Consider the following 57,671-nt stretch of genomic DNA (forward strand, 5'->3'; position numbering starts at 1 on the left):
CCGCCAAAGCGCGCTGTTCGGGCAAGCCTGCTTCGATAAGGGCATGGTAAAAAACACGTACGGCACCGGGTGCTACATGCTCATGAATACGGGCGCGGACGCGGTGGCGTCAAAGCACGGACTGCTCACCACGATCGCCTGGGGACTCGGAGGCAAGGTGGAATACGCGCTCGAGGGCAGCGTCTTCGTCGCGGGCTCGGCGCTCCAATGGCTGCGGGACGGCCTGCGGATGCTGAAGACTTCGGCCGACAGCGAGACATATGCCGCGCGGGTCGATTCGTCCGAAGGCGTTTACGTCGTCCCGGCGTTCGTCGGCATGGGGACGCCGTATTGGGACAGCGACATGCGCGGCGCGATCTTCGGCTTGACGCGCGGCACGACCAAGGAGCACTTCATCCGCGCGACGCTCGAATCGCTCGCCTATCAGAGCAGGGACGTGCTCGACGCGATGATCGAGGATTCGGGGCTGCCGCTGCGGAAGCTGCGCGTCGACGGCGGGGCCGTCGCGAACGGCCTGCTCATGCAGTTCCAGAGCGACCTGCTGGGCGCGGAGGTCGAGCGTCCTTCCGTCGGTGAGACGACGGCGCTTGGTGCCGCCTATTTGGCGGGTCTTGCGGTCGGCTATTGGCAGAGCAAGCAGGACATCGCGGACAGCTGGCGGCTCGACCGCTCGTTCAAGCCCGCCATGGAGGACGAGGAACGGGAGCGGCTTTATACAGGATGGCAGAAAGCGGTTCGGGCCGCTATGGCTTTCAAATAAACGACAAGTTCATACTTGGTCGGAGAGCAGGAGAAACCACGATATCGGCCGCGCCGCTTGGGCGCGGTCTGCATCATCGTGGTTTTGCTGCTTTATAGACGACAGAAAGAGGGCATCCGGGATGACAAACGTTTTTGCGGCGACGAGCCGAACAGCGAAGCTGGAGGAGATAGATCGCGAGCCATTCGACGTGCTGGTCGTCGGCGGCGGCATTACGGGGGCAGGCATCGCGCTGGATGCGCAGCGAAGAGGGATGAAAACCGCGCTGATCGAAATGCAGGACTTCGCGGCGGGCACCTCGAGCCGGTCGACGAAGCTCGTGCACGGCGGTCTGCGGTATTTGAAGCAGCTCGAGGTGAAAATGGTCGCCGAAGTCGGCAAGGAGCGGGCCATCGTCTACGAGAACGGACCGCATGTTACGACGCCGGAGCGCATGCTGCTGCCTCTCTACGAGGGCGGGACGTTCGGCCGGCTGAGCACGTCGCTCGGGCTGCGATTTTACGATTTTCTGGCGGGCGTGAAGCGGGACGAACGGCGCCGCATGCTGAGCCCTGCGGACACGCTGGCGCTTGAGCCGCTGCTAAAAAAGGAAGGCATGCGCGGCGGAGGTTCGTACGTAGAATATCGAACGGACGATGCGCGCCTGACGATCGAGGTGCTCAAGAAAGCGGCCGAGTCGGGCGCGAAGGCCGTCAATTACGTGAAGGCCGAGCAGTTTCTATACGATAAAAACGGCAAGGCGACAGGCGTACTCGCCCGGGACCTGATCGGAGGGGGCGAATATCGCATCCGCGCGCGCCGGATCGTCAATGCGACCGGGCCCTGGGTGGACGCGCTGCGCGAGCTGGACCGGTCGAAAAAAGGCAAAACGCTACGCCTGACCAAGGGCGTCCATCTCGTCTTCGACGGTGCCCGCTTCCCGCTGCGCCAGGCGATCTACTTCGATACGCCGGACGGCCGGATGGTGTTCGCGATCCCGCGCGACGGCAAGACGTATGTCGGCACGACGGATACCGACTATGCGGGGGATACGGCGCAGCCGCGGGCGATGCCCGAGGACCGGGACTATCTGCTGGCCGCCTGCAACGGCATGTTCCCGCGGCTTGGGCTCGGCGAGCGGGACGTCGAATCGAGCTGGGCGGGCTTGCGGCCGCTTATTTACGAGGAAGGCAAGTCTCCTTCAGAGGTGTCGCGGCGCGACGAGATCTTCGTATCGCCGTCGGGTCTGGTTACGATCGCCGGGGGCAAGCTTACCGGCTACCGCAAGATGGCCGAGACGGTCGTCGACCGTCTGGCGGCATCGCTGCACGCCGACGGAGGCGGGCCGTTCGGTCCGTGCGCGACAAGGGAGCTGCCGATCTCCGGCGGCGACGTCGGCGGCTCCGAACGCTTCGCGGCGTATGCGCGATCGGCGGCAGCGGCCGGTGAAGCTGTGGGCTTGACCTCCGAATCCGCGCTGCGGATCGCAAGTCGATACGGCTCGAACGCCGGAGCCGTGTTCGATCGCATCGCGAATCGGCAGGCCGGTGTCGGCGCCGATCTTTCCGATGAGGCATATGGCATGCTCGCCTACGCGATCGAGGCGGAAATGGCGGTGAAGCCCGTCGATTTCCTGATCAGGAGGACGGGCGCGATGTTTTTCGACATCGGCTGGGTCAGGCAGAACCTTACGGCTGTCGCCAACTGCATGGCGGACGTTATTCAATATACCGAAGCTCAGCGCTCCGCGTATGCGGACGAGGTGGAGCGGGAACTGGCGGCCGTGTCGGACATCTGAACGGCAGCAGCGCCGCAAACCGATTCTCAAACCGTCTTCATGAATGGCCGCGTCTAGGGTAAGATTAATTGAACCGACAAACAGGCAAAGCGAGGAATCGCGCATGAAGATCGTAGTCGTGTCGGATACCCATATGCCGCGAATGAGCAAGCGGCTGCCGGCGGCGCTCCAGAGCGAGCTGCAGGACGCAGCGGCGATTATTCATGCCGGCGACTGGACCCGTTTGACGGTATACGAGACGCTGGCCGCCTATGCGCCGGTGTACGGCGTCGTCGGTAATAACGACGGCCCGGAGATCGCGGCCAAGTTCGGCATGCGTACGCTGCTGACGCTGGGCGGCTGCCGGATCGGCGTCGTGCACGGACATGGGGCCGCGCTGCGGACGAAGACAGAAGCGCATGCCTTAGCGGCGTTTAAAGACGAACGGCCGGACGCGATTGTGTACGGTCATTCGCATATTCCCGTGCTCCGGCGCGACGCAAAAAGCGGTATGCTGATCTTTAACCCGGGCTCGCCGACCGACAAGCGAAGACAGGCTCAATTTTCGTTCGGCATCCTGACGGCGGTCGACGGCAAGCTGAGCGCCAGACATGTTTTTTATTCCGATAAAAGCTAAGCGCAAAATAGGCACGCGAGAGGAGACGTTATGACACATTCCGCAATCACGACAACTGCCGGCTGGCGCTTCGACAACAGCTATTCGCGCCTGCCGTCCTTTTTTTACTCGAAAGTCTCGCTTCATCCGGTGAGCGCGCCCAAGCTGGCCGTGCTTAACGTTCGCTTGGCCGCGTCCCTCGGCTTGAACGAAGAAGCGCTCCGCAGCGAAGCCGGCCTGGCCGTCCTCGCCGGCAGCGCGGCGCCCGAAGGCGCCGACCCGCTGGCGCAAGCTTACGCGGGCCACCAGTTCGGCCACTTGACGATGCTCGGCGACGGACGCGCGCTGCTGCTCGGCGAGCATATCGCGCCGAAGGGCGATCGTGTGGACATTCAGCTTAAAGGCTCGGGCCGAACGCCGTATTCGCGCGGCGGCGACGGACGGGCCGCGCTCGGACCGATGCTTCGGGAATATATCGTCAGCGAGGCGATGCACGGCCTGGGCATTCCGACGACGCGAAGTCTGGCCGTCGCCGCGACCGGGGAGCCCGTCTTTCGCGAGGACGAGCTGCCAGGCGCCGTGCTGACCCGTGTGGCCGCCAGTCATATTCGGGTCGGGACGTTCCAATATGCCGCAGGCGCGGGCGGCGCGGATCAGGTCCGCACGCTCGCCGATTATACGATGCAAAGACATGATCCCGAGCTCGAAGCCGGCGATTATTTATCTTTTCTTCAGGCCGTCGTTCGCCGTCAGGCCTTCCTGATCGCGAAGTGGCAGCTGGTCGGCTTCGTGCACGGCGTCATGAATACGGATAACATGGCGATCGGCGGAGAGACGATCGATTACGGTCCCTGCGCGTTTCTCGATGCGTACGATCCTTCGACGGTATTCAGCTCGATCGACGCGCACGGCCGCTATGCCTACAACCAGCAGCCGCGGATCGCGGCCTGGAACCTGGCGCGGTTCACCGAGACGCTCCTGCCGCTGCTCGACGAAGACGAGGAGCGCGCGGTCGCCTTGGCAGAGGAATCGATTGCCGCGTTTCCGGCATTATTCGAAGCCGCATGGCTGGCCGGCATGCGGGCCAAGCTGGGACTGCAGGACGAGGCGCCCGAAGACGAAGCCCTCGCCCAGGATCTGCTTGCGCTGATGGAAACGCACCGGGCCGACTTCACGAACACGTTCGCGACGTTGTCCTCCGGCGCGGTCGGCGAAGGTCCGTTGTTCGAATCGGAGGCGTTCGCCGGCTGGTTGGTCAGATGGAAGGCCAGAATCGGCGGCTCGGACGATGCAGAAGCAGCCGCGCATGGCTTGATGCGCCGCAGCAATCCTGCAGCAATCGCCCGCAACCACCGCGTTGAAGAAGCGCTGGCGGCGGCCGTCGAAGGCGACGATTACGGCGTCTTGAATCGTTTGGTCGAGACGCTGCGCGACCCGTACGCCTATACGTCAGAGCAGGCCGAGTATGCCGCGCCGCCGGATCCGTCATGCGGCAGATACAGAACGTTTTGCGGCACATGAAGCCCTTCGTCGGCGCGAACACGGGAAACGGCGTCGCTTCCAAGCAGAGCAGCATGCGGATGACATGATTATCAATTAACCGCAACATCCTTGAATAGCGCAAAAGCTCTTCCCCGTCGGAAGGGTTTTTGTGCTTTTTATGGCTGAAGCCATAGATGGCGTCTATGTCGCTTGTCCGATCTCTCAATTACCTTTATGGACGATTTTTGCTTTATAGTGAATCCAGAGCAAGCGACAAGAGGAGGAGAACTCTTTGACCATCCGTTTCGATTACAGCCACGCCCTGTCCTTTATGCAGCAGCACGAGATCGACTATGCCGCCGAATTTGTAGCCGCCGCGCACCGTATGCTTCACGAGAAGCAAGGTCCGGGGTCGGACTACCTTGGTTGGGTGGACCTGCCCGCCGCCTACGACCGGGAAGAATTCGCCCGCATCAAGCAGGCAGCCGCGAGAATACGCGGCAACTCGGACGCGCTCGTCGTCATCGGTATCGGCGGCTCCTACTTGGGCGCCAGGTCCGCGATCGAAGCGCTCTCCCATACGTTCCACAATCAGATGGGAGGCCGCACCCAGGTTTATTTCGCCGGCCAGAACATCAGCTCCACTTATTTGGCGCACCTGCTGGAGCTGCTTGAAGGGAAGGATTTGTCGCTGAACGTCATCTCCAAATCCGGTACGACCACCGAGCCGGCGATCGCCTTCCGCATATTGCGCGATTATATGGAGAAGAAGTACGGCAAAGATGAAGCCCGCAAACGCATCTACGCCACGACGGACGCAGAGAAGGGCGCACTCAAAAAGCTGGCGGACGAAGAAGGATATGAGACGTTCGTCATTCCGGACGACGTGGGCGGACGCTATTCGGTCTTGACTGCCGTCGGCTTGCTGCCGATCGCGGCCGCCGGCCTGGATATCGACCGAATGATGGCGGGGGCCGCGGCGGCAGCGGAAAAGTATGCAGATCCGAACCTTGCCGCCAACGAAAGTTACCAGTACGCGGCCGTCCGCAACGCGCTTTATCGTAAAGGAAAAACGATCGAGCTGCTGGCGAACTTCGAGCCGTCCTTGCACTACGTGTCCGAATGGTGGAAGCAGCTGTTCGGCGAGAGCGAGGGAAAGGATCAAAAAGGGCTGTACCCGGCATCGGTCGACTTCTCGACCGACCTTCATTCCATGGGACAATACGTGCAGGAGGGGCGCCGGGATCTGTTCGAGACGGTGCTCGCCGTGAAGAAGGCGCGCGTTGAATGGACGATCGAGGCGGACGCGGGCAATCTGGACGGCTTGAACTTCCTGGCGGGCATGACGATGGATGAGGTCAACCGCAAGGCCGCGGAAGGTACGCGCCTGGCACATGTGGACGGCGGGGTTCCTAACCTGATCGTCGAGCTGGACGAGCTGAACGAATTCACATACGGGGAAATGGTCTATTTCTTCGAAAAAGCTTGCGGCATCAGCGGCTTGCTGCTCGGCGTCAACCCGTTCGACCAGCCCGGCGTCGAAGCCTACAAGATCAATATGTTCGCGCTGCTGGGCAAGCCGGGCTTCGAAGCGAAAAAAGCCGAGCTGCTCAAACGTCTCGGCAAGGCCTGAAAAAAGAGCTCGTAAGTAAAAGCGGCCGCCTGTCCGACAAGTCATTCCAATGGGATGACTTGTCGGACGGGCGGCCTTTTCATGCGTTTAAGACGGGTTGCCTTCGGCCAGTTCGGCGAGGCGCGCCTTCGCCTCGCCTGGGACCCATCCGCCGTGATAGCAGATCACGCCTTCGATATCGAACGGGAGGAGCTTCCTGAGAGAAGCCAGCGCGGCGGGCATGTCCGGCGTCACGGGCGGGTTGGGGCCCATAAGCTTGCCATTCTTGGCGACCAAGGCGTCACCCGCGATGAGCGTCTTTGATGCGCGGTGGTACAGGCACACATGTCCAGGCGTATGGCCCGGCGTATGGATGACGGTCAATCCGCCCCCGAACGGCAGCGGTTCGCCGTCTGCGAATTCGCGATCCACATTCGGACGAGAAGGGTGGAGAAACGTGCGTTCGAACTGCGCCCGGACTTCATCCGACGCCTGCTGCAAAAGGCCTGCCAGACGCTCCGGCGACATCTTGAGCATCGGCGACTTTCCGTTGATGGCGCCTGCGTCCGCCGGATGCGCGTATACGGTCGCGCTGCTTCCGGTCGCTTCCAGCACGCCGGGCAGACCGCCGACATGATCCAGATCCTGGTGCGTGAGCAGGATCGCATTGAGCGGCCGATCTCCGACGCCGGCTTGCTTTGCGAGCTCGACGATCGCCGCCGCCGATCCCGGCATACCGGTGTCGATCAGCGTCCACGAGTCTTCGTCGATGAGGATCGTCGGATGGACCGTCATCGGGCCCAGATTTAACGCAAGCATTTCGATTCCTTCGGCGATTCGCATGTTCGCGCCGGGCCGTCTTCGCGGCTTGCTAACGGCGGCTCCCGGCTCCCTCCGTTTTCCATATGGATAAAACCAATGAGTTCAATATAAAACCGGGGCGGTTCAAAGTCAAAAAGACAACGTTCAAATGATACAATACCGTATAAAATGAACCGAATTTGCAATCGAACGGCCGGCTATCGCAGTCTAAAATAAAGGAGAAAGACACAAGCTTGAATGAACCATAATCGAAGCTAAAAGGGGAATATGGAATCATGTTGAAGGTTGGCGTTATCGGCACGGGCGGCATTTTTAAATTCGCGCATTTGCCGGGCTGGTTGTCTCACAAGGAAGTGGAGCTCGTTGCGTTTTGCGACGCCTTTCGCGCTTCGGCCGAGTCTGCGGCGCTCGCTTTTCCCGGCGCAAAGGTATATGAAGATTACCGCGAGCTGATCGCGGATCCGTCGATCGACATCGTCGGCATCAGCACGCCGAACCTGTACCACTCGGAGATCGCGATCGCGGCACTGCGCAAGGGCAAGCATGTGTTCTGCGAAAAGCCGGACGCGGTCAACGCCGATGAAGCGCAAAAAATGGCGGACGCCGCGCGCGAATCGGGCAGGCTGCTGATGACGATGCGCAACAACCGCTTCAGCGAGGAGGCCAAGTTCATCAAGCGGCTCATCTCGCAAGGGCACCTTGGCGAAATGTACATGGGCCGATGCGGCTGGATTCGCCGCAGGGGCATTCCCGGACGCGGCGGCTGGTTCACGACGAAGGGACTGTCCGGCGGCGGCCCGCTGATCGACCTGGGCGTCCACATGATCGACATGGCGATGTGGACCGCGGGCAATCCGAAGCCGGTCACCGTATCCGGCTCCACGTATCGCAAGTTCGCCGACCGTCCGGACGCCTCCGGCAACGTGCCCGAAGGTACGTTCGACGTCGAGGATCTGGCCGCAGGCTTTATCCGCTTCGACAGCGGCGCCTCGCTTCAAATCGAATTCAGCTGGGCTTCGAACATCGAAGAGGAGCAGAAATTCCTCGAGTGGCGGGGCACGGAGGGCGGCTTCAGCCTGATCAACGACAAGCTGAAGCTGTATACGGAAAAGGAAGGCGTGCTGATCGACGAACAGCCGAAGTTTCCAGAGGCGTCCGTTCCGCAGCATACGGCCAACATCCGTCACTTCATCGAATGCGTGCTCGGTCGCGAGACGCCGATCTTCCTGCCGGAGCATGGCGTGGATATGATCAAGATTTTGTCCGCGATTTACGAATCCGCCGAGCGCGGTCAAGAAATCAAACTGTAACGGTGCGGCTTTGCAAGTCCCGTTTTCCGATCGCCCATCTATCCCCCGTTTTTCGCCTCGCGGCGAAAAACGGGGGATTTTGCTGCCGAATGCCCGATGTTCGATTGGGGCAAATTAAGCGAGGTCCGATCTCAATCATACTCCGGGAGTGAAGCGCAGAAATGGGAATCTTGAGCGGCAATCCTAAGAACGAGCCACTGCACTATGGCGAAGTGTTCGACATTTGGGCGGCAGCGGTGGCGGCCAAAGGCTGCATCTCCGGTTATCGGGCGTTTAAGCAGCATGCCGGAGATCGCGATCTAAAAAAGATCATCGATCAATGCATCGATCAGGCGGAGCTCGAAGCTAGCGAGTGCGACAAGCTGCTGAAGAGCAACGGGCTCGTGCCCCCGCCGGACCTTCCGCAGCGCCCGGAAGCGAAGCTGGAAGAAATTCCGCCCGGCGCACGCTTCTCCGACATGGAGATCGCCGCGACCCTCTCGGCGGACATGGCGGTCGGATTGGTCGCCTGCAGCCAGACGATGGGCAAGGCGATCCGAGAAGACGTAGGCGCGCTTTTCGGCAAATATCATACCACCAAGGCAGCGATCGGACTGGGCTTGCTTCGATTGAGCAAAGAAAAAGGCTGGCTCGTACCGCCGCCGCTGCAAGTCCAGCGCCCTGAGGCGGTTCACGCCTAAAGAAGGAGGCACGCCATGAAGTTCGTTCTCAAGTGGCTCTTGAACGGCGTTATCGTGACGACTTTGCTCATGTACTATTCCAACGCTTCGTTCCTTGGTGCCGCGACGACAGCGACGATTCTTACGATTATCGCGTATGTGCTGGGCGATCAGATCGTTTTGCGGTCCACCAACAATATGATCGCGACCGTATCCGACGGCATCCTCGCTTATCTCGTGCTGTGGATCGCCGCGTACGCGATGAAATGGACGATCAGCCCGGGAGAAATTTTCGTCATCGCGCTCATTACAGCCGTCGCCGAATTTTTTATTCACCGCTACGTGTTTCAGGCCGGAGCGTCTTATGAGCGCCAGCGCGCTTAACCGACACGCCGAATATCGTGAATCTCCGACTCGTTTTCTGACCGTTAAATCGCTTAAACCCGCGCCTTGGCGCGGGTTTTTCATTTTCTTAAAAATCACTGACCGTTTCTGTCAGCGACCAAGGCTTATACTTCGGATTGTAAAAACAAACGATCTTGGAGGTATGCTTATGTTCGCATCGATCGCCGATTTTGTGGAAGAGTGGAAGCGCGAAGCCGATATGACGGCCGGCTTGCTGGATTCGCTGACGGATGAATCGCTGAGAGTCCGGATCGCCGATGAGCGGCGTTCGTTAGGCGATTTGGCGTGGCATTTGATCTCTTCGATTCAATTCATGAACGCGCTCGGCCTGTCGTTCGAGGGCGCTGACGATGGGGATGGCGCAAGCCGTCAGGCCTCGGCGCTGGCGCGGGATTACCGGTCGATCAGCGATCGCTTTATCGACGCGATTAGAAGGCAATGGACCGACGCCAATCTGACGGACCGGGTAGAGATCGCGGGAGAGTCGTGGAGCAACGGCGATTCGCTCCGTTTTGCGCTCATGCACCAAGCGCATCACCGCGGACAGATGACCGTCTTGATGAGACAAGCCGGTCTTCGGCCGCCGGGTCTGTACGGACCGACCTACGAGAGCTGGATCGAGCAAGGCGTGGCGCCGCGCGCTTGATTGACTTACAATAAGACGCAAGCAGTTCATCTCTGTATGGGAAGCGGGTAGGGCGATGACAAAGGCGGATAACATGCTGTCGATCTTGTGGATGCTGCGAGCCGGGACGCGCAAGACCGCAAAGCAGCTCGCGGAAGCGCTCGATATTCATGTGAGGACCGTCTATCGGTGCATCGATTCGCTCTGCGCAAGCGGCGTGCCGATCGTCGCTGAATCGGGGCCGAACGGCGGATACACGATTCTGAGCCGATTCGCCGACTCCCCGCTTATCTTCGATCCCGAGGAGCAGAAGGGACTGGTCCACGCCGCGATATTCGCCAAAGAAGCGGGCTATCCGCATTCCGACGCGCTCGACCGCGCGACGGACAAGCTGAAGCGGTATGCGAACGAAGCGCAGCTGGAGGCGCTGGAACGGCACGGCGTCGGGCTGTCGGTCATCTACCCGCCGTTGGACGGCGCATACCGATCGTACTTGCAGGAGCTGGAGCAAGCTGCCGGACAAGGACGCACGCTGGAAATGACGTACGACAAGGGCAGAGGAGAGCCTTCTCCTTCGCGCCTGTTCGATCCGTACGGCATCGTCTATTGGAAAGGCAGCTGGTATGCGGTCGGACATTGCGGATATCGGGAGGAAGTCAGAAGCTTCCGTGTCGACCGCATACGCGAGCTTCGGCAGACGGACAGAAGCTTCGAACGTCCGGCTTCCTTTTCCGCGAAGGACTATTTGCTCGGCCAGCTGCTTCGCGATTCGGCGGATCAAGCAGCGTGGGAGACGGTGCGAATCCATAGTCAGGAGCAGGTGCTGAACGAACTGTGCCGGCATTGGCTGTTCGGACATGCGCTCACCTGTCGCGAGCCGGAATCGGCGACTTTTAAGCTGGAGCGTTCGACGCTGGAGACGTACGTGCCTTATTTTTTAATGCCGTACGGCACGGCCTTGCGGATCGAATCGCCGCTGCTCGTCCGGCGAATGCGGGAGGCCTGTTCCCGGCTGCTCGCCCACTACGAAGCGGTGGTGCCAACGAACGATACAAGAGAGGGAGATGACGAATGAGCAAATTCGCGATGTTCGGAAAATTGACGGCCGTGCCGGGGAAACGCCAGGAGCTCGCCGCCATGATGCTGTCTTCGGGCGATACGTTAAGCGGTATGGAAGGGTGCATCTATTATATTATTCACGAGGCGGAGGAAGAGCCCGACGTCTTGTGGATCACCGAGCTGTGGGAGAGTCGGGAAGCCCACGCCGCCAGCCTGCAAAACGAGCAGGTACGCGAGCTGATCGGCCGCTGCCGGCATCTGATTGCGGATGCGGGAGGCATCAAGGTCAAGCCGCTGGGCGGCATCGGATTTTAAACGTTTATTGCGTTCCTGAGCGAAGGGGATATCGTTAAAACCTTGGAAGGCGATGAGCCGTTCAAGGTTTTTCGACTTGTGCGAACCGTATAAAATTACGGAAAAAACGCAGGCTACACTGGCTAACCTTAAGACAACAATAGGCCGGAAGGTAAACGTATCGGGCGTAGGCCGTAGGGGACACACGCAGAAATCGCCGCCGGGAGCGGAATTACAAGGAAAAACCGCGCAACTCCAATCGTAACCGACTCCCGAATGGAATTACACGGAAAAACCGTACATCTCCCATAGTTACCGCCACCGGGTGCGGAATAGCACGGAAAAACTGTACAACTCACGCAGAAATCGCCGCCGGGAACGGAATTACAAGGAAAAACCGCGCAACTCCAATCGTACCCGTCTCCCGAATGGAATTACACGGAAAACCCTTGCAACTCCCTTGCAACTCCCTTGGTGACTATCTCCGGGAGCAGAATTATAATGAACAACCGTGCAAGTCCAATGTCGATAAGCGCAAATGGGCACTAACGTGGTATCTGAGACGCTCCGAACGGTGCAGATAAGCGCATTTAGACACTATTGCCGCAACTTTGACACTCCGAACGGTGACGATAAGCGCAAATGGGCGCTAACGCCGTCCTAAGGCCAACTGGACCGACGTTCCTGTAAAAACGGCCCCTCCCGGACGCGGCCGGGCTGCATAACGCGATAGGGACAAGGATAGCAGTGGGCCGCTCACGTAATAAAACATAACATAAACCGAACAAATTCTCAGGTATCCGCTTTCACCAATAAATGTAAGCGAGCGCAAAACATCTTTTCATTGTCGATTCCGGACAATAGGCAAAAATAAGCTAATAAAAACAATTTACGACCATTTGAATGTGATTTAAATTTACATACTATGAGGTTAGGCCAGAACAACAAGCAGAAACGGGGAGAGATACGAGAGATGAAAAAAAATGTAGCGGCAACAATGGCAATGGCACTGGGCGTCGGACTGCTGGCAGGCTGCGGAAGCGCGAATAACGACGACGCGAACGCTTCGGCATCTGCATCCGCACCTGCGGCAAGCGCATCCGGATCCGCAGCGGCAAGCCCTTCCGGCTCCGCATCGAGCGGAGAAGCGGGAGCTGGCGACCTGAAGGGCACGATCACCTGGGCGACGCACCGTACCGAGCTGGTCGATACCGACCTGAAGAAGTATGTGGATGCGTTCGAGGCAAAGTACCCGGGCACGGAGGTCAAGATCGAAGGCCTCAAGGATTACGAGCAAACGATCCGCGTGCGCATGGCGGCGAACGAGCTGCCGGACGTGCTGTCGCTCGTCGAGACGACGAAGTCGGACCTGCCGAAGTTTTACGAGCCGCTTGACGATCTCGGCCTCACCGACAACATCTACTTCAAAGACTACAACTCCTATGAAGGCAAGCTTTACGGCATTACGCAGCAGGTAGCGATCAACGGTCTGCTCTACAACAAGCAAGCGTTTGAAAAAGCCGGCATTACCGCGCCGCCAAAAACGCTGGACGAGCTGTACGCGGATGCGGACAAGCTGAAGGCTGCGGGCATCGTCCCGATGGCGACGGCTTTCAAGGATGCCTGGACACTGCAATATTGGACGGATCCGGCTGAGTTCATCTACGGCAGCACGAACCTGCGCAACGACAAGATCAACTCGGATGCGCCGTTCACGGTGGACGGACCTTACGGTCAAGGCCTCGGCATTCTGAAAAATTTGTTCGACAAGGGCGAGCTGGAGAAGGACGTATACTCCGCAACATGGGACCAAACGCAAAAGGATCTTGCTTCGGGCAAGGCTGCCATGATGTACATCGGCAACTGGGCGATCTCGAATCTGATCAGCAACGGTCTGCCGCTTGAACAAATCGGCTTCGCGCCGCTGCCGTACGACAACAGCGGCACGGTCAAGGGCATGATGCGCAACGACTGGGCATACGCCGTCAGCTCGACGAGCAAAAACAAGCCGCTGGCCAAAGCGTTCATCAAGTTCATGATCGAGGAGTCCGGCGACTATGCGGATCACATGATCATCTCGCCGCTGAAGGACCAGCAGCAAGACCTGGCGCCGATCGCAGACTTCATGGCGAACAAGCCGGAAATGCTTGAAGCCCAGGCACCGAGCGAGCAAGTGACCGCCGTCGAGAACAAGATGCAATTCGACACGTTCAAGTTCATCCAGGAAGTGACCGTCGGCAAAATGCAGACCGTGTTCGACAGCTACAATAAAAAATGGAAAGCAGCGAAAGCAGCCGTCGCGAAGTAATCTGGCGACAGGCTCCGCCGCTCGATCCGACCGACAAAACGGATGGCCGGTCCGCGCCGTCCGTTTTGTCGTCTCTCGGGGGCGGATGAAAGGAGTTGAAACGGATGACCGATCGTCTATCGTACGCTAAACAGAAAAAAATGCTGATCATCCTGTTCTTGCTGGTTCCGATCGCGCTGCTGGCGATGTTCGCGCTGTATCCGGCGCTTTATCTGGTCTACCTCAGCTTCATGAGCTGGGACGGCTTCAGTCCGGAAAAAACATGGGCCGGCGTCGACAATTATAAGGAAGTGTTCGCGAACAAAGAAGTATGGGCGGCGTTCCTCCACAATCTCGTCTACCTCGGATGGGGTCTTTTCCAAAATGCGCTCGGCTTGTTTTTCGCGCTGCTGCTCAATTCGCAGCTCAAAGGCCGCAACGCCTACCGGGTCATGCTCTTCATGCCTTATATTATGAACGGCGTAGCGGTCGCTTACATGTTCAACTACGTCTTTAATTCGGAGTACGGCTCGTTCAACACGCTGCTGCGCAGCGTCGGGCTCGATTCGCTCGCCATCAGCTGGTTCGGCTCTCCGCATGCCGTTAACCACGTGCTCGGCTTCATCACGCTGTGGAAGTTCATGGGTCTTAACATGGTCATTTATCTGGCAGCCCTTCAGTCGGTTCCGTCGGAAATCATCGAGGCCGCGCGCATGGACGGCGCGTCCCGCCTGCAGATGTCGCTGCGCGTCGTCCTGCTGAATATTACGAAGGTCATCGAGCTGAACCTGTTCCTGACGATCATCGGTACGCTCGAGATTTTCGACCTGCCGTTCATTCTGACGGGCGGCGGACCGCTCGGCGCCAGCGAGACCTTCCTGACCAAGACGATCGATACCGCGTTCAAGTTCAACAACTTCGGCATGGCCTCCGCGATGAGCGTCACCTTGATCGTCGCCGTCATCGTCGTGCTTAGCATCCAGCGTTTTGCGACCAGGAGGTGGTCGGATTGACCGGGGCGAAGTTTAGACCGTTTTCCGTCGTCAAGCACGCGATCCTGTGGATCGCCGTCGCCATGATCCTTTTCCCGCCGTCTATCCTGGTGCTGAACGCCTTCAAGAGCAAAACCGAGTTTTCGCAGACGAGCGTGTTCAAGCTGCCTGCGAGCTTCCTGAACTTCGACAACTTCGGCACGGTCATGACGAGAGCGCATCTGGACCGCGCGTACCTGAACACACTGACGATCATCGTCGTGGCGGTCATCGGCAACGTGCTGCTCGGGACCATGGTGGCTTATATTCTCGGTCGCTTCGACTTCAAGCTGAAAAAGACGGTCATGGGCGCCTATATCGCCGTATCGTTCGTGCCGACGATTACGACGCAGGTGGCGACGTTCACCGTCGTCCACAACCTGCATCTGTACAACACGATCTGGGCTTCGATCGTGCTGCACTTGGGCACGAGCGTCCTGCAGCTGTTCATTTATTTGCAGTTCCTGCACAACATTCCGCGGGAGCTGGACGAGGCGGCCATGATGGAGGGGGCATCCCTGTTCCGCATTTACCGCACGATCATCTTCCCGCTGCTGACGCCCGCGACGGCGACGATCGTCATCATCAAGACGATCGACATTTACAACGACATGTTCATTCCTTATTTGTACATGCCCGCGCAGAAGCTGGCCGTCGTATCCACGAGCCTGATGAACTTCTCCTCGGAGCGCAGCACGGAGTGGGAGCTCATGTCCGCGGCGATCCTGATGATCATGGTGCCGATCGTCGTCATTTACCTGTTTTTCCAACGCTACGTGTTTGCCGGGATTATAAACGGTGCAGTAAAATAGCTGTACTCGCATAGGCAGACACGGAGGGGTACGAAGGATGAGAGGAAGCATTAAGGGAGCGGCCGGCAAAATAGGAGAGCGGTTGTGGCTCGCGTTCGCCAATCTGAGCATGCAGCAGAAGCTGCTGATCGTTTTCCTGACGCTGGTCTGTCTTCCGCTGGTCATGATCAGTTACGCTTCCTCTTATTATTATACGAAGTCGATTAAAGCGAATACATCCGCATACGGCACCGAGATGACCTCTAAAATGCTGCAAAAGCTGGACGACTACGTGACCGACCTTTACAACATGTCCGCCATGCCGCTCTACAACAAAGACTTCCTGAACTGGCTGGCCGATCCGGAGACTTCGCTCGAAAAGTCGCGCGGTATGGATTTGTACATTACAAATCTGAACAAGATCAAGCCGGACACGGTGTCCGTCTACGTGTTCGACAACTACGGAACGGTCACGCTGAACGTGAAGACCGGCGGTAAACGCAACAACCTCGATCAGGTGAGAAACGAATGGTCGCAAATCGCGGCGCAGGGAGACGGCAGACCGATGCTCGTCAGCACGCAGGAGGTATCGACGGGCAAAGAGGCGTATTACGCGTTCTCCGTCATCCGCGAGCTGAAGCAGACGAAGGACCTGAGCCCGATCGGCTTCATCGTGTTCGATACGAATATTACGGCGATCAAGCGTCAGATCGAGGATTTCGATCAGGTGACCAAAGGCAAGACGGTGCTCGTCGACGACCGCGACCGCGTCGTGTTCGACAGCGAAGGCCAGCTGACGACGCGCGATCTGTCCGCCGACGCCTCGATCCGGCAGGCGACCGGGAACGAGGGCTCCTTTCCCTACGAGATGGACGGAAAAAAGTATATTACGACGTACGCCAAATCGTCGCTCACCGGGTGGAAGATGTTCGTCTATATTCCGATGGCGGAGGCGACCCGGCAGGCGACGGTGACGCGCAATGTGACGCTGCTCACGTCGGCCGGCTTCGTCCTGGCGGCGCTGCTCATCGCCATCGCGATCTCGTACGCGCTGACGCGGCCGCTCAGCAAGATCAAGCTGCTGATGCAGGAGGTTCAGACGGGCAACCTGGACGTGAGCTTTAATCAAAAATATCGCGACGAGGTCGGCTTGCTCGGACGTCACTTCAACATAATGGTGACCCGTATCCGCGATCTGCTCGAGGAAGTGAAGGAGACGCAGACGCGCAAGAAGGAAGCCGAATACGCCGCCCTGCAGAGCCAGATCAATCCGCACTTCATCTACAACACGCTTGAGACGATCCGGATGAAGGCCGAGCTTAACGACGACGAGGAAGTGGCCGACATGACGTTTACGCTCGGCAAGCTGCTCCGCTACGGCGTCAATCACGGCGAACAGCGGGTATCGATCGCGGACGAGCTCGAGCATTTGTACAATTACGTTGTCCTGCAGAACATGCGGTTCTCGAACAAGTATACGCTGATCGTCGATATTCCCGAACGGGATCTCACGCTTCCGTCGATCAAGCTTATGCTGCAGCCGGTCGTGGAAAACGCCATTCACCATGCTTTCAAGCAGCGGACGGGACCGGGCACGATCCGGATCGGCATCAGGCACGAAGGGGAGCTGTGCATCATTGCCGTGGCCGACGACGGCAGCGGGATGAGCGAGACCCAGCTAAAGGAAATTCGGGACCATGTATATGGGCAGCGTCCGCTTGCGGTCGCAGGGAGAGGGATCGGACTGCGCAACGTGCATGAGCGGATCAAAATGCAATTCGGGGAAAGCTACGGGCTTCGCGTTGACAGCCGGCCAGGCGAAGGGACGACGGTGGAGCTCGCCATTCCGGGCCGTCAGGACGAAGAGGAGGCGGATGAACGATGTTGAAGGTGATGATCGTCGACGACGAGGAGCATATCCGGCTCGGCATCGCGAAAATTTTGTCCAGGTACCCGGGCGGACTTGAGATCGTCGGGCAGCATGCCAACGGGCTGGAGGCGATGCTCCGCCTGCCGAACATGGAGCCGGACGACCTGGACGTCATCATTACCGACATCGAGATGCCGATGCTGGACGGCCTGCGCTTTATCGAACAGGCGAAGGCGAAGCTGCCCGACGTGTCGATCGTCATGCTGAGCGGCTACAACGACTTCGAATATGCCCGCAAGGCGATGCGGGCGGGGGCGGCCGACTACTTGCTCAAGCCGATGGACAAGGTCGAGGTGTTCAAGCTGCTCGACCGCTTCGCGGCACAGAAGCGCGAGCGCCTGGGCGACGCCGACGAAACGCCGATGCAGCGTGGCGCGGGCGCCGCTCCGCCGGCCGAAAGCGTCTCGACGGCGGATCGAATCTGCCGCTTGATCGATCAAGAATACAACAAGGAGATCGATCTGTCTTACATTGCGGACAAGGTCGGCTTCAACGCGAGCTATATCAGCAAGCTGTTCAGCCGCGAGAGGGGAGAGACGATCACGGACTATTTGAACCGGGTGCGCATCGACAAGGCGAAGCAGTTTTTGCGCGACCACCCGAGCCTTAAAGTTTACGAGATTGCCCATATCGTCGGCTACGGCGACAAGATTTATTTTCAGAAGCTGTTCAAACGAACGGTCGGCGTCACGCCCAACGAGTACCGGGGCGGGAAGGCCGACGGCTAGGAGCGATCTTCATGGCTACATTCGCGATCCGAGGCGACGGCTTCGTGTACGACGGCGAGCCGATGCGCATCATCAGCGGCGCGATGCACTACTTCCGCATCGTGCCGGAATATTGGGAGGATCGGCTGCGCAAGCTTCGCGCCTGCGGCTTTAATACGGTCGAGACGTACATTGCCTGGAACCTGCACGAGCCGAAGGAAGGCGAATTCCGATTCGACGGCATCGCCGACGTGGAGCGCTTCGTACGGCTGGCGGGTGAGCTCGGCCTGCACGTCATTTTGCGGCCAAGCCCCTATATATGCGCCGAATGGGAATTCGGCGGACTGCCGTCCTGGCTGCTCGCCGAGCCGGACATGCGGCTGCGGTGCAGCCATCCGGTCTACCTGTCGAAGGTAAAGGCGTATTACGACGAGCTGCTGCCGCGGCTGAAGCCGCTGCTTTGCACGTCGGGCGGTCCCGTCATCGCGCTGCAGATCGAAAACGAGTACGGCAGCTACGGGAACGATAAAAATTATTTGAATTTTCTAAAATCCGAGCTCGAAAACGGCGGCATGGACGTATTGCTGTTCACGTCCGACGGCTCGGAGGACTATATGCTCCAGGGAGGCACGCTGCCCGGCGTCCTCGCCACGCTGAACTTCGGCTCGAAGCCCGAGCAGGCGTTCGCCAAGCTGCGCGAATACCGGCCCGAAGGACCGCTCGTCTGCATGGAATACTGGAACGGCTGGTTCGACCATTGGGGCGACGAGCATCACGTGCGCGGCTTCGCCGACGTGGTCGACGTGCTTGACCGCATCCTGGCGGCGGGCGCTCCGGTCAACTTCTACATGGTCCACGGCGGGACGAACTTCGGCCTCTACTACGGGGCGGATCACATTGAGCATTACGAGCCGACGGTGACGAGCTACGACTATAACGCACTGCTGTCCGAGTCGGGAGAGCCGACGGACAAGTACTGGGCGATCCGAGAGGTGATCGGCCGCTACGCGGAGCTGCCGGAGGAACCGCCCGCGACGCCAGCGAAGCGAAGCTACGGCACGGTGCTTATGGATGAGCGCGTGTCGCTGTTCGATGCGTTCGATTCGCTCGGCGGCGCCGTGCAGTCGGTCGTTCCCGAGACGATGGAGCGGCTTGGCCAGGACTACGGCTTCATCTGGTACGAGACGGACGTCAGCGGACCGCAAACGGACTGCGAGATTATGCTGCAGGAAGTGCGCGACCGCGCGACCGTATACGTCGATGGCGCCTACTGCGGCACGGTCGAGCGTTGGAGCGGCGACGATTCGGTGAAGGCGGACATTCCGGCGGGTGGCGCGAAGCTCGGCATTCTGGTTGAAAATATGGGCCGCATCAATTACGGCGCGAAGCTGCGCGACCCGAAAGGCATTACCGAGGGCGTTAAAGCGGGCGCGAAGCTGTACCATCAATTCCTGTTCGGATGGACGATGCGCTGTCTGCCGCTGGACGACTTGTCCGGCCTGCGATTTGCGTCAGTAATCGGGGAAGCGCAAGCGGAGGAGCCCGCCTTCTACCGCGGATTTTTCGAGGCGGACGAAGAGCGGGACACTTTTTTGAAGCTGGATGGCTGGAAGAAGGGCGTCGCCTTCGTGAACGGCTTCAACCTCGGACGCTACTGGGAAAAGGGTCCGCAAAAAACGCTGTACGTGCCCGGTCCGCTGCTGCGAAAAGGGATGAACGAGCTCGTCGTCTTCGAGCTGCACGGAACATCTTCGCCGCGCGTGTCGCTTCAGGACAAGGCGGAACTCGGATAATGCCGCCCTATGTCGCGCGGACGGCTACGAGCTGAAAGGAGTTTATTCATATGAAAATCGGGATTATCGGCTACGGCACCCGGATGCACTACTTTCTCGATCGGCTGCTGGAGCTGGAAGCGGGCGTAGAGGTCGCGGCCGTCGCGGATATCGATACGGCCAAGGCGGCGAAGCAGCTCGCTGAGAAAGGAATCGTGTCGCCGGCCGTGCGCTTGTATACGGACGCGGACGAGATGCTGGCGCGCGAGGCGCTGGACGGCGTCATGATCGGCACCCGCTGCGCGCTCCATGCCGAGATGGCGGTCAAAGTCATGCGGCTGCATCTGCCGCTGTTTCTCGAGAAGCCGGTCGGCATTACGTTCGCGGATTTGCAGCGATTATCCGAAGCGGCGGAGACGTCCCGCTCCGAGGTCGTCGTCTCGTTCCCGCTGCGCAATACGCCGCTCGTCAAGCTGACCAAGGAGATCGTCGACTCGGGCAGACTCGGAACGATCGAGCATGCCCAGGCCGTCAACAACGTGCCGTACGGCGGCGTCTATTTTCACAGCTGGTACCGGGACGAGGCCGAGACCGGCGGCCTCTTTTTGCAGAAGGCGACGCACGATCTGGATTGCCTGAACTACCTCATCGGCCAGCGTCCGGTGTCGGTCGCGGCGATGGCGTCGAAGCAGGTGTTCAAGGGGAACAAGCCGGCGGGCCTGCGCTGCGGTGACTGCGAAGACAACCGCGTCTGCCCGGAAAGTCCGTACGTGCTTCAGAAGTTCAGAGAGGAAGAAGTAACCGGCGATCAGTGCGCGTTCGCGGTAGACACCGGCAATCACGATTCGGCGAGCGTGCTTATTCGTTATGAATCCGGCATGCACGCCGTCTATTCGCAAAACTTTTACTCGCGTAAAGCGGCCGCGCGGCGAGGCGTCCGGCTGATCGGCTATGACGGCACCGCTGAGTTCGATTTTTACAAGGATGAGGTAAACGTTTTCATGCACCACACCCGGCGGGTAGAAAATTATAAGCTGGAGGCCGCCAAGCTGCCGCACTTCGGCGGCGATTCGGCGCTTGCGCTCAATTTCATCGGCGTCATGGAAGGCAAGGAAAAGTCGGCTACGCCGCTCTCCATGGGCATCGCCAGCGCGCTGACCTGCCTCGAAGCGGAGCGTTCTTCGAAGAGCGACGCCTTCCGCGTCATCCCGGCCGTAACGGCAGAAGCCGGTACGCGATGAAGAGCGGCAAATCGATTTATTCTGCCGTAACGCACGACGCGCATGACGAACGGCACTTTGGCGCCGTGCACACGCCGGTCTACGACAGCAGCCTGTTTACGTTCGAGACCGTCGCCGCTATGGAGCGAGCGGGCGGGGATGCGGACGCCTACGTCTATTCGCGGGGCAACAACCCGACCGTGCGCACGCTCGAGGACAAGCTTGCCGAGCTCGAGGGCGGCGAGCGCGCCCGCTGCTTCGCTACCGGCATGGGCGCCGTATCGGCGGCGGTGCTGTCATCCGTGCGGACAGGCGACCACATCGTATGCATAGACCAGGCGTACGGACCGGCAAGAGAGCTGATGGGCGGCTATCTGAAGCGGGTCGGGATCGAGACGACGTTCGTCGACGGGACTTCGGTCGACGACATCGTCTCGGCGATCCGGCCGGAGACGAAGCTGCTCTATCTGGAAAGCCCGAGCAGCCTCCTGTTCGAGCTGCAGGATCTGCGCCGCTGCGCGGCGCTCGCGCGGGAGCGCGGCATACGCACGATCGTGGACAACACCTGGGCGACGCCCTGCTATCAGAACCCGCTCGCGCTCGGGATCGACCTGCTCGTGCATTCGCTCACGAAGTACGCGGGCGGCCATAGCGACGCGATGGGGGGCGCCGTCGTCGGCAGCGCCGAAGCGATCGTGGCGCTTAGCCGCAGCGAGCTTGTGCTGTTTGGCGCGGTCATGCTGCCGCAGACGGCCTCGGTCATCCTGCGCGGCCTCCGCACGCTGCCGCTGCGGATGGAGCGGCACCAGGCCGGCGGCCTTGCCGTCGCCGCCTATCTGTCGTCGCTGCCGTTCGTGGACCGCGTACGTCATCCGGGCTTGACCTCGCATCCGCAGCACGCGCTCGCACGATCGCAGATGTCGGGCTACGGCGGACTGCTCTCCTTCGAGGCCGGCGAGGACCGGGAGCGTCTGGCGCGATTCGTCGATTCGCTCGCGTATTTTCGAATCGGCTTCAGCTGGGGCGGTTACGAAAGCCTCGTCTCGCTCCAGGAGGGAGCGGCGGGGCGGCCTCGCACGCCGCGGCCGGTCGTCCGGCTGTACGTGGGGCTGGAGGACCCGGCCGACCTGATCGCGGATCTTGCGCGCGCATTCCGCGCGGCGGGATTCGCTAACCAAGAGGAGGAACAGAAACCATGACGGATAAGATCGCGATTGAGACTCGCTGTCTGAGCTCTCTGTCCAAGGTGTTCCCCGACGGCGAGCCGGCGCCTGCCGAACGATGCGGATCGGGCTCCGCACTGCGGGGGGAGCATTATTCGTTTCAAATCGCCTACCGGGCGCCGGAGCTGACGCGCACCGCGAAGGTTCGCGTTAAAGTCGCCGCCCCCGGGCTGGAAGGCAGGATTTCCGTCAAGTCGGTTGGACTCGCGCCGTCCGCGCTGCCGTGCTACGGAGATCCGGACGACGACATTTTGCGCGGCGTACCCGGCTTATACCCCGACCCGCTTCATCCGCTCGGACCTGGCGACACGGTCAAAGTGCCGCCGCGGCAGTGGCGCTCGCTTTGGATCGAAGCCGCGATCGGCCGCGACGCCCGTCCGGGCGCGCATGCGATCGAGGTCTCTTTCGTCTCCGAGACGGGCGAGGCGCTCGGGCATGAAGTGTTCGCGCTGGAAGTCATCCCCGCCGAGCTGCCGGAGCAAGAGCTGATCCATACCGAATGGCTGCATGCCGATTGTCTCGCGACAGAATACGGCGTCGATATCTTTAGCGACCGGCACTGGGCGCTGATCGAGGCCTATGTGGGCACCGCTGCGGCGCACGGCATGAATATGCTGCTCACGCCCCTGTTCACGCCGCCGCTCGACACGGCGGTCGGCGGCGAACGGCCGACGGTTCAATTGGTCGACGTCCGGCTCGACGGGGACACCTACAGCTTCGGCTTCGACAAGCTGAACCGATGGATCGAGATGGGCCTGCGCAAAGGCATCCGATACTTTGAATTTTCCCACCTCTTCACCCAGTGGGGCGCGAAGCATGCCCCCAAGATCGAAGCGCTCGCCGAAGGCGTGCCGATCAAGCTGTTCGGCTGGCATACGGACGCGGCGGGCGAGCCGTATCGTCGTTTTCTTGACGCCTTTTTGCCGGAGCTCGTCGATTACATCCGGGTGCGCGGACTGGAGAGCCGGGTTTATTTCCACGTATCCGACGAACCGCACGAGGCCGACGTGGAATCGTATCGCGCCGCCGCAGACATCATGCGCAAGCATCTGTCCGGATTTCCGATCATCGATGCGCTGTCCGACTTCGCGTTCTACGAGCTGGGCCTGGTCGGGCAGCCGATCCCGGCGAACGATCGGATCGAACCGTTCCTTGCCGCGGGCGTGCCGGAGCTTTGGACTTATTACTGCTGCTCGCAATACAAGGACGTGGCCAATCGCTTCTTCGACATGCCTTCCGCCCGCAGCCGCATCCTCGGCCTGCAGCTTTACAAATACCGAATCAAGGGCTTCCTTCATTGGGGCTACAACTTTTGGTATGCGCAGTACTCGGAGCGGCCGATCCGGCCGTTCGAGGTGACCGATGCGGGCGGCGCTTTCCCGTCGGGAGACGCCTTTCTCGTGTATCCCGGAAGCGAAGGCGACGGTCCGATCGAGTCGATCCGGCTCAAAGTCGTGCGCGAGGCGCTCCAGGATCAGCGCGCCCTGCAGCTGCTCGAGAGGCTGGCGGGCCGCGAGACGGCGGCTGCGCTGATCGAGAGCGAGCTCGATGCGCCGCTTACGTTTGCCGCGTATCCGAGAGAAGGCGCCTGGCTGCTGCGCAGGCGGGAGCGAATTAATCAGGCGATCCGGGATGCCGTCCGATAGCGCGACATAGGCGCGTAGACCGGTCCTTTGGCGCGCCTGTCAGCCGCCTATCATTTTTCTTCTATTGAACGGGTAGAGCCGCCGATCTATGATAGCAGTAGACGGGAGGCGGAAAAATGAAAATACGCAATGGGGCGATAACGATCCTGCTGGCGTTGACGGTGCTGAGCGGATGCAAAGGCGGCGGCGATAACCTGACGCCGGAACCGACGCCGGAGCCGACGGCAGAAGACGCGATCGGCGCCTATCTCAAAGACTGGCAGCAGCTCGATTATGCGGGCATGTACGCGATGCTGACGCCGGACGCGAGGACCAAGCTGACCGCGGAGCAGTTCGCCGAGCGCTACGGCAAAATATACGAGGGCATCAAGGCATCGAAGCTGGAGATTGAGGACGTCTCTCCGGCGCCTGCCGGTTCTTCTTCGGCGGCGCCGTCGGCGACCGCTTTGGCCGGGCCGGTCGTTCAGAAGTTCCAATTCACCGTTCAAATGGAGACGGTCGCCGGTCCCGTCTCGTTCAAGCATGAGGGCACGGCGAGGAAAACGCTGGACGGCGAGGAGCAGCACTGGCGGATCGACTGGGATCCGTCGATGATCTTCCCCGAGATGAAGGACGGGGACAAGGTGCGGGTGCAGACGCTCGCCTCCGAACGCGGCGAGATCGTCGACCGAACGGGCGAGGGGCTCGCCGTGAACGGCTCGGCGCCGCAGCTCGGCATCGTACCCGGCCAGCTCGGAGACGATCCCGCCGCGGTCAAAACGAAGGTCGCCGCCAAGCTGGGCATTACCGTGGCCGATATCGACCGCAAGCTTGGCGCTTCCTGGGTCAAGCCGGAGCTGTTCGTGCCGATTGGCGTCGTGGGCGAAGCCGACATGGATGCGTTCGACAATGTGCCGGGCGTCGTCTTTCAGCAGAAAAAGCTACGCGAATACCCGCTTGGCGCAGCCGCCGCCCATTTGACCGGCTATGTCGGGGAGATTAATGCCGAGCAGCTGGAGCGGCTGAAGGACAAAGGCTACAAGTCCGGAGACATCATCGGCAAGGCGGGGCTGGAGCAGGTGCTGGAGGATCAGCTGAGAGGGAAGGACGGAGTCGTCGTCGCGATCGAAGATGCCGCAGGCCAGCGCAAGGCGGTGCTTGCCGAGAAGGCGGCCGTGCCGGGGACTTCGTTCCAGCTGACCGTGGACGCGGGCTTGCAAAAAACGATCTACAACGAGATCAAAGCGGATTCTGCGTCCGCCGCGGCGATCGAGCCGAAGACCGGCAAGGTGCTAGCGCTGCTCAGCAGTCCGTCCTACGACCCGAACGCCTTTGTGCGCGGCTTGTCCGCCAAGCAGTATGCAGCCTGGAACGACGATCCGCGCCATCCGTTCCTGAACCGCTTTTCCAAAGGCTATGCGCCCGGTTCTTCGTTCAAGCTCGTCACGGGAGCTATCGGCCTGGACGAGGGTACGCTCGATCCGAACAAGGAAGTAGACATCTCCGGCTTGAAGTGGACGAAGGACGGCTCGTGGGGCAGCTATTACGTGAAGCGGGTTCACGCCGTCAATCCGGTAGATCTGTCAAAGGCGCTGACGTACTCGGACAACATCTACTTCGCGCAGGCGGCGCTCGCGCTGGGAAAAGACAAGTTCGAGGCGGGCGCCGCCGGATTCGGCATCGGCGAGGCGATCCCGATCGTCTATCCGCTCGCCAAGTCGCAGCTGTCGAACAAGGGCATCAAGGGCGAGATCCAGCTCGCGGATTCGGGCTACGGTCAAGGCGAAGTGACGATGACGTCGCTTCACGTAGCGCTCGCCTTCTCGGCGGTAGTAAACGGCGGCAATATCGCCTATCCGCGGCTCACGCTGGAGGATGATCCGCAGACGCCGCAGATTTGGAAGGAAGGCGCGATGACGCCCGAAGCGGCGGACATCCTCAAGAAGGATCTCGTCCAGGCGGTGACGAGTCCGGAAGGCGTCGGCCACGGCGCCTATATTCAAGGAGCGGCGATCGCGGGCAAGACGGGCACTGCCGAGCTCAAGGCGAGCAAAGGCGTCAAGGGCGAGGAAAACGGCTGGTTCGTCGGCTTCGACGCGAACGATCCGAAGCTGCTGCTGGCCGTCATGGTCGAAGGCGTCAGCGGGCGCGGAGGCAGTACGTACGTCACGCCGATGGTCAAACGAATTTTTCAGCAAGCGATGAAAGGCTGAGCACGAAGCCTTTTCCTCGTACGTTTTCGATGTTGAGGACGGGACCCGTTTTTTTGCGGATGCGGTACAGCAGGGAGTTGATCTCTTCTGCGCCGGCCGCAAGGGTCCCATCCTCGCCGGTTCGTTCGGGCCACACGTAGCGGGCAATCTCTTCTTTTCCGACGAATCTACGTTCCCTTCGCAGGAGCAGCTCGACGCATTTGAATTCTTTTTCCGTAAAAGGAAAGGGCGTGCCGCGGACGGTGAGCACTTGCCGGATCGGGTCCAGCGCGACGTCGTTCGTCTCGGCGAGCAACAGGGCGGCATCGCGTCCGAGGTCGAGCTCCATCGTCTCCTCCCAGCCGCGATCGGAAAAGGCCAGGCATACCGCGCCTTTGGAAAACGCAATGAGGTCGGAGGCGCGAAGAACGACAGGCTCGAACGGCGTCAGCCGGATTCCGTTCACTTCTGTGCCGTGCTTGCTGTCAAAGTCCGTTACTCGGCAAATACCGTTTTCGCACGCGATCTCGGCATGTTTTCTCGATACATACGCATTGTCGAATCCGATATCCGGCGTCCATTCGGCGTCTCGGCGCCCAAGAACGACGCTCGGCCGGTCAAGCGTCAGCAATGCGCCCTCGTCGTGCGGATAGCCGCGAATGACGACGAGGCAGGGGGATGGGGTCATTTGGCTGCACCTCGAATGCGATCTGGGTTTAATAGATGATGTAGATAAGACGAACGTTGCGGCCCGCAGGTTTCGATCGGCCTGTTCGAAAGGCGCTGCGACGGGGGCGGCCCAAGTGAAATGGAGGGAACCGATGTGAAAATTGTCGTGCTTGACGGCTATACGCTCAACCCGGGCGATCTGTCCTGGGACGGGTTCGAGCGTCTGGGCCAGGTGGAGGTATATGACCGAACGACGCCGGAGCTCGCGGAGGAGCGCGCTCGCGAGGCGAGCGTCGTGCTGACGAACAAGACGCCGGTTCGCGCGGAGCAGCTCGCGAAGCTGCCTGCGCTCAAGTATATCGGCGTGCTGGCGACCGGCTTCGACAATGTCGACGTGCAGACGGCGGGCGAGCGGGGCATCGCCGTGACGAATGTGCCGGGGTATGGAACGGAATCGGTCGCGCAAACCGTATTCGCCCTGCTCCTCGAGCTTTGCCAGCACGTCGGACTGCACGACCGCTCCGTCAAGGCGGGGGACTGGGCGGACAGTCCGGACTTCAGCTACTGGAAAACGCCGCTGACAGAGCTAAGCGGTAAAACGATGGGCATCGTCGGCTACGGCCGCATCGGGGAATCGGTCGCGCGCATCGCGCATGCCTTCGGCATGAAGGTGGCGGCGCACAAGCGCCATCCCGGCGGTGCACCGCCGTTCGACGGCTTTGAATGGACGGACTTGCCCGAGCTGCTGGCAAAGTCCGACGTCGTCAGCTTGCATTGTCCGCTCACGCCCGACACGGAAGAATTGATCAACCGCGACAGCCTCGCGCGGATGAAGCGATCCGCCTTCCTGATCAATACGGCGCGCGGCCGTTTGATCGCGGAGCAGGATCTGGCGGACAGCTTGAACGCAGGCCGCCTCGCGGGCGCCGGTCTGGACGTCCTGTCCGCGGAGCCCCCGCCGGCCGACCATCCGCTGCTGTCAGCCGTCAACTGTATCGTTACGCCGCACCAGGCATGGGCGACGCGAGAAGCGAGGGCGCGGCTGATGGCTACGGCCGTGGGCAACCTGGAGGCGTTTTTGGCAGGAAAGTCGGCCAATCGGGTAGTCTGAGGGAAGGCCGGCTGAAGGGAGCGGGCTGACGGAGTGGCGGTGGGAGCGGCGTGGTTTGTTTCTAACTGAGACTTTTTGGCCGGAGTGGCGGTGGGAGCGGCGTGGTTTGTTTCTAACCGAGACTTTTTGGCCGGAGTGACGGTGGGAACGTCGTGGTTTGTTTCTAACTGAGACTTTTTCGCCGGAGCGACGGTGGGAGCGTCGTGGTTTGGTTTTAGCTGAGACCTTTTCGCCGGAGTGACAGTGGGAGCGTCGTGGTTTGTTTCTAACCGAGACTATTTCGCCGGAGTGACGATGGGAGCGTCGTGGTTTGTTTCTACCTGAGACTATTTCGACCGAGTGGCGGTGGGAACGTCGTGGTTTGTTTCTAACCGAGACTTTTTGGCCGGAGTAACTGTGGGAGCAGCGTGGTTTGTTTCTAACCGAGACTTAATGGCCGGAGTGACGGTGCGAGCAGCGTGGTTTGTTTCTAACCCAGACTTTTTGGCCGGAGTGACGGTGCGAGCGGCTTGGTTTGTTTCTACCCGAGACTTTTTCGACCGAGTGGCGGTGGGAACGTCGTGGTTTGTTTCTACCTGAGACTTTTTGGCCGGAGTGACAGTGGGAGCGACTTGGTTAGTTTCTAACCGAGACCTTTTCGCCGGGGTGACGGTGGGAACGTCGTGGTTAGTTTCTACCTGGGATTTTTTCGCCGGAGTGACCGTAAAGCCTTGCCCTAAGACGGCAGAGGCTTTTTTCTTTTTAACAAACTAGATTTGACTAATTAACAAGGTACCTGTATGATAAATAACAAGGCACCTGATAATCAGGCCCCTGAATAAAAAGCCGGGAGGCATATACGATGGATACAATGGAAATGAACCAATCGAGCCTAATGGAGCAGTTGTTCCGCATCGTCATTTTGCTGCGTCGATATCAGCATCAATTGTTGAGAGAGGGCGCAGGTGGCGGGGATCCGCTTCGCGGGCAGGGGCGCGTGCTGTCGCTGCTCAGGCTGAAGCCAGAGATCACGCAAAAGGAGCTGTCCTATTTGCTCGACATGCGCAATCAATCGCTGGGCGAGCTGCTCGGCAAGCTGGAGCGCAGCGGCTATATTACGCGCACGGCGTCGGAGCAGGATCGCCGGGTGATGAATGTGACGCTGACGGAAGCCGGCGCCGAAGCGGCGGAGGAGATCGAGAAGCAGCAGGAGAGTCACAATAAGCTGTTCGAATGTCTGAGCGAGGATGAACAGCGCACGATGGGCGAATACCTAGACAGGTTGATCGGAGAGCTCAAACGGCAATTGGTCGGCGAAGAGGTCATGGAGGGCAGGGGAGACGGTCACCGTGACGGTCATGGGCATCATGATCGTGGGCATGGGGGCGGGCCTCGCGGTTTCGATCCGCGCGGCAGAGGACGCGGCGGCCATCCGGGGCATGGCGGCCACGGCTTCGATCCGAATGGCGGGCGCCATCGCCGCCTGTCTTTCGGAGGGGAAGGCTGGGGCATGCGCCCAAGACCGCGCCGGGACTCGTTTTAATTGAGTGTCGCAGACGACGTTAAATCCAGCAATCGAAAAGAAACGACGCCGTCCGCGAAGTGGTACACTGATTCCATCTGAAACGAAGGGCGGAGGATGGAAGTGAAGCTGTCTCATGTTCGACTATTGGCGCCGAATATTCAGGAATGCTTTTTATTTTACCGAGATATGATCGGTCTTGAGGTTCGGTATGGAGACGAGACGACGCCCTTTGCCGAATTTGCGACGGGGGACGTCAGCTTTGCGCTCGAACCGCCGATGGCCGACGATACCGGTGAAGCCCGATCGAGGACGCAGCCGTTTAGCGGTCGGGATCAAGTGGCGCTCGTGTTCCGCGTAGACAACGTCGATGCCGTATACGAGGAGCTGCGCGCAAAGGGCGTTCCGTTCGTGCAACCGCCGCTCGATACGCCGGAATGGGGCCACCGCGTCGCCTATCTTCGCGATCCGGCCGGCCATGTGATTGAGTTGAATCAAGGTATTTAATCCTGTTAACTAAAGCGAGCGAGCAGATCTAATTCTGCTTGCTCGTTTTTTAATCTATCCCTTTATTTCACTAGCCCGATAAACGTCTGCGCCGCGCTGGACAGCGGCATATTTCGCATCGTTAACAATCCGACATGGGACGGCGGCAGCGGGATGTCGAGAGACACCTCGAACAGCGAGCCTTCCTCGAGCTCCCTGGAGACGAACTCCCGGGTCACATAGGAGATGCCCAGTCCCCGTCTTGCGAACTCGATGAGCAGGTCGACGCTGCCGACTTCGATCTCCGGCTTGATGGAATACCCGTAGTTGTGGAAAAGCTCGGTGATCGTCATCCGGGCGCGGCTGTTGCGGGAGAACAGGATGATCGGGTACTGGAGGAGCGCGTCGAGCGTCAGCACTTCGTTTTGAAGTTCCGCGTACCTGGCCCCTGCGACGAAGCAGTCCTGCAGCTGGAAGCTCTCCGTCACCTGGAGCTGCGGATCGACGATCGGCATGCGCACGACACCGAGATCAATTCGGCCCTCTTTAAGGAACGTAATCACCTCGGGCGTCGTGCCGTGGTTCAGGTGAAGCTTTACGCCCGGATGAAGCTTGTGGAACTGCTCCAGATAAGGAAGCACGTAATGCTTAAACAATGAGTCGCTGCCGCCGATTCGCAGCTCGCCGCTGTCCAGGTTTTTGAGCGCGGCCATCTTTTCCTCCGCCAGCGTGATCAGAATCTGCGATTGCTCGATGTACGAGTAGAGCACCATGCCTTCCTGCGTCAGCTCGACGCCTTTGGAGTTGCGATAGAACAGCGAGACGCCGAAGCTTTCCTCCAGCTGCTTGATGGCGTGGCTCACGCTCGGCTGCGTCAAATACAGCGCCTTCGCCGCCTGCGTCAAACTCCCCGTTTTCGCCGCCCAATAGAACACTTTGTACAGCTCGTAGTTGTTCCCCATAGACATGGTCTATATCTCCTGTGAAATATATTAATTACTTGTATGGCTCCGTTTCGTATTATAGTGAAAATACAAAAAAGAAACCAGAGCGGCTCCTCGCTCGGGGAAGGAGAAGGAAGATGGAACCGACCACCTTTATATTGTTCGGGGCAACCGGAGATTTGGCCAAACGCAAAATCTATCCCGCCCTTTTTAACTTGTTCGTCCGCGGCAAGCTGCCGCAAGCCTTCTCCGTCGTCGGACTCGGCAGAAGAGAATGGACCGACGAAGTTTTCCAAGCCGCCGTCGAGCGGTCGCTATATCAATTTTCCAGAACGGAGCCGGCCGACAAGGAAAAGCTGAACGCTTTTTTGGAAGCCTTCCGATACAGCGTGCTCGATATCGGGCGCGAGGAGGACTACCGCAAGCTGCTGGCGCTCGTCGAAGCGCGCGAACAAGCGCTCGACATGCCGCCTAACCGGCTGTTCTACCTGTCGGTCGGCCCCGAGCACTTCGAGCCGATCGCGGACAACATTCGCGCAAGCGGGCTCGGTTCGGCAGACGGCTGGAAGCGGCTCGTCATCGAGAAGCCGTCCGGCCACGATCTCAAATCGGCTCGCGCGCTGAACGCGAAGTTGTCGGAATCGTTTGCCGATGCAGTGATCTTCACCATCGACCATTTCCTAGGCAAGCCGGGCGTACTGACTCTCGAAACGCTGCAGCAGGTCAAGCCGGTAATCCAGACGCTGGGGACCAACCGGTATATCGCGAACGTACAGATCACGGCCAGCGAATCGGTGGGCGTCGAGGAGCGGGCGGGCTATTACGATCACGTTGGCGCGATCCGCGACATGTTTCAGAACCATCTGCTCCAGCTGCTCATGATGGCGGCGATCCACCTGCCGTACGACAGCAGCTCCGAGAAGGTTCGCTTTAAAAAGAAGAAGATCATGGAAGCACTGGTTCCCGTGGCGAAGGAGGACGTCGGCCTGCATCTGGTCCGCGGCCAATACGAGGCGGGCAGCATCGGCGGCCAGCCGGTTGAAGGCTACCGGTCCGAGCCGGGAATCGCGGCGGATTCCATGAACGACACCTTCATCGCGGCGCGATTGCGCATCGACAACAACGACTGGCGCGGGGTGCCTTTTTACATCCGTACCGGCAAACGCATGAACAAGAAGTCGACGCGCATCGTCGTCGAATTCAAGGAGCCGCTCAAGCAGGCTTGGTCGCAAGCGGAGGGCGGCGTTGAGCCGAACCTGCTCGTCATCGAGATCGGTCCCGCCGAGAGCATTACGCTCCAACTGAACACGAAGGAGGCCGGCGCGCATGGCGGCTTCAAGCCGATTCACGTCGACTTGCATTCGACCCCGGCCGATTCGCCTGAAGCGTACGAGAATCTGATCGGCGATGCCCTGAAGGGCGATCCGACGTTTTTCGCGCATTGGGACGAAGTCGAGCTGTCCTGGCAGTATGTGCAGCCGATGCTGGACGCATTCGCCGACAACGAGGTAGAGCTCCACAGCTACCCCGCGGGCAGCCGGGGACCGGAAGCGTCCGACGCCCTGCTGGCGGAGGACGGGTACCACTGGTGGTTTGACGAAGATAACGAGACGCTGCCTAAAAACGATAGCCAAGAAGGAGCCAACTATGCCTACAACGCAAACCATTGAACAACTGTCGATCGATACGATCCGCACGCTGTCGATCGACGCCATCAACGCGGCCAACTCGGGTCATCCCGGCCTGCCGAGGGGGGCCGCCCCGATGGCGTACGCCCTCTGGTCCGAGCATTTGAACCACAACCCATCGAACGCCAAGTGGTTCAACCGCGACCGCTTCGTACTGTCGGCCGGTCACGGCTCCGCCTTGCTGTACAGCTTGCTTCACCTGTTCGGCTACGGGGTAACGATCGATGATCTGAAGCAGTTCCGCAAGCTGAACAGCAAGACGCCGGGCCACCCCGAGTTCGGCCACACCGACGGCGTCGACGCGACGACGGGGCCGCTCGGCCAAGGGATCGCGATGGCGGTCGGCATGGCGATGGCCGAAGCGCATCTCGCTTCGAGGTTCAATCAGACCGGCTTCCCGGTCGTCGACCATCATACGTACGCGCTCGTCGGCGACGGCTGCCTGATGGAAGGCATCTCGTACGAAGCGATGTCGATGGCCGGACACATGAAGCTGGGCAAGCTAATCGTGCTGTACGATTCCAACGATATCTCGCTCGATGGCGACCTGAACCTCAGCTTCGGCGAAAATATGCAAAAGCGTGCGGAATCCGCGAACTGGCAATACTTGCGCGTCGAAGACGGCAACGATCTGGCGGCAATCTCGGCAGCGATCGCGGCGGCGAAGGCGCATGCCGATCAGCCGACGATCATCGAGATCCGCACGATCATCGGCTACGGCAGCAAGTCTGCCGGCACGCACAAGGTGCACGGCAACCCGCTCGGCCTCGAGGAAGCGAAGGCGACGAAGCAGAATTACGGCTGGGCATTCGAGGAAGAATTCACGGTGCCTGACGAGGTTCGCGCGCACTTCGAGCTGTTGAAGCGCCAAGGAGCGGCCAAGGAAGAAGCATGGCACAAGCTGCTGTCGGCGTATGGCGAGGCGCATCCCGCGCTCGGCCAGGAGCTTGTCCGCGCGATTGACGGCAACGTATCGCTCGAGGACGGCGATATTCTGACGTTCGACGCGGGCAAGTCGATCTCCACGCGTGTCGCCAGCGGCGAAGCGATCAACCATTATGTGAAAAAAGTGCCGTCCATCTTCGGCGGCAGCGCGGATCTATCGCATTCGACGATGACCGACATCAAGGGCGAGCCGAAGTTCGCGGTCGACTCCTACGCTGGCCGCAACGTTTACTTCGGCGTCCGCGAGCACGCGATGGGCGCGGCCGGCAACGGCTTGGCGCTGCACGGCGGCATCAACGCGTTCGTCAGCACGTTTTTCGTATTCAGCGACTACCTGCGCCCGTCGATCAGGCTTGCTGCGCTGCAGAAGCTGCCAGTCGTCTACGTGTTTACGCACGATTCGATCGCTGTCGGCGAGGACGGCCCGACGCACGAGCCGGTTGAGCATCTGGCTGCGCTCCGCACGATTCCCGGCCTGACGATCATCCGTCCGTCGGACGCGAACGAGACGGCGAGCGCATGGGCGTATGCGCTGACCCAGCAGGATGGCCCCGTCGCGCTCGTCCTCAGCCGGCAAAATCTGCCGACCTACGAGCAGACGAAGGCGAATCGCGAGCAAGTCGCCAAAGGCGCGTACGTGCTGGCCGAGACGAATGCGCAGCCGGATCTGATCCTGATCGCGACCGGTTCCGAGGTCTCTCTGGCGGTGAACGCGAAGGCGGAGCTCGAGAAGGATAACGTCTCCGTTCGCGTCGTGGCGATGCCAAGCCGCGAGCTGTTCGACAGGCAGCCGGAGGCCTACAAGCAATCCGTGCTTCCCGACGCAGTCGATAAGCGCGTTTCGATCGAAGCGGGCATCTCGCTCGGATGGGATCGCTATGTCGGCAAGGAAGGCAAAGTGTTGTCCATCGATACGTTCGGCGCATCGGGCGCCGGCGGCGCGGTTATGGAATACTTCGGCTTTTCCGTCTCCAACGTCGTCCGCATCGCCAAAGAGCTGCTATAATTTGTAATCGGATAGATACCAACCAAATTCCAAATCGACGGAGGTAATGGAACCATGAAATTTTTCATCGACACAGCTAACCTGGCAGACATTAAAAAAGCGTACAAGATCGGCGTCCTGTCGGGCGTCACGACGAATCCTTCCCTGGTCGCCAAGGAAGGCGTGAAGTTCGAGGACCGCATCGAAGAGATTCTGAAGGAAGTGCCGGAAGTCGAGTCGGTATCCGCCGAAGTGACACCTGACGCCCTCACGGCGGAAGACATGATCGCTCAGGCGAACGAGCTGATCAAGATCAACAACAACGACAAAAACATCACGATCAAGCTGCCGATGACGCTGGCCGGCCTCGAGGCTTGCCGCTACCTGACCAAGAAAGGCGTCAAGACGAACGTCACGCTGATCTTCACGGTTAACCAGGCGCTGCTCGCCGCCCGCGCCGGCGCAACCTACGTGTCGCCGTTCCTCGGCCGCCTCGACGATATTTCCGAGGATGGTGTCCTGCTCGTTGCGAAAATCGCGGAGCTGTTCCGTATCCATAACCTGGACGCGCAGATTATCGCAGCTTCCGTCCGCCATCCGGACCACGTCACCCGTGTCGCCATGGCCGGCGCGCATATCGCCACGATTCCGTTCTCGGTAATCGAACAGCTCACCAAGCACCCGCTGACCGAGCAAGGCATGGAAAAATTCGCAGCCGACTGGAAAAAAGCCGTTCAATAATCGAAGCAAGCGGCCGCACCAAAAAGGCTTTCTAAATAGAGAGAGAACATAAGACCGGGAGGATGGAGAGAAATGAGCAAGCAGCAAATTGGCGTAGTCGGACTTGCGGTCATGGGCAAAAACCTGGCCTTAAATATCGAGAGCAAAGGCTTCTCCGTAGCGGTGTACAATCGTTCGCCCGAGAAGACGAAGGAGCTGCTGGAAGAAGCGAAGGGCAAAAACTTCGTGGGCGCCTACAGCGTTGAAGAGTTCGTGCAGTCGCTGGAGACGCCGCGGAAAATCTTGATCATGGTCAAGGCGGGCAAGCCGACCGACGACACGATCGAGCAACTGGTGCCTTACCTCGATCAAGGCGACATTCTGATCGACGGCGGCAACGCGTACTTCCCGGACACGCAGCGGAGAAATAAAGCTCTTCAGGAAAAAGGCTTCCGCTTCATCGGCGCAGGCGTATCGGGCGGCGAGGAAGGCGCGTTGCACGGTCCTGCGATCATGCCGGGCGGCCAGAAGGACGCCTACGCGCTCGTCGAGCCGATCCTGACGGCGATCTCCGCCAAAGTGAACGGCGATCCGTGCTCGACGTATATCGGTGCCGACGGTGCCGGACACTACGTCAAGATGGTGCACAACGGCATCGAGTACGGCGACATGCAGCTGATCGGCGAGGCGTACCACCTGCTCAAGGATGTGCTCGGCCTTGGCGCCGGAGAGCTGCACGACATTTTCACCGAGTGGAATAAAGGGGAGCTTGACAGCTACCTGATCGAGATCACGGCCGACATCTTCTCCAAGACCGATCCCGAGACGGGCAAGCCGATGGTCGACGTCATCCTCGACTCTGCCGGTCAAAAGGGCACGGGCAAATGGACGAGCCAAAGCGCGCTCGATCTGGGCGTGCCGCTGTCCATCATCACCGAGTCCGTCTTCGCCCGCTTCCTGTCGGCGATGAAGGAAGAACGCGCCATCGCGAGCCGCAAGCTGACCGGACCGGAAGCAACGGGCTACGACGGCGATCCGAAGGAATTCATCGAAGCGGTGCGCCAGGCGCTGTTCGCCAGCAAGATCGCCTCGTACGCCCAAGGCTTCGCGCAAATGCGCGCCGCCTCCGACGCCTACGGCTGGGATCTGAACTACGGCGGCATCGCGATGATCTTCAGAGGCGGCTGCATTATCCGCGCCGGCTTCCTGCAGAACATCAAGGACGCGTATGACCGCAATCCGGCGCTGCAAAACCTGCTGCTGGACGAGTACTTCGGCGGCGTCGTGCGCGATTACCAGGGCGCTTGGAGAAAAGTCGTCGCCGCGGCCGTGACGAGAGGCATTCCGGTGCCCGCGTTCGCTTCGGCGCTGGCTTACTACGACAGCTACCGGACGGAGCGCTTGCCGGCCAACCTGCTGCAGGCGCAGCGCGACTACTTCGGCGCGCATACGTTCGAGCGGCTCGACCGCGAAGGCAGCTTCCATTTCCAATGGATCGGCGGCCAGCAATAATCCAGCGTGTTCATTTCAGTGTCTAATTTTAACGAAGCACGCCGCGGTCGCGGCGTGCTTTTTACGTATTTGACATACTTTAAGCGACTCCTATCCGCATTCATTCTTCGATGCCTTCGATCCATACGCTGTAATCGTTCGACTTCGACAGGCCGGCATGCTCCCGTCCGTTCAGAACGAACGTATAGCTCGCCGTCAAGCTTCCATCGATCGTCTCCAGCGTCGTGTCCCGGGGTACGATGACGCGATAGACAAAACGCTTGATTTGATCGGGCGCCAGCATGCCCAATACGACCGAGCCGTTCGGCAGCAGTGCAGCCGGAACGCCGTCGATCAGAACGCCGCTGCCCGCTAGCACGGTACCTGCCGGCAGCAAGCCTCCCGCGACTACCGAAGCCGCGACGTTGCCCGCGTTCGATACCTCGGCGCGGAAAACGATCTCGTCCCCCGGATAAATCTCCGGCGGGTCCGCCTTCACCTGGACGGCGACCAATGGCGAAACGACGCGGGTGACGACGGTATCCGACGCGGCAGCCGCGCGCACTGCGCGCCCGTCGTTTAATCGAAAGGTATAAATCAACTCCGCCCGATTCGAGTAGTCCGGCAATAGCGCGGCGCCGTCAGCGAGCGGTGGGACGCGCGCTTGAAAGACTACGATGACCCGACCGCCGGGACCGATCGTCCCGATCGGAATGCCGACGCCGGGAGGGACGACGACGGCTGAGAGTCCGCCGACCGACACGCTGCCGGCGACCAAAGTCATCCCGGCCGGCAAAAAATCTTGCAGTGTCGCTTCGATCGCGATTCGCGAAGCGTTGAAGGCGACGAGCGTATACGTGATCGGGTCTTCTGGCGCGACCTGACCGGGGCTCGCGGTCAGCGTCAGCGTCGCCTCGGGCCGGACCACGACGACGGAAGCCGTGTTCGTGGCCGTCGAATACGTTTGCCCGGACGCCGCATAGGAGACGAACGCATTCACCTGCAATACGGTTCCGTCGGGCAAGTCGCCGACCTGCCCGGCAAACGTCGCTACTGCCGAGCCGCCCGCGGCGATCGTCCCGACCGCGATGCCCGACGCCGGTACGGCGCCGGGCGAGCGAATCTCGTCAACGGCGACGCTGCCGGCCAGAAAGGCGAGACCTTGCGGCAGCGCTGCGACGATGTTGACGCCGGACACCGGGACAGCGCCTTCGTTTCGCACGACGATATCGTAGTAGACGACGTCCTCGGCGAACGTCTCGCTCCACCGGGTGTTGACGGTCGCTGATACTTTGACGACGAGGACCGGCACCGTCGTTTCGTTGGATTCCGCTTCTCCGCGCGAGACTCTGCCTTCAGGCGTCGCGAAGGCGAACTCGGCGCGCGCCCGGTTCGAGATCGCACGCGATTCCGGAATCGCGATCACGACGAGCTGGAACGTGACGAGGACACGCCCGCCCGGCGCAACGCTGCCGAGCTGAATGCCGGAAGGCGGATCGGCGCCGGGCAGCGGCACGCCGTTCAGCAGAACCGAGTTTGAGACGAGAGAGGTCCCCGCTGGCAGCGGATCGAACAGCTCGACGTCGGCAGACGCATTGCCCGCGTTTGCCACGCTCAATCGGTACACGATCGTCGACCCGAGCTCGGCTTGCGCGGCGTCCGTCGTCTTGGCGACAGAGATCGCCGGTCCGTACAACGGAATAGATACGACGTTGGAATAGGCGACGGATGGACTGAGTCCCGACGTGAACCGGACATGCGATTGATTGCGCAAATACGGATCCGGCAGGAGGGGCGTCATATCGTGACGACCTGAACCTGGAACGTGACGGTGACCGTCGCGCCGGCCGCAATCGAGCCGACCGCGATGCCCGTATTCGGGTTGGCCCCGGGGCGCGCGGCGCCGTCGACCGTGACGCTGCCGTTCACGAAGACCGTGCCGACGGGAACCGGATCGACGATTACGACGTTGTTCACCGTTTCGATGCCGCTGTTGGACACCAGGATCGTGTACGTGATCAAGTCGCCTACAATGGCGTCCACCGCGTCCGTGCTCTTCGTAACGACGACATCCGGCGCAGACACAGGTATAACGAGCGTATTCGAAACTGCGGTCCCGTTGAGTACGCGGCCGTCCGGTGGCGAATACGTGTAGGTGGCCGTCGCCTGGTTCGACAGCTGCTGCGGCGACGGCAGCGCATCTACGGTCACTTCGAGCGTGACGGTCACGTTCACGCTGGCACCCGGAAGCACCAGGCCGACCGGGATGCCGCCCGCAGGATCGGCGCCGGGCTGCGGCACGCCGTTCACGATGACGCTGTTCGGCACGAACGCGGTGCCGGCAGGAATCGTGTCCGTCAGCGTCAGATCGGCCGCCAGATTGCCCGTGTTCGTGATGTTGATGCTGTAGAGGACCGTATCGCCAACGGTCGCGTTCGTCGTATTCGCCGATTTGAGCATGGCGATGATCGGCTGGTAGACCGGCGTGACGACCGTGTTGGAGAACGCCGTAGCGGAGAACGCGCCGGAGGTGAAGCTGACGGAGGCGCGATTGCTGAGCGAATTGGATACGGGCAATGACGTGACATTAACCGTATACGCCACGGTTACCGTGGCGCCCGGCGCGATGGAACCCAGCGCGATCCCGGCCTCCGGATTCGCATTCGTCCGCGGCACGCCGTCGACGGTCACGCTGCCGGGGACGAAAACGGCGCCGGTTGGCGTCGGATCGTTCAAAAGCACATTGTTGATCGCCACGATGCCGTTGTTCTGAACGGCCACGGTATACACCAGGTTGTCGCCGACGACGGCGTCGGTCGCCGAAGCGGACTTGACGACGCCGACGTTCGGCGCGCTCACCGGCACGACAAGCAGGTTCGAAAGGAAGGAGCCGCCGAACGTGCGCCCGTCGGGAAGCGTATAGGCGTAGGTGGAGGACGCCTGGTTGGACAGCAGTTGACCGGGCGGCAGCGAACCGACGATGACGGAAAACGTAACCGTTGCCGTCGACGCTACGTTCGGCACGAGGATGCCGGCGGTTGGATCCGAACCAGCAGACGGTTGCCCGTTGATCAACACACTGTTAGGAACGAGCGTCGTGCCGGCCGGTATGTTGTCCGTCAACGTCACGTTCGCCGGGTAATTCCCCGAATTCGTCAGCGTGATCGTATAAGCGACCGTATCGCCGACCGTCGCATTGGCGGTGTTGGCAGTCTTCACGGCGGACAGCGCCGGGATATACACCGGCGTTGTGACGGTATTCGAGAAGGTGACGCCGGAGAATGCGCCCGACGTGAACGTGACCGTGGACTGGTTGACAAGCGTCTGCGTCTGCGGCAGCGATGTGACCGTCACGTTAAACGATACCGTGGACGTCGCGCCTGGCGCGATCGCCGGGATGCTGACGCCTGTCGCCGGGTTGGCGGCGGGCCTGGGGACGCCGTCGACCGTCAGCGAGCCCGGGACGAACGCCGTGCCAGGCGGGAACGGGTCGGTGAAGATGACGTTGCTCACGCTTGCGATGCCGTTGTTCGCGATGACGGTCGTATACGTTACCGTGTCGCCAAGCGTCGTAGAAGTCGTCGGCGTGCTTTTTGAGACGGCGACGTTAGGCGCTGACACCGGTATCGTTACCAAGTTGGACAGCGCGGACCCGGTCAGCGTGCGCGAGTCGGGAAGCGTAAACGAATAGGCGGCCGTCCCTTGGTTAACCAGCTGCTGTGGTGAAGGGAGCGTGTCGATGACGACCGAAAACGTGACCGTGCGGGTGCCGCCGGCTTCGATCGGACCGAGCGCGATGCCGGTGGACGGATCTGCGCCGGGAAGCGGGAAGCCGCCGAGGATCACGCTGTTCGGCACGAAGACGGTGCCCGCCGGGATGTTGTCCGTCAACGTCGTCGTGGCGGGGTAGTTGCCGGTATTCGACACGTTCAGCGTGTAGGTCACCGTATCGCCGACCGTCGCATTGTCCGTACTGGCCGACTTCGATACCGAGATTACCGGCTGGTAAACGGGCGTGGATACGACGTTGGAGAAGGTCACGGCCGACAAGGCGCCCGAAGAAAAGCTGACGGACGCCTGGTTGGCGATCTCGGCCGGATTCGGCACCGACACGACGGTGACGCTGAATACGACCGTCGCCGTGCCGCTCGGCGCAAGGGTGCCCAGCTGGATACCGCCGGACGGTACCGCACCGGGAGCGGGAATACCGTTCACGATCACGCTGCCCGGCACAAAAGCGGCGCCGGGAGGCACTTGATCGGTCAACAGCACGCTGGTGACCGCTTCGATGCCGCTGTTCAGCACGGTTACGGTATAGGAGATCGTATCTCCGACAGTTGCGGCTATCGAAAGCGTCGACTTTGAGACTGCAACGTTCGGAGCGGATACGGGAAACGTGACCGTATTGGATGTCGCGTTCTGCGTGATCGTGCGGCCGTCCGGCGTCACGTAGACAAGGACGGCCGACGCGGTGTTGGACAGCTGCTGCGGCGTCGGCAACGACGTGACGACGACGGAGAAGGTGACGACGACCGTCTGTCCGGGAACGACGACGCCGAGCGGTATCGGTGTCGTCGGGGTCGCGCCCGGCTGCGGGACGCCGTCGACGATGACGCTGTTCTCCGAAAACGTGGTGCCGGCGGGGATCGTATCCGTGACGGTCACGCTAGCGCCGAAATTGCCCGAATTGGTCACGTTGATCGTATAGACGATCGTGTCGCCGACCGTCGCATTGCTCGTGCTGGCGCTCTTGACGAGCGCAATCTGCGGCTGATATACGGGCGTGACGGTCGTATTCGAAGCCGACGTGCCGGAGAAGGCGCCGGACGTGAAGCTGACCGTCGATTGATTTGTGATTTGAGACGGTATCGCCATCGTGATTATCACCTCAAATGTGACGGTAGCCGTCGCCCCGGGGGGCAACACTCCGATTAAAATACCTGCCGGCGGGTTCGCGGACGGCCTCGCGGTGCCATTGACGCGTACGCTTCCGGGCACAAAAGCTGCGTTCGCGGGCAGCGGGTCGGAAAAGACGACGTCTCTAGCAGCCGGCATTCCCGCGTTCGAGATGACGGCGGAAAACGTCAAGGTATCGCCGACGATACCCGAAGCCGGCGCGACGGCTTTGACGACGCGCACATCGGGCGCGGAGACGGGAACGGAAGATACATTGGACACGGCTGAGCCGGGAATTTGCCTGCCGCCGGGCAGCGTATACGTGTACGAAGCTGAAGCTTGATTGTCCAGCCGTTGGGACGGCGGCAGCGCGTTGATCGTGACGAGGAAGCTGACGACGACCGTTTGGCCGGGGCCGACGGATAGCGGGATGCCCGTAGCGGGACTTACGCCCGGCGTCGGCGTATCGCCGACGATAACGCTGTTCGTTTGAAACGTAAGACTGGCCGGCAACACGTCGACGATCGTAGTCTGTGCCGCTGTATTGCCCGAATTGGACGCCGCGATAAAATAAGTAAACGTATCTCCTACGGTCGTACGCGTCGCGCTGGCGGTTTTAACAAGCGAAAGCGCCGCCTGATAGACGGCGGTAACGGCCGGCGCGGAGGCCGAAGTCCCCTGGAAAGCCCCTGACGTGAACCCGACTGACGCTTGGTTGGACAGCTGAGCCGGATTCGGCAGCGAAACGACAGTCGCCTGAAAAACGACGGTTGCGGACGAACCTGGATTCACCGTGCCAAGCGGCACGCCCGCGGGCGGATTGGCGGTCGGCGATGCAACGCCGTTGATCGTTAAACTGCCCGGCACGAAAGAGGCGCCGGTCGGGACCGAATCGGTCAAGACCGCGTTCGTGACGGGCGCAATGCCGTTGTTGGAAACGACGATCGTGTAGACGAGCGTATCGCCGACCGCCGCGTTCGCGAGATTAACAGACTTCGTTAAGGAGACATTCGGCGCGGAGGCGCCGATCGTCAGCGTATTGGAGACGGCCGAGCCGTTCAGCGTACGTCCGCTGGGAAGCTGGTACGTAAAACCGACGGCGCCTTGATCAACAAGCGTCGGCGGGGAAGGGAGCGAACCAAGCAGCGTCCGGAAAGTCACCGGTACCGAAGCCCCGGTCGCGATCGTACCGATCGAAATACCCGTAACCGGCGAAGCGGACGGCTGCGAGACGCCTCCTACCGTGACGCTGCCGGCGATGAAGGACGACCCTGCCGGTATGTTGTCGGTCAACGTCGCTTGAGAGACTGCGATATTCCCGGAGTTAGACACGTTAAGCGTATATATAATGGTGTCGCCTACCGTGGCGTTCGTATGGTCCGCGCTTTTGGCGACGGCGACGATCGGCTGGTAGACCGGCGTCACGATCGTATTGGACAGCGATTGACCGTTAAACGTGCCGGAGCTGTAAGATACGGACGACTGGTTGCTTATTTGCGCCGTGGTCGGCAGCGAGTTGACCCGAACTTGGAAAGTAACGGTGACCTGGGCGCCGGCAGCCAGAGTCCCGAGTGCGATGCCGCTGGCCGGGGACGCAGCGGGACTCGACGTCCCGCCTACGACGACACTTCCCGCGATAAAAGAAGTGCCGGCGGGGACCGCATCGGACAGGATCGCGTTCGTAATCGCTTCGGTCCCGTTGTTCGCGACGACCGACGTATAAGTCAGCGTCTCGCCGACCGCCACGTCCGTCAGATTGGCGCTTTTGACGACAGTTACGTTTGGCAGCTTGACCGGAACGGTGACCGTATTCGAGGCTGCGGAGCCGGCTACGGTCCGCTGATCCGGAGGCTGGAACGTATACGTCGCCGTCGCCTGATTGACGAGCTGCGACTGGGCGGGCAGCGCGTTGACACGCACCTGGAAGCTTACCGTTGTCGTGGCTCCTGCTCCAAGCGTCCCGATAGCAACGCCCGTTGCCGGATTCGCCCCCGGAACGATGACTCCGTTCAGACGGAAGGTGTTCGTTTCGAACGACGAGCCTGCCGGAATGTTGTCAAAAAACGTCGTGACCGCGCCGGCATTGCCCGAGTTGGCGATCGAGACCGTGTACGTCACCAGACTACCGACCGTCGCATTATTCGTACTTGCGGTTTTGGTCATCGTGAGCACCGGCGAATACACGGGGATCGTATATGTATTCGACGGAATGACGCCGGAAATGATCGAACCGCCGGCCACGCTCTGGAACGTAAAGGCTGCGTTTGCGATGTTGGTCAGCTGCTGCGGGCTCGGCAGCGAGGTGACCCTGGCCTGGTAGGTCGTCGTGACGGAGGTACCCAGCGCCAGCGACCCGAGCGATACGCCCGTCGTTATGTCGAACGTCGGACGCGAGACCCCCGCCACGACGACGCTGCCCGCGACAAAGGTCGCGCCGGGCGACAGCGCATCGGTAAGCACGACACTGGCCGCGTTGGCGGTGCCGGAGTTGCTGACGGTGACGCTGTACGTGACGACATCGCCGACGATCGGCCCCGTCACGTTCGAGCTTTTGGCCACCGCGATGATCGGCGCGTTGATGTCGACCTGGATGGCGTTGCCGTTCAGGACGTAAGCGTCGCCGGACGTCGTCAGGCTGAGCACGGCTGACGACTGGTTGTTCACCAGCCGCGCGGAGATGTCGACGTTGGTGATATCCCAGCCTTGCCGTCCGCCGACGATGTTCGTGCCGGGCGCTCCGTTCGTCTGGTTGCGCGTACCGAAGGTGCCTGACGTGTTCAGCTGACCGAGATCGTTGTTGATTTGCGAGGCGAAAAAGTTTGCGGCGAAATTGTTCGGTCCGGACAACGCCACGAGAGAAGTGGCCGTCGGACCGAACAGCGCCTGATCGCCGGTCCGGTTGGCGTCTCCTTCCTGCGCGCTAAACAGCGCTCTGCCGCCGAGCGCGCCGGAGATCGGCGTCGCGAAGCCGGTGAGCGTCGTATTGACGGGACCCGACGAGGCCTGAACGAGCACAGCCCCGGCACGCAGCGACATGTTGCGAAAAGGGAACGTCGGATTTTGATAGATGACGCCAAGCGTCCAGCCTGCATGGTTGGCCGTCGTGTCGCTCGGAATCACGATCGTGCCGACGACGCCTGCGGTTACGTATGTGCCCGCGCCTCCGGATTGAATGTGCGAGGTGACATTGCTCGAGCGCACGTACGCCAATGCGCCGTTGCCCAGGTCGACGGAGTTGGCCGTCGCGGCATCGGGCGAGATGCTGAACGTGCCGGCAGGCGTCGTCAGGCTGACCGGGTTGTTGATCGCCGAGGTCAGATTGACGCTGCCGTTGACATACGTGCCGCCCCAGATGAGCTCCGCATACAGAATGGTGCTGCCTGCAGGAAGAACGAGGACGGCGGCGGAGCTGTTGAGCTGATAATTGCTTGTCGTGCCAGCCGGGTACGTGCCGTATTGCGACGCGGCGCTCGTCGTCGTAAACGCGCCGATGCTGTCCAGCATGCCCGGGACGCCCGCGTTCTCGGAGCGGCTGAGCCCAAGCGTATTGCCGGTGAACGTAATGGCGCCCGTCGCGTTGAAGGTCGCCCGGACGATAAGCGGAATGGGGAACACCTCCTTTTTGTCCCATTGGCGTTGCCTGCACCACGTCTTGCGCGCATTGCGCATTATTTGAACTATATGAGGGGAGCTTGGGCGAATTGTTCGTACCGCTTAAATTTTATGATTCGTGCGGCGTTCCCGTCAAAAAAGAGGATAGCAGGATTTTCGATGATTCGATTATAATCGAGTGATTATGACAAGTTTTTCAAACGGCTGTGCATCAAAAAAAACAGCCCGTTTTGCGCACATCGAAGGAGGGGAGCCATGATTCGCAACTGGGGGATTTTCGCGTTGGTTTTTCTGATGATCGGCGTACCCGTATCGCTGGCGTCCGGCGGAGCCGCCGGCGCGGCGGCGTCCTCGCGCATTGCGGTGATCAGGTCGCTGAGCGGCGACGTGCAGGTTCAAAAGGCGGGCGGCGCCAAGACGTTTAAGGCGTTCGCGAAGCTGAGCCTGAACCAGGGGGACAAGCTGATGACCGGGAGCGACGGGGCCGCCGAGCTTCAATTCGCCAACGGCACATCGGAGGACGACCTGCTTAGCGTAGGGGGCCAATCGACGATCACCTTTTCCAAGCTGTCGGATAAAAAAGGGACCGTCACCCGCGTGAGCATGCTGAAGGGAACGGCTTGGGTGGACGTGAAGTCAATCAAGAGCAAGGACGACGACTTCCGCCTGGAGACACCGACGGCGGTCATGGGCGTGCGCGGAACGGCTTTTTACGCGGCCGTCCATCCCGATTCCGGCGCGACGACGACGGCGGTCCTCTCGGGCGTCGTACAGTTCGCGAAGACCGGAAGCGCGTCCGCGAGAGCCGCCGCGCTGAACCTTTATCCGACGCAGGAGACGATCGCGCTGCCGGACGGCGAATCGGCCGATGCGGACCTCGTGATGCTCCTCAATATTGGCGAGCTCGTCCGGGGGATGCCGCCAGCCGTCATCGGTTCGCTGCTTCGAAGCAAGTCCAAGATCGACGACGAAAACCGGGAGCTCGCGGCCCGGTTCGCGCAGGACAAGCTGCCATCGTCACTCGGCGCCACACCCGAGGATCTTGCGCGTTTCGAGCGGAACGCGTTCGATCTGACCGGCGTGTTCGCCAAGCAGGCGATCGAGCAGAAGAAGCTCGATCTCGCAGAAATCCAGCGGATCGAGCGGGAACAGGGCACGACGTTTAGCCTGGATAAGACCGAGCTTCAATGGACCGAAGCGGACAAGCAGAAGCAGGAGGCCGCCAGGCAGAGAGAGGCGGCTTCAGCCGCCAGGCAGGCGGAGGATGCCGCCGCCAAGCTGAAGGCGCTACAGGAGCGGCTGGCGGATCGCCTTCAGGCGATCGAGCAAGCGAAGCAGGCGCAGCTTGCAGCCAACAAGGAGGCGGCCGCGGAAGCGCAAGCGAAGGCAGAGGCCGCGCTTCAATCGCAAATGACCGATGCGCAAAAGGCGCAGTTCCAGATGGACAAGGCGGCGAATCAAGCGTCAGCTCCCGTTCCGGCGGCGACGCCTGCCGCGACACCGACGGCGACAACGGCCGCAACACCGACACCGACACCGACGCCGGTCGCGACACCGACTGCGGCACCGACGGCGACACCGGTCGAGACTCCGACGCCGTCGTCCGAGGCAAGGCTCGCTTCATTGGAGGTAAACGGCGCGACACTGAACGCGGCCTTTTCCCCAAGTCGTCTAAGCTATGCCGCTGTCGTGAACGCCGGCGTTGCGGGCATAACGGTTCGGCCCGTCGCTGTTGATTCTGCGGCTACGATCTCGGTAAACGGAGAACCGACCGACGGGGGCGCAAAATCCGTCCGGCTGGAATACGGTTCGAACACGATCGATATTCGAGTCACCTCTCCCGACGGTTCGCTTGCTCGCGACTATATCGTCACGATAACGCGGGAGCTCCTCGATGTCGCCGACGTCGCCATCGGCGCGGCCCATGTGCAGATCGACTTCGCGAGCGGCAGCTTGTCTACGCCGATCAGCGTGCCCGGCGATATCGATTCCATCGATTTGACGCTGCGAGCGGAGGAAGCTCCCATCATCCGGGTCAATGGCACTGCCGTACCCGCGTCACCCGAGACGACGAGTCCGGCGAATGACGCCTGGCGGTATACGTTGCCGCTGCAGACCGGCTACAACACGATTGCCGTTGCGGCGGAGGCCGGCGGCAAGAGCAAGACGTATACGCTGTACGCGAACCGGCAGTCCCTGAACAGCGGATTGTCGGGCCTGACCGTCAAAAGCGCGGACGGGCAGCGCGAGTTCGGCGCTTCTCTCGGCCAGGACGGCAAGTTCAGGACGACGATTCCGACCTTGATGACGGAAGGACAGCTCGTCTTCTGGCCGTCGGACAGCCGTTCCACGATGATATTGAACGGCGCCTCGTACGCCTACGGTCAGGCCGCGCCGATCTCGCTCGCATCGAACGTCGCCGAGATCGGGCTGACGATACGGTCGGAGAGCGGTACGACGACCGATTACACCCTTGCGCTCGACCGCTTTCCGATCGGAGGCGGGACCGATGCGACGCTGAGCGGCATCAAGCTGATGAACGGCAGCCTGCAGACCGGCCTTTTGACGCCCGATTCGAATCTTCGATTGGCATTGGACGTGCCCGCGACGCGGAGCAGCGTCGAATTCCAGCCGACGTTCTCCGAGAGCGAGCGATTCTGGCGTTATATTCGAGTGCGGCTAGCCGGCTCGACGCAGGATTTATATCCCGATATGCAGACCAGCAATTATACGATTCCGCTGAACGCGACCGGGGAGACGGCCGTCGAGATCGTGATTCAATCCGCGGACAAAAGCGCAACGAACACGTACACATTCATCGTAGGGAAGAAGATTTTGGGCGAAGCCGTTCGCTATGACGCGGTTGCTGGACAGACACTGACCGGGCAGCTGGAGGGAAGCGACCCGGCGGGGCTGCCGCTCACATATGCGCTCGTACCGGGGAGCGGGCCCGCATTCGGATCGCTCACGGTGAACCCGGACGGTTCGTTCCAATATCAAGCTGCGGCGGGAGCGCTTGGCACCGACGCGTTCGACTACACCGTATCCAACGGCACGGATATCTCCGCGCCGTCCACCGTGACCATTTTCGTTCAGCTTCCCGCGCCGGCGCTGATCGGTCTGGAGGCATGGAACCTGGCGACGAACGGAACGCCGGTCAATCCTTATTATTTGGGCGAATCGGCACAGGCGTCCAACACGTTCGAATATGCGAAGTACCTAGAAGGTATGCCCAGCGCCATCGATTTGACGTACCGCTTCGATAGCTCCGTCCAGTCGGCAAGCTTGATTTACGACGACAATCAAAATACGCCTCATAACGTGGATCTGCTTGCGGCCGCGGGCGCCGCGACGTTGACGAACCTCAAATACGGCGAAAACCGAATTAAAATCGTGTATGTGCGAGAAAACGGCGACAGCACGTCTACGACCTATACGGTTCAATGGAGGCTGTATACGACATTGTCCTTGTACACGCCGCGCGGAATCGCGAACGGAGCGACGGTCCCGGTGTTCGGCGCGGGGCTGACCGCATACACCGCATCGGTCCCGGCGAACGCCGATCGCATCCGTCTGCAGCTTGAGACCGCCGATCCTTACAGCACGTTCGAAGTCGAATCGAACGGCACGCCGGTCGCCGACGACGGCAGCGGCTACCTGGTTAATCTGTCCGGCGGCTGGAACCGCGTGACGGTTCGCCTGAACCGGCTGGGTCTCGGCGCCGACTACGACGACTACAAGATCGACATCTACCGGGGCGACGAGGTGCCGGAAGGCTATGCGCTTCGCTTGACGGCGCAGGCCGTCCCCGGCGACGCGGGCATCTCATTCGCGCCGGACGCTTCGCGGTCCACGCTGTTATCCGGCCATGCGCCTGCGGGATCGACCGAGATCATGTTGGCGCCAGTCGCCGAGCTGTCCGACACGTATATCGGCGGCGTATACCTGGTTAAAAACGGCTGGTGGGAATGGGTGAATGCGACCGCGCAGGGATCCGGGATTTATCGCATTCCGCTCGACGGCGGCAGCGCGCACGTCTATGTGTTGGTGAACAAGTACGGCAGGCCGCCCATGGTTTACGAAGCGGACATTACGCCGTAAAACGGCACGGAACGTGCATTTTGCGAGAAACATGTTAAAGCCGCTTCCTCCTTGCGGGAGGGAGCGGCTTTTCATCATCATGTTAGAAAGCATAAACATCAACAGGTGACGCTGTACAAAGTCTCTTTGCTCGCAGCACGCCGTACTCTCGACAGGTGTCACAGTACAACTGGACGGCGGCGATACAAGGCGTCATCCAATAATGACGAGCCAAAGGTAAAGCCCTGCGAGCGTAATGAACAGAACCGGAACGGTTAATACGATGCCTGTCTTGAAGTAGGCGCCCCAGGTGATTTTTACGCCTTTGCCGGACAGCACATGAAGCCAGAGCAGCGTAGCGAGCGATCCGATCGGCGTAATCTTCGGACCGAGATCCGAGCCGATGACGTTGGCATAAATGAGCGCTTCGCGAACGACGCCGCCCGCGTGCGCTTCCTGGATGGCGAGCGCATTGATCATGACGGTCGGCAAATTATTCATGACGGAGGAGAGGATCGCGGAGACGAAGCCGGCGCCGACCGCGGCCGCGAACAAGCCATGCTCGCCGATCCACGAGAACACTTGGCCCAGTTCGTCGGTCAAGCCCACGTTGCGGAGGCCGTATACGACGACATACATGCCGACGGAGAAAAAGACGATCGCCCAGGGCGCTCCTTTGACGAGCTTGCGGGTATGCACCGCTTCGCTCCGCCTGGCCATGAACAGGAAGACGACGGCCGCGGCGCCGGCGATGGCCGCTACGGGCACGGCGATGTACGCGCTGAGCAAATATGCGACCAGCAGCGCGGCGAGGACATACCAGGAGGCTTTGAACATGCGGAGGTCCTTGATGGCTTCCGCCGGCTGTTTTGCCTGCGTCCAGTCGTACGTTTTCGGAATCGTTCTTCTATAGTACATATAAAGAACCAGCAGGCTGGCGCCGACGGAGAACAGCGTCGGCACGAGCATTTTCCCCGCGTATTCCGCGAAGCCGATGCCGAAAAAATCGGAGGACACGATGTTCACCAAATTGCTGATGACAAGCGGGAGAGAGGCGGTATCGGATATGAATCCGCTCGCCATCACGAACGGCAGGATCATGCGCTCGTCGAACCGGAGCGCCCTTACCATGGCGAGAACGATCGGCGTCAAAATGAGCGCGGCCCCGTCGTTCGCGAAAAAGACGGACACCGCTGCGCCCAGCAAAACGACGTAAACGAACATGGCGTTGCCGTTGCCCCGGGCCGCGCGGGCCACATGAAGGGCGGCCCATTCGAAAAAGCCGATCTCGTCGAGCACGAGCGAGATGACGATGATCGCGACGAAGGTCAGCGTCGCGTTCCAGACGATTCGAGCGACTTCGCCGACGTCGGCAAAGTCGACGACGCCGCAGGCCAGCGCGATCAGCGCGCCGCCGCAGGCGGACCAGCCGATGCCGAGCCCTCTCGGCTGCCAGATGACGAACACTAGCGTAATTAAAAAGACGAATAAAGCGAGCGCGAGCATAAATCCTCCCCGATGATGGACAAACTTGCGGTCTTGCGGCATCGATTCGAATGACAATTGCATGGAAGGCAACTGCTACGCGTCGCGGACCGAGCCGCATCCGCAGTAATTATACATGCGGCTATTTATAGAAGTAAATAAATATATGCTGCCATACGGCACCCTTCAAATTTATAACGACTATCAAAAATCCTTATATCCGCATCTATCCTCTTGGCGCTGCACTTGTGGTATAGTTTTCAAAAGGATTATGAATCGCGCGGCGCGCTTCGGCGCATACGAAGCGGTAAACGTCATTCGAACTATCGTGAGGTGGAGAACGTTGCAACTGCAGGCAACCAACAGTCCGTTCAGCCAGGAGCAGGCCGATCTTCTGAATCAGCTGCTGCCGGCCTTAAACGACGCTCAAAAGATTTGGCTCAGCGGGTATCTTGCGGCAGCCGCATCCGCGCAAGCGTCGGCGCCTGCCGCAGTCCCGTCGGCGACATCGCCGGCCGCGGCGCCTGCGAGCAAGGAAGTTACAATCTTGTACGGCTCCCAGAGCGGCAACGGCCACGGCATTTCCAAGAAAGCGGCCAAAATGCTCGAGGAAAAGGGCTTCCATGTCACATTGTCCTCGATGAGCGATTTTAAGACAAACCAGCTCAAAAAGGTGGAGCAGCTGCTCGTCGTCGTCAGCACGCACGGCGAAGGCGAACCGCCGGACAACGCGATATCGTTCCACGAGTTTTTGCACAGCAAGCGCGCGCCTCGCCTTGAAGGCGTCAAATATTCGGTGCTTTCGCTCGGCGACAGCTCGTACGAGCAATATTGTCAGACCGGCAAAGAATTCGACGCGCGTCTCGAAGCGCTCGGCGCCACGCGTTTCCACGATCGGGTCGACTGCGACGTCGACTTCGAGGAGCCTACGAAGGCTTGGCTCGAAGGCGTATTGGCGCGCCTGACCGAAGCGCAGGGAGGCGGCGGTTCGGCTGCCGCTCCGGTTACGGCACCGGCGGTCGCCGGTCCCGTCGCGCCGTCCGCTCCCGCGGTGGAGTCCGCATACTCGCGGACGAATCCTTTCGAGGCCGAGGTGCTCGCGAACATTAACCTGAACGGCCGCGGCTCGAACAAGGAAACGCGCCATCTCGAGCTGTCGCTCGAGGGCTCCGGGCTCGTCTACAAGCCCGGCGACGCGCTCGGCATTTACCCGCACAACGATCCGGAGCTGGTCGATCTGCTGCTCGCGGAGACGAAGTGGGATCCGCAGGCCGAGGTGGTCATTAACAAGCAAGGCGACAAGCGTCCGCTGCGCGAAGCGCTAATCGAATATCTCGAGGTCACCGTCCTGACGAAGGCGCTACTCGAGAAGCTGGCGCCGCTGGCGACGAACCCCGACCTGGCCCAGTTGACCGCGGCGGGGAACGAAGCCGCGGTCAAGGCGTACGTGAAGGGCCGGGACCTGCTGGATTTCGTCCGCGACTACGGCCCGCTGCAAGGTACGGCGCAGGACGCGGTCTCGCATCTTCGCAAAATTCCGGTGCGGCTGTATTCGATCGCAAGCTCACAGACGGCGAATCCGGACGAAGTTCATCTGACGATCGGCGCGGTCCGGTACGACGCGTTCGGAAGAGCGCGCAAGGGCGTCTGCTCCACGCAAACCGCCGAGCGCCTCGAAGTCGGCGACAAGATCGCGGTGTACGTGCAGCCGAACAACCACTTCAAGCTGCCGGAAGATCCGAACACGCCGATCATCATGGTCGGTCCGGGCACGGGCATCGCGCCGTTCCGCTCGTTCATGCAGGAGCGCGAAGAGACAGGCGCGCAAGGACCGTCGTGGCTGTTTTTCGGCGACCAGCACTTCACGACCGACTTCCTGTACCAGACCGAATGGCAGCGCTGGATCAAGGACGGCGTGCTGACGCGCATGGACGTCGCGTTCTCGCGCGACACGGACGAGAAGGTATACGTGCAGCATCGCATGCGGCAGCATTCGAAGGAACTGTACGAGTGGCTGGACAAGGGCGCGGTGTTCTACGTGTGCGGAGACATGAAAAACATGGCGAAGGACGTTCACCAGACGCTGGCGGAGATCATATCCGCGGAAGGCGGCAAGAGCCTTGAGGAAGCGGAAGCTTACCTCGCCGAGATGAAGAAAAGCCACCGTTACCAACGGGACGTATATTGATCGCGAGGTAGAGAGGAGTACCGTTCAGCATGGCAAACACGAAACTAAGCGCGCCGGGAGGCAATCCCAGCGACGTCGAGCGCATCAAGCGCGAGAGCAACTTTTTGCGCGGTACACTGGCCGCTTCGATGCTGGAGCCGCTCAGCGCAGGCATCTCCGACGACGACAACCGTCTGATGAAGTTCCACGGCAGCTATTTGCAGGACGACCGGGATTTGCGCAACGAAGGACAAGAGCAAAAGCTGGAGCCCGCCAATCAATTCATGCTGCGCGTTCGCATGCCCGGCGGCGTCGCCCAGCCTGGACAATGGCTCGTCATGGACGAGCTCGCCCGCAAATACGGGAACGGCACGCTAAAGCTCACTACCCGTCAGACGTTCCAGATGCATGGCATTCTAAAGTGGAACATGAAAAAGACGATCCAGTCGATCCACCAGTCGCTGCTTGACACGATCGCCGCCTGCGGCGGCGTCAACCGGGACGTCATGTGCAATCCGAATCCGTACCAATCGGACATTCACGCCGAAGTATACGAATGGTCCAAGCGTCTGAGCAACGATCTGCTCCCGCGGACGAGAGCGTACCATGAGCTGTGGCTGGACGAAGAGATGGTCGCTTCTACGCCGGAGCAGGACGTATACGAGCCGATGTACGGCCCGCTCTACTTGCCGCGGAAGTTCAAGATCGGCATCGCCGTCCCGCCGTCGAACGATATCGACGTTTTCTCCCAGGACCTGGGATTTATCGCGATCGTGGAGAACGGCAAGCTCGCCGGCTTCAATATAGCGATCGGGGGCGGCATGGGCATGTCGCACGGCGATAAGGAAACCTACCCGCAGCTGGCAAAGGTGATCGGTTACTGCAAGCCGGAGCAAATCTACGATGTCGCCGAGAAAATCATAACGATCCAGCGCGACTACGGCAACCGTTCCCAGCGCAAAAACGCGCGTTTCAAGTATACCGTCGATCGTCTCGGACTGGAGAACGTCAAGGCCGAGCTGGAGAGCCGCCTGGGCTGGACGCTCGAGGCCGCGAAACCGTATCATTTCAACGACAACGGCGATCGTTACGGATGGGTGCAGGGCGTGGGGGACAAGTGGCATTTCACGATGTTCGTCCAGGGCGGCCGCATCGCGGACTATGACGGCTTCGAGCTGATGACGGGACTGCGCGAGATCGCGAAGGTTCATACCGGCGACTTCCGACTGACCGCCAATCAGAACCTGATCATCGCGGACGTCACGCCGCAGAAAAAAGAAGAGATCACCGAGCTGCTCGGCCGCTACGGATTGATCGACGTACAGCAGTATTCCGGTCTGCGCCGCAGCTCGATGGCGTGCGTCGCGCTGCCGACCTGCGGACTGGCGATGGCCGAAGCCGAGCGTTATTTGCCGGTGCTCATCGACAAGATCGAGGGCATCCTCGACGAGAACGGGCTGCGCAACGAGGAGATCACAATCCGCATGACGGGCTGTCCGAACGGCTGCGCCCGCCACGCCCTCTCCGAGATCGGGTTCATCGGCAAGGCGCCAGGCAAGTACAATATGTATCTGGGCGCCGCATTTGACGGCAGCCGTCTGAGCAAGATGTACCGGGAAAATATCGGCGAGGAAGAAATTTTGCGCGAGCTTGGCATACTGCTGACGCGATACGCGAAGGAAAGAAACAGCGGGGAGCACTTCGGCGACTTCGTCATCCGCGCCGGCGTGATCGCGGCAACGACCGACGGCACCAACTTCCACGACTAAGACAAGCGGTCGATTCTCGACACATGATCAGCGAACTGAGAGGCCCCGGATCTGCCTGGACGCACGATAGAACGCGTCAACGTCTCCGGAGCCGCTCGTCAGCGAGGCGCGTTTGAATGACCGTCGACTCTGTTCGCGATCTGCCTGCTCAAGGGATTGCCCGCGTATGCCTGCAATGCCGCAATATTGAACGTTGAACAACGCCAAGTCCTCGGGCTTGGCGTTGTTGCGTCTTGCCCCAAGCCAATAGCTGTTGAAATGCAGTTATTTCCCCCAATCCCGACGATCTTGGGCAAATAAGTGTTGAAGCGCAGTTAATTACTCGTATTTTAGCGTTATCGCCCGGCTTACAAAAAAATAAATGCATTTGAACACTTATTTACTCCGTAGCCCAAGTTTGCGCGCCGATTAACTGCTTTTAAACACTTATCGCCCCCGGCTCCTCCCGGCCCCAGGCTCCCGCTCAACCCCGTCAAGATTAGTGGCATTTGATCTTTTTCTCTCGCAAAGCATCTTCCTAAAATAAACGCCTGAAGTTCGCTGTACAAGCGATCTTCCCGGCGTTCTATTCTTTTTAAGTCGTCGCGTTGACTTTTCTTACGAAATGTTTGAGAATGTACCTGATGTCTATTATGCGAGAGTTAGGTGAGTTATACATGAGTTATAAATCAGATCGGCCCTCTTTCCAGGAACGGCTCGATCATTTCGTGAATGTCATCCGTACGGATATAATAAATGGCATCCGTCAGGAAGGGACTTATCTTCCTGCCGAGAGCGCGCTTGCCAAGCAGTATCAGTTGAGCAACAAGTCTATCCGAAAAGGACTAGATCAATTGGTGGAAGAGGGGCTCATCCAAAAAATCGACCGGGTCGGAAGCATGGTAACGTCCCGGCCGACGGCATCAATCACGCTCAACTTCGGCTGCCCGATCTCGCTGACCACCGACTTCTTGATCGACGACCTCATCGCGGAGTTCGGACGGCGCAACCCCGGCATACATGTGCGCAGAATTACGCTCAATCATTTAAGCTACGCCCAATCCGCACAGGAAATGATCGATAACGGTCTGCTGGACGTCGTCGCGTTCAACAGTCCCCAATTCCAGGAGTGGACGGAGGAGGGGCTGACCCCGCTCCTGGAAAAGCTCGAATCCGACCCGGATCTTTATCCGATCGCCGAAGAAGCGTTTTTGGTGGACGATGCGATCTACGCGAAGCCGATCTCCTTTTCGCCGGTCGTCCTCTGCTACAACAAGCGGCATTTCCGCGAAGCCGGCATTCACGAGCCCGACAGCTATTGGACCTGGAGCGATTTGCTGCGCGAATCGACCCGGTTATCCAAGGCCAGAGGGCGTCATGGCATGTACTTCCTGCCCGCCTCCGAGAACCGTTATCCCGTGTTCCTGCTGCAGGGAATGAGCAGCCGCGCAGGCGGTTCGAACACTCGCGATCCGAGCGACGACATGCTAAAGGGATTGCGTGCGCTGGATGGGCTGATAGGCAATCGGGAAGTATTTCCGAATTATTGGGCGCAGGGCAACGACGAGACCGTGCAGCTGTTTGCCGAAGGCCAGGTGTCGGTTATCCTTTGCACTTACTTCAATCTGAACGAATTCGCGCATCTGCCGCTTGAATACGACATCTGTCCGATGCCGAGTCTGCAGAGAGGCGATCCGCAGCGGACGCTGCTGCTCTCCATCGGAATGGCACTCGTCCGGCATTCCAAATCGAAGGAAGCGGCCCGGCGCTTCGTGGACTTCCTGGCCTCGGCCGACGCGCAAAATGTCATCCGCGAGCGAACCGCGAGCATACCGGCTCGCAAGGCGGCGGCGGAACGGACGGTCGGGGAGGGGCGGAACCAGCCTTCGAGATACGCCATGTTCCGAGAAATGTTCCCTTCTTTTTCCTATCACCGCGATTTGGGCCTTCAGATCAAGGATCTCAAGCAATTCACCAGGTGGCTGAAGGAATATTGGTCTGACATGATCGAGGAGGAGATGCTGCTCGCTAAGCTGAAGGACCTTTACAATAAAGGAAAGCTCCCGGTAGACCCGCATACATCAGAGGGCGAGATTCTGACTCGTTAACCTTGTCTTTCGTACATCACAAGCCGCTTCTAATGTCACTAAGTTGGCATTAAAGCGGTTTTTTGTGTTTTAGGAGCCTTTTCATAACAGAATAAAAGGAAAAGATACAGCAGGAACGTCGGAAGATAGAAGCGCATGAAGGGAAGTCCGGCCACGACGAAGATCAGTTACAACCTTAAAATCAGCTTCATTCCAGTGTAGTTTTGAGAGCGATTACATCATTGTCCAGTCTATATGTTACCGCATTCACAACAAAGAAGTTGGATCAAGTCTGTTAGGTGTCCACAAAAGTCGACGAATCGATGATTTAGGGTTGACGGTCTTTTTGTTAGCTGTGTATAATGAATACATCAGATATACATCAATTCAACAAAAGGTCGATTTACAAAGATTAACATGTAAATCAATCATGAATCAGGAGGCGCCAATGCGAGCGATCAAGAGCCGAAACGGCACGGCGGAAGTCGTCGATCTGCCAGAACCCGAGATTAAAGCGCAGCATGTCAAAGTCAGAATCGATTATTCCTCCGTCAGCATCGGCACCGAGCTGCTCATGATCCGCACGAACCCCGGGGCCCCGCTCGGATACAGCGCGACCGGGATTGTCATGGAGGCGGGGGAGGGCGTCACCCACGTCGCGCCCGGACAACGGGTCGCCTGCTACGGCAGTCCTGCTCACCGGGAGATTATGCTGTCGCCCAAGCATCTGACCGTCCCCGTGCCGGACGGCGTCGCGCCGGAAGAAGCGGCATTCGCAGGTCTCGGCGCAATCGCCGTCCACGCGCTTCGCCAGGCCGAGCTGAAGTTCGGGGAAACGGCTTTGGTCGTAGGCGTCGGCATCCTGGGACAGATCATTG

At 60.2% G+C, this 57,671-nt stretch carries 39 protein-coding genes (1 of these 39 running past the window's edge); 33 read left to right on the plus strand and 6 right to left on the minus strand.

The annotated features are described in order from the left end of the window. The 5 genes from KVT38_RS10150 to KVT38_RS10170 all read left to right on the plus strand — a co-directional run. Positions 1-760 (plus strand): FGGY-family carbohydrate kinase (locus KVT38_RS10150; protein ID WP_254639127.1); only part of this gene is annotated, 760 nt, incomplete at its 5' end. Between the two features lie 121 nt (positions 761-881). Next, entirely contained in the window at positions 882-2,537 is a 1,656-nt protein-coding gene (locus tag KVT38_RS10155; RefSeq protein ID WP_217593599.1) for a glycerol-3-phosphate dehydrogenase/oxidase, read from the plus strand. Positions 2,538-2,640: 103 nt separating this feature from the next. Beyond that, a complete protein-coding gene (locus tag KVT38_RS10160; RefSeq protein ID WP_217593600.1) occupies positions 2,641-3,153 on the plus strand; it encodes a metallophosphoesterase family protein in 513 nt (170 codons plus the stop codon). A 30-nt stretch (positions 3,154-3,183) separates the two neighbouring features. Further along, a complete protein-coding gene (locus KVT38_RS10165; RefSeq protein ID WP_217593601.1) occupies positions 3,184-4,653 on the plus strand; it encodes a protein adenylyltransferase SelO in 1,470 nt (489 codons plus the stop codon). A gap of 253 nt (positions 4,654-4,906) precedes the next feature. Further along, a complete protein-coding gene (locus tag KVT38_RS10170) occupies positions 4,907-6,247 on the plus strand; it encodes a glucose-6-phosphate isomerase (protein WP_217593602.1) in 1,341 nt (446 codons plus the stop codon). A gap of 87 nt (positions 6,248-6,334) precedes the next feature. Here KVT38_RS10170 and KVT38_RS10175 read toward each other — a convergent pair whose 3' ends face one another. Continuing rightward, positions 6,335-7,045, minus strand: a complete 711-nt coding sequence (locus KVT38_RS10175) for an MBL fold metallo-hydrolase (RefSeq protein ID WP_254639128.1) — start codon at positions 7,043-7,045, stop codon at positions 6,335-6,337. Between the two features lie 278 nt (positions 7,046-7,323). On the opposite strand from KVT38_RS10175, the gene KVT38_RS10180 reads away from it, so the two are divergent. The 16 genes from KVT38_RS10180 (at position 7,324) to KVT38_RS10255 (ending at position 26,199) form a co-directional block, all read left to right on the plus strand. Further along, positions 7,324-8,358, plus strand: a complete 1,035-nt coding sequence (locus KVT38_RS10180; protein WP_217593604.1) for a Gfo/Idh/MocA family protein — start codon at positions 7,324-7,326, stop codon at positions 8,356-8,358. Positions 8,359-8,519: 161 nt separating this feature from the next. Continuing rightward, positions 8,520-9,038 carry a DUF3231 family protein gene (locus KVT38_RS10185; RefSeq protein WP_217593605.1) on the plus strand — a complete coding sequence of 173 codons (519 nt, stop codon included), beginning with the start codon at positions 8,520-8,522 and terminating at the stop codon, positions 9,036-9,038. A 15-nt stretch (positions 9,039-9,053) separates the two neighbouring features. Then, positions 9,054-9,401 carry a DUF2512 family protein gene (locus KVT38_RS10190; protein ID WP_217593606.1) on the plus strand — a complete coding sequence of 116 codons (348 nt, stop codon included), beginning with the start codon at positions 9,054-9,056 and terminating at the stop codon, positions 9,399-9,401. A gap of 169 nt (positions 9,402-9,570) precedes the next feature. Beyond that, the gene (locus KVT38_RS10195; protein ID WP_217593607.1) at positions 9,571-10,068 is read left to right on the plus strand and encodes a DinB family protein; all 498 of its coding nucleotides are present in this window, start codon (positions 9,571-9,573) and stop codon (positions 10,066-10,068) included. A 55-nt stretch (positions 10,069-10,123) separates the two neighbouring features. Next, the gene (locus KVT38_RS10200) at positions 10,124-11,122 is read left to right on the plus strand and encodes a helix-turn-helix transcriptional regulator (RefSeq protein WP_217593608.1); all 999 of its coding nucleotides are present in this window, start codon (positions 10,124-10,126) and stop codon (positions 11,120-11,122) included. Next, positions 11,119-11,421 (plus strand): putative quinol monooxygenase, encoded by a 303-nt coding sequence (locus KVT38_RS10205; RefSeq protein ID WP_217593609.1) that lies wholly within the window; start codon positions 11,119-11,121, stop codon positions 11,419-11,421. Before KVT38_RS10200 ends, KVT38_RS10205 begins: the two co-directional genes overlap by 4 nt. A 952-nt stretch (positions 11,422-12,373) precedes the next feature. After that, the gene (locus KVT38_RS10210) at positions 12,374-13,708 is read left to right on the plus strand and encodes an ABC transporter substrate-binding protein (RefSeq protein ID WP_217593610.1); all 1,335 of its coding nucleotides are present in this window, start codon (positions 12,374-12,376) and stop codon (positions 13,706-13,708) included. A 104-nt stretch (positions 13,709-13,812) separates the two neighbouring features. Further along, positions 13,813-14,700 (plus strand): carbohydrate ABC transporter permease, encoded by an 888-nt coding sequence (locus KVT38_RS10215; RefSeq protein ID WP_217593611.1) that lies wholly within the window; start codon positions 13,813-13,815, stop codon positions 14,698-14,700. After that, entirely contained in the window at positions 14,688-15,530 is an 843-nt protein-coding gene (locus KVT38_RS10220; protein WP_368859079.1) for a carbohydrate ABC transporter permease, read from the plus strand. Before KVT38_RS10215 ends, KVT38_RS10220 begins: the two co-directional genes overlap by 13 nt. A gap of 37 nt (positions 15,531-15,567) precedes the next feature. Then, positions 15,568-17,397, plus strand: coding sequence for a sensor histidine kinase (locus KVT38_RS10225; protein ID WP_217593612.1), 1,830 nt, complete (start codon positions 15,568-15,570; stop codon positions 17,395-17,397). Next, positions 17,391-18,167, plus strand: a complete 777-nt coding sequence (locus KVT38_RS10230; RefSeq protein ID WP_217593613.1) for a response regulator transcription factor — start codon at positions 17,391-17,393, stop codon at positions 18,165-18,167. Before KVT38_RS10225 ends, KVT38_RS10230 begins: the two co-directional genes overlap by 7 nt. Positions 18,168-18,178: 11 nt before the next feature. Continuing rightward, positions 18,179-19,939, plus strand: coding sequence for a glycoside hydrolase family 35 protein (locus tag KVT38_RS10235; RefSeq protein ID WP_217593614.1), 1,761 nt, complete (start codon positions 18,179-18,181; stop codon positions 19,937-19,939). A gap of 50 nt (positions 19,940-19,989) precedes the next feature. Beyond that, positions 19,990-21,159 carry a Gfo/Idh/MocA family protein gene (locus KVT38_RS10240; RefSeq protein ID WP_217593615.1) on the plus strand — a complete coding sequence of 390 codons (1,170 nt, stop codon included), beginning with the start codon at positions 19,990-19,992 and terminating at the stop codon, positions 21,157-21,159. Next, positions 21,156-22,337 carry a trans-sulfuration enzyme family protein gene (locus KVT38_RS10245; protein WP_217593616.1) on the plus strand — a complete coding sequence of 394 codons (1,182 nt, stop codon included), beginning with the start codon at positions 21,156-21,158 and terminating at the stop codon, positions 22,335-22,337. The genes KVT38_RS10240 and KVT38_RS10245 overlap by 4 nt, the downstream gene beginning before the upstream one ends. Further along, entirely contained in the window at positions 22,334-24,007 is a 1,674-nt protein-coding gene (locus KVT38_RS10250; protein ID WP_217593617.1) for a DUF4091 domain-containing protein, read from the plus strand. The genes KVT38_RS10245 and KVT38_RS10250 overlap by 4 nt, the downstream gene beginning before the upstream one ends. 116 nt (positions 24,008-24,123) lie before the next feature. Continuing rightward, positions 24,124-26,199 (plus strand): penicillin-binding transpeptidase domain-containing protein, encoded by a 2,076-nt coding sequence (locus KVT38_RS10255; protein ID WP_217593618.1) that lies wholly within the window; start codon positions 24,124-24,126, stop codon positions 26,197-26,199. Here the strand turns inward: KVT38_RS10255 and KVT38_RS10260 are convergent. Continuing rightward, positions 26,165-26,866, minus strand: coding sequence for an FHA domain-containing protein (locus tag KVT38_RS10260; RefSeq protein ID WP_217593619.1), 702 nt, complete (start codon positions 26,864-26,866; stop codon positions 26,165-26,167). The genes KVT38_RS10255 and KVT38_RS10260 overlap by 35 nt on opposite strands. A 135-nt stretch (positions 26,867-27,001) precedes the next feature. Here KVT38_RS10260 and KVT38_RS10265 point away from each other — a divergent pair, with 135 nt between their 5' ends. The 3 genes from KVT38_RS10265 to KVT38_RS10275 all read left to right on the plus strand — a co-directional run bounded on the left by KVT38_RS10265 (position 27,002) and on the right by KVT38_RS10275 (position 29,966). Continuing rightward, on the plus strand, positions 27,002-27,958 hold the full coding sequence (locus KVT38_RS10265; RefSeq protein ID WP_217593620.1) for a D-2-hydroxyacid dehydrogenase: 957 nt from the start codon (positions 27,002-27,004) through the stop codon (positions 27,956-27,958). 841 nt (positions 27,959-28,799) lie between these two features. Next, complete coding sequence (locus KVT38_RS10270) at positions 28,800-29,480, plus strand: MarR family winged helix-turn-helix transcriptional regulator (RefSeq protein WP_254639131.1); 681 nt, start codon at positions 28,800-28,802, stop codon at positions 29,478-29,480. 102 nt (positions 29,481-29,582) lie between these two features. Then, positions 29,583-29,966, plus strand: a complete 384-nt coding sequence (locus KVT38_RS10275; protein WP_217593621.1) for a VOC family protein — start codon at positions 29,583-29,585, stop codon at positions 29,964-29,966. A gap of 62 nt (positions 29,967-30,028) precedes the next feature. Here KVT38_RS10275 and KVT38_RS10280 read toward each other — a convergent pair whose 3' ends face one another. After that, complete coding sequence (locus tag KVT38_RS10280; protein WP_217593705.1) at positions 30,029-30,907, minus strand: LysR family transcriptional regulator; 879 nt, start codon at positions 30,905-30,907, stop codon at positions 30,029-30,031. 119 nt (positions 30,908-31,026) lie between these two features. Between KVT38_RS10280 and zwf the strand changes: the two genes are divergently transcribed. The 4 genes from zwf (at position 31,027) to gndA (ending at position 36,739) form a co-directional block, all read left to right on the plus strand. Continuing rightward, a complete protein-coding gene (zwf, locus tag KVT38_RS10285) occupies positions 31,027-32,559 on the plus strand; it encodes a glucose-6-phosphate dehydrogenase (RefSeq protein WP_217593622.1) in 1,533 nt (510 codons plus the stop codon). Next, on the plus strand, positions 32,537-34,528 hold the full coding sequence (gene tkt, locus KVT38_RS10290; protein WP_217593623.1) for a transketolase: 1,992 nt from the start codon (positions 32,537-32,539) through the stop codon (positions 34,526-34,528). The genes zwf and tkt overlap by 23 nt, the downstream gene beginning before the upstream one ends. Positions 34,529-34,582: 54 nt before the next feature. Beyond that, positions 34,583-35,248, plus strand: a complete 666-nt coding sequence (gene fsa, locus KVT38_RS10295) for a fructose-6-phosphate aldolase (protein ID WP_217593624.1) — start codon at positions 34,583-34,585, stop codon at positions 35,246-35,248. Between the two features lie 72 nt (positions 35,249-35,320). Further along, entirely contained in the window at positions 35,321-36,739 is a 1,419-nt protein-coding gene (gene gndA / locus KVT38_RS10300) for an NADP-dependent phosphogluconate dehydrogenase (protein ID WP_217593625.1), read from the plus strand. Between the two features lie 100 nt (positions 36,740-36,839). Here gndA and KVT38_RS10305 read toward each other — a convergent pair whose 3' ends face one another. Both KVT38_RS10305 and KVT38_RS10310 read right to left on the minus strand, forming a co-directional pair. After that, positions 36,840-38,519 (minus strand): DUF11 domain-containing protein, encoded by a 1,680-nt coding sequence (locus KVT38_RS10305; RefSeq protein WP_217593626.1) that lies wholly within the window; start codon positions 38,517-38,519, stop codon positions 36,840-36,842. Continuing rightward, positions 38,516-45,229: a DUF7507 domain-containing protein gene (locus tag KVT38_RS10310; RefSeq protein ID WP_217593627.1), complete on the minus strand. Its 6,714-nt coding sequence runs from the start codon at positions 45,227-45,229 to the stop codon at positions 38,516-38,518. Before KVT38_RS10310 ends, KVT38_RS10305 begins: the two co-directional genes overlap by 4 nt. A gap of 252 nt (positions 45,230-45,481) precedes the next feature. Between KVT38_RS10310 and KVT38_RS10315 the strand changes: the two genes are divergently transcribed. Further along, entirely contained in the window at positions 45,482-49,327 is a 3,846-nt protein-coding gene (locus KVT38_RS10315; RefSeq protein ID WP_217593628.1) for a cadherin-like beta sandwich domain-containing protein, read from the plus strand. A 192-nt stretch (positions 49,328-49,519) separates the two neighbouring features. Here the strand turns inward: KVT38_RS10315 and KVT38_RS10320 are convergent, their stop codons facing one another. Next, the gene (locus KVT38_RS10320) at positions 49,520-50,812 is read right to left on the minus strand and encodes an arsenic transporter (RefSeq protein ID WP_217593706.1); all 1,293 of its coding nucleotides are present in this window, start codon (positions 50,810-50,812) and stop codon (positions 49,520-49,522) included. Positions 50,813-51,134: 322 nt separating this feature from the next. On the opposite strand from KVT38_RS10320, the gene KVT38_RS10325 reads away from it, so the two are divergent. The 4 genes from KVT38_RS10325 to KVT38_RS10340 form a co-directional block, all read left to right on the plus strand. Then, a complete protein-coding gene (locus KVT38_RS10325) occupies positions 51,135-52,979 on the plus strand; it encodes an assimilatory sulfite reductase (NADPH) flavoprotein subunit (RefSeq protein WP_217593629.1) in 1,845 nt (614 codons plus the stop codon). A gap of 29 nt (positions 52,980-53,008) precedes the next feature. Continuing rightward, the gene (gene cysI / locus KVT38_RS10330; protein WP_217593630.1) at positions 53,009-54,727 is read left to right on the plus strand and encodes an assimilatory sulfite reductase (NADPH) hemoprotein subunit; all 1,719 of its coding nucleotides are present in this window, start codon (positions 53,009-53,011) and stop codon (positions 54,725-54,727) included. A 656-nt stretch (positions 54,728-55,383) separates the two neighbouring features. Continuing rightward, positions 55,384-56,814, plus strand: coding sequence for an extracellular solute-binding protein (locus tag KVT38_RS10335; RefSeq protein ID WP_217593631.1), 1,431 nt, complete (start codon positions 55,384-55,386; stop codon positions 56,812-56,814). Between the two features lie 427 nt (positions 56,815-57,241). Then, positions 57,242-57,671, plus strand: the 5' end (the start) of a protein-coding gene (locus KVT38_RS10340; RefSeq protein WP_217593632.1) for a zinc-dependent alcohol dehydrogenase. 563 nt of this gene lie beyond the right edge of the window; 430 of the gene's 993 nt are visible here — the first part of the coding sequence; the start codon lies at positions 57,242-57,244; its stop codon lies off the right edge, out of view.

The sequence above is a fragment of the Cohnella sp. GbtcB17 genome, assembly GCF_019091135.1.
GTDB lineage: Bacteria > Bacillota > Bacilli > Paenibacillales > Paenibacillaceae > Cohnella.

Coding starts and splice junctions, on each gene's coding strand:
- KVT38_RS10155 (WP_217593599.1), top strand. CDS start 882: ATGACAAACGTTTTTGCGGCGACGAGCCGAACAGCGAAGCTGGAGGAG.
- KVT38_RS10320 (WP_217593706.1), bottom strand. CDS start 50,812: ATGCTCGCGCTCGCTTTATTCGTCTTTTTAATTACGCTAGTGTTCGTC.
- KVT38_RS10185 (WP_217593605.1), top strand. CDS start 8,520: ATGGGAATCTTGAGCGGCAATCCTAAGAACGAGCCACTGCACTATGGC.
- KVT38_RS10235 (WP_217593614.1), top strand. CDS start 18,179: ATGGCTACATTCGCGATCCGAGGCGACGGCTTCGTGTACGACGGCGAG.
- KVT38_RS10255 (WP_217593618.1), top strand. CDS start 24,124: ATGAAAATACGCAATGGGGCGATAACGATCCTGCTGGCGTTGACGGTG.
- KVT38_RS10250 (WP_217593617.1), top strand. CDS start 22,334: ATGACGGATAAGATCGCGATTGAGACTCGCTGTCTGAGCTCTCTGTCC.
- KVT38_RS10240 (WP_217593615.1), top strand. CDS start 19,990: ATGAAAATCGGGATTATCGGCTACGGCACCCGGATGCACTACTTTCTC.
- KVT38_RS10230 (WP_217593613.1), top strand. CDS start 17,391: ATGTTGAAGGTGATGATCGTCGACGACGAGGAGCATATCCGGCTCGGC.
- KVT38_RS10210 (WP_217593610.1), top strand. CDS start 12,374: ATGAAAAAAAATGTAGCGGCAACAATGGCAATGGCACTGGGCGTCGGA.
- KVT38_RS10305 (WP_217593626.1), bottom strand. CDS start 38,519: ATGACGCCCCTCCTGCCGGATCCGTATTTGCGCAATCAATCGCATGTC.
- cysI (WP_217593630.1), top strand. CDS start 53,009: ATGGCAAACACGAAACTAAGCGCGCCGGGAGGCAATCCCAGCGACGTC.
- zwf (WP_217593622.1), top strand. CDS start 31,027: ATGGAACCGACCACCTTTATATTGTTCGGGGCAACCGGAGATTTGGCC.
- KVT38_RS10225 (WP_217593612.1), top strand. CDS start 15,568: ATGAGAGGAAGCATTAAGGGAGCGGCCGGCAAAATAGGAGAGCGGTTG.
- KVT38_RS10315 (WP_217593628.1), top strand. CDS start 45,482: ATGATTCGCAACTGGGGGATTTTCGCGTTGGTTTTTCTGATGATCGGC.
- tkt (WP_217593623.1), top strand. CDS start 32,537: ATGCCTACAACGCAAACCATTGAACAACTGTCGATCGATACGATCCGC.
- KVT38_RS10270 (WP_254639131.1), top strand. CDS start 28,800: ATGGATACAATGGAAATGAACCAATCGAGCCTAATGGAGCAGTTGTTC.
- KVT38_RS10280 (WP_217593705.1), bottom strand. CDS start 30,907: ATGGGGAACAACTACGAGCTGTACAAAGTGTTCTATTGGGCGGCGAAA.
- fsa (WP_217593624.1), top strand. CDS start 34,583: ATGAAATTTTTCATCGACACAGCTAACCTGGCAGACATTAAAAAAGCG.
- KVT38_RS10260 (WP_217593619.1), bottom strand. CDS start 26,866: ATGACCCCATCCCCCTGCCTCGTCGTCATTCGCGGCTATCCGCACGAC.
- KVT38_RS10335 (WP_217593631.1), top strand. CDS start 55,384: ATGAGTTATAAATCAGATCGGCCCTCTTTCCAGGAACGGCTCGATCAT.
- KVT38_RS10200 (WP_217593608.1), top strand. CDS start 10,124: ATGACAAAGGCGGATAACATGCTGTCGATCTTGTGGATGCTGCGAGCC.
- KVT38_RS10160 (WP_217593600.1), top strand. CDS start 2,641: ATGAAGATCGTAGTCGTGTCGGATACCCATATGCCGCGAATGAGCAAG.
- KVT38_RS10245 (WP_217593616.1), top strand. CDS start 21,156: ATGAAGAGCGGCAAATCGATTTATTCTGCCGTAACGCACGACGCGCAT.
- KVT38_RS10175 (WP_254639128.1), bottom strand. CDS start 7,045: ATGCTTGCGTTAAATCTGGGCCCGATGACGGTCCATCCGACGATCCTC.
- KVT38_RS10205 (WP_217593609.1), top strand. CDS start 11,119: ATGAGCAAATTCGCGATGTTCGGAAAATTGACGGCCGTGCCGGGGAAA.
- KVT38_RS10195 (WP_217593607.1), top strand. CDS start 9,571: ATGTTCGCATCGATCGCCGATTTTGTGGAAGAGTGGAAGCGCGAAGCC.
- KVT38_RS10190 (WP_217593606.1), top strand. CDS start 9,054: ATGAAGTTCGTTCTCAAGTGGCTCTTGAACGGCGTTATCGTGACGACT.
- KVT38_RS10215 (WP_217593611.1), top strand. CDS start 13,813: ATGACCGATCGTCTATCGTACGCTAAACAGAAAAAAATGCTGATCATC.
- KVT38_RS10180 (WP_217593604.1), top strand. CDS start 7,324: ATGTTGAAGGTTGGCGTTATCGGCACGGGCGGCATTTTTAAATTCGCG.
- gndA (WP_217593625.1), top strand. CDS start 35,321: ATGAGCAAGCAGCAAATTGGCGTAGTCGGACTTGCGGTCATGGGCAAA.
- KVT38_RS10165 (WP_217593601.1), top strand. CDS start 3,184: ATGACACATTCCGCAATCACGACAACTGCCGGCTGGCGCTTCGACAAC.